Genomic DNA, 54,042 nt, shown 5'->3' with positions numbered 1-54,042 from the left:
GATCCCGTTGCGGCTGAGCCCCGTCTCGAGCTTCAGCTGCACGAACGCCTGGCCGTGCAGCTCACCGCGTTCCACGAGGGACCTGCGGGCTGCGGCGACCGCCTCCAGCTGCTCCACCGACGAGACGCCGATGTCGACCCCGGCCGCGATGGCCGGCGCGAAGTCCACCTCCGGATCGTGCAGCCAGGCCAGCAGCGGAGCGTCGATGCCCGCATCCCGCAACTGCAACGCCTCCGTCAGGTCGGCGACACCGAGCCAGTCCGCTCCCCCAGCGAGCGCGGCACGCGCGCACTCGACGGCGCCGTGACCGTACGCGTTCGCCTTGACCACCGCCATCACGTGCTCCGTGCCGACCAGCTCGCGCAGGTGGGCGACGTTGGCGGCGAGCGCGCCCAGGTCGATCACCGCCTCGCGGAAGTCCGCCCGTTCTCCGGCAGGATGCCCGATGGTCACTTCTCCCTCTCCGTCACGACGAACGCCGTTGCAACACCGGCATCGTGCGACATCGTCACGTGGATGTGCGCGATCCCCCGGTCACGCACATCCCGCTCGACGACGTTGTGCAGCACGAACCCCGGATTGCGGTCGTCGTCCGACACGATCTCCATGTCGTGCCAGCGCACGCCCTCCGAGCCGCCGAGTGCCTTGATGAGCGCCTCCTTGGCCGCGAAGCGCGCGGCGAGCGAGTGCACGGGAAGTCCACGCTCCGCCTCGGTGAAGAGCCGTTCGCGCAGGCGCGGCGTCCTCTCCAGCGAGCGGGCGAAGCGTTCCAGGTCGACGACGTCGACCCCGATCCCGGCGATCACGGCTGTCCGGCTACTCGACGGTGACGGACTTGGCCAGGTTGCGCGGCTGGTCGACGTCGAGTCCCTTCGCCGCCGACAGCTCCATGGCGAAGATCTGCAGCGGAACGACGGCCAGCAGCGGCTCGAACAGCGGAGCGGCCAGCGGGATGCGGATGACCTCGTCGGCGAACGGCAGCACCGCAGCGTCGCCTGCTTCGGCGATCGCGATGACGCGGGCGCCGCGGGCGCGGATCTCCTGGATGTTCGAGACGACCTTCTTGTGCATCTCGTCCGACCAGCGCGGGCTGGGGACGACGACGAAAACCGGCTGACCGGGCTCGATGAGCGCGATCGGGCCGTGCTTCAGCTCGCCGGCCGCGAAGCCCTCCGCGTGGATGTACGCCAGCTCCTTGAGCTTGAGCGCACCCTCGAGGGCGATCGGGTATCCGACGTGACGGCCGAGGAAGAGCACCGAGCGGGTGTCGGACATCCACCTGGCCAGCTGGGCGATGGTGTCGTGCGACTCGAGCACGGAGGCGATCTTCTCCGGAACGGCCTGCAGCTCGTCGATGGCGTCGTGCTGCTGGGCCTCGGACAGTGTGCCGCGCACCCGGGCCAGGTGCAGGCCGAACAGGTAGAGCGCCGTGATCTGGGCGACGAACGCCTTGGTCGACGCGACGGCGACCTCTGGGCCGGCGTGCGTGTAGAGCGCGGCGTCCGACTCGCGCGGGATGGTCGCACCCTGCGTGTTGCAGACCGAGATGGCGGTCGCGCCGGCCTCGCGGGCGTACTTGACGGCCATCAGCGTGTCCATGGTCTCGCCGGACTGGCTGATCGAGATGACGAGCGTTCCGTCGGTGATGACCGGCTCGCGGTAGCGGAACTCGTGGCTCAGCTCGACCGTGACGGGGACGCGCGCCCACTTCTCGATGGCGTAGCTGCCCACCAGACCGGCGTAGGCCGCCGTCCCGCAGGCGATGATCGTGATGCGGTCGATGGTGGCGAGCTTGTCGTCGCCGAGCACGTCCAGCTCCGGGATGTGCACCGTTCCGTCGACCAGACGGCCGCGCAGGGTGTTGGCGACGGCGTCCGGCTCCTCGGCGATCTCCTTCGCCATGAACGACGACCAGCCGCCCTTCTCTGCGGCGGAGGCGTCCCAGGCGATCTCGAACGGCTCGACCTCGACCGGAGCGCCGGAGAAGTCGGTGACGGTGACCGCATCCGGGGTGATGGTCACGATCTGGTCCTGGCCGATGGCCAGCGCGTTGCGGGTGTGCTCGACGAAGGCGGCGACGTCGGAGCCGAGGAAGTTCTCTCCGTCGCCCAGACCGATCACGAGGGGCGAGTTGCGGCGGGCGCCGACCACGACGTGCGGCTGGTCCTTGTGCAGGGCGAGCAGGGTGAACGCGCCCTCCAAGCGCGAGACGACGCGCTGGAACGCCTCGTTCAGGTCACCCGTCGTGCGGTACTCGCGGCCGAGGAGCACAGCGGCGACCTCGGTGTCGGTCTCCGACTCGAAGGTGAAGCCGTCGGCGAGCAGTTCGTCGCGCAGCGTGGCGAAGTTCTCGATGATGCCGTTGTGGATGACGGCGAGCTTGCCGTCGTCTCCGAGGTGCGGGTGCGCGTTGCGGTCGGTCGGGCCGCCGTGCGTCGCCCAGCGGGTGTGGCCGATGCCCGTTCCGCCGTTCGGGATGGGGTGCGCATCCAGCTCGTCGGCGAGCGCGGACAGCTTGCCGGCCTTCTTCGCCGTGCCCAGCTGACCGTCCGGGCCGATCACGGCGATGCCCGCCGAGTCGTACCCGCGGTACTCCAGACGCTTCAGGCCGCCGAGCAGGACCTCAACACTCTTGTCGGTACCGACGTACCCCACGATTCCACACATGCTGCCGATTTTAGCCTGGCGCGACACCCTAGACTTGTCGCCTATGGCGGTGAACGGCGCAGCACAGGGCGTATCCACAGGCAACGGCGACTCGTCCCCGTTCGTCGAGCTGAGCAGAGCCGACTGGGCCGACCTCGCCCAGAGCACCCGCCTCCCCCTCAAAGAAACCGAGATCGTGCAGCTGCGCGGCCTCGGCGATCCGCTCGACATGCGCGAGGTCGAAGAGGTCTACCTGCCGCTCAGCCGGCTCCTGAACCTCTACGTCGGAGGCGCGAAGCAGCTGCACAGGGTGACCAGCCAGTTCCTCGGGGAGCGGGCGGCGAGCACGCCGTTCGTCATCGGCGTCGCCGGTTCCGTGGCCGTCGGCAAGTCGACGATCGCCCGCCTGATGCGCGAACTGCTGTCCCGCTGGGACGACACCCCGCGCGTCGAGCTCGTCACCACGGACGGCTTCCTGCTGCCCAACGCCGAGCTGGAGCGGCGCGGCCTGATGGAGCGCAAAGGCTTCCCGGAGTCGTACGACCGCAAGGCGCTGCTGCGCTTCGTCACCGCCGTCAAGAGCGGGGCCGCCGAGGTGCGGGCGCCGTTCTACTCGCACCTCAGCTACGACATCGTCCCCGACGCCGAGATCGTGGTCCGGCGGCCGGATGTGCTCATCGTCGAGGGACTGAACGTGCTGCAGCCGGCAGGAGGAGGCAACCAGCTGGCCGTCAGTGACCTCTTCGACTTCTCCGTCTACGTGGATGCGCGCACCCGCGACATCGCCAACTGGTACCAGGAGCGGTTCCTGAAGCTGCAGCGGGGCGCGTTCGCCAACCCCAAGTCGTACTTCCACCGCTTCTCGCAACTCACCGAGGAGCAGGCGAGGGCGCGTGCATCCAGCATCTGGGAGTCGATCAACGAGCCGAACCTCACCCAGAACATCCGGCCGACGCGCTCGCGCGCCAAGCTGGTGCTGCGCAAGGGCGCCGACCACGCGGTGAGCTCCGTGCTGCTGCGCAAACTCTGACCCGGGCGTAAATGCCTCAGGTGTTCATCACCACTGTTTCTACGCTCTGGTATTCAAAGCGCGTGTGATTCCATCATGGGGTATGGCCGCCCCACACTCCCGCGCCGCCGAGCTGTTCGGCGCGCGCGTCCGCGCGGCCAGAATCGCCCTCGGCCTCAGCCAGGAGGACGCGGCGCACCTCGCCGACATGCACTCCACGAACTACGGACGGATCGAGCGCGGCGAGGCGAACGCCGAACTGCACACGATCGTGCGCCTCGCGACCGCGCTCAATGTCGACCCCGGCGATCTGCTGAAGGGCCTGTACGGCGACGAGCTGCTGCCGAAGCGCACGCGCGCATACTCCGTCGCCGACTTCATCGCATCCAGAAAGGCGGACGGCGGCCACTGAGCCGACCGGAGGACACCGTGCCAGAACAGCGTTCGAACGCCGCAGGGATCATCGGCGACCGCATCCGGGATGCGCGCCTCACCTTCGGCCTGCCGCAGAGCGACATCGCGCACCTCGCCGGGATGGACGTCGCCAACTACGGCAAGCTGGAGCGCGGCCAGAGCAACCCGACGCTCGAGACGCTGGTGCAGGTGGCCACCGTGCTCGGCGTCGACCTCGGCGCGCTCACGTCCGGCCTCAGCGGTCTGGACATGCTTCCGCCGTCCGAGAGCGTGTTCACGGCCGCGGACTTCCTCGAAGCCCGCGGCCGCCGAACCCGCTAGAAACCCGAACCGGCTAGAACGACAGCCGCTCGCGGACGACCGTGGCGAGTTCCTCCGCCAGACGTTCCGCCGTGTGGATGTCCGCCGCCTCGACCATGACGCGCACGAGGGGCTCGGTGCCCGACGGACGCAGCAGCACCCGTCCGGTGTCCCCGAGGGCCGCCTCCGCGGTCTGCACGGCCGCCTTGAGGCCGTCGTCGGTGTGCACGGCGTGGTGGTCGACGTTCTTCACGTTCACCATCACCTGCGGGTACACCGTCATGACCTGGGCGAGCTCGGCCAGCGACTTGCGCTGACGCGCCATCTCGCTGAGCAGGTGCAGCCCGGTCAGGATGCCGTCGCCGGTCGTGGCGAACTCGCGCATGATGACGTGCCCGGACTGCTCGCCGCCGAGCGAGTAGTCGTTCTGGTTCATCTCTTCGAGCACGTACCGATCGCCGACCGCCGTCTCGACCATCCGGATGCCGTTGTCGCGCATCGCGAGCTTGAGACCGAGGTTGCTCATCACCGTCGCCACGAGCGTGTTGTCGCGCAGCTTGCCGCGCTCCTTCATGCCGAGGGCGAGGATCGCCATGATCTGGTCGCCGTCGACGACGTTGCCGTTCGCGTCGATCGCGAGGCACCGGTCTGCGTCACCGTCGTGCGCGATGCCGACGTCGGCGCCGGCCGCGAGGACCGCCGCAGCCAGGTTGTCGAGGTGGGTCGAACCGACACCGTCGTTGATGTTCATGCCGTCCGGCGAATCGCCGATGACGGTGACGCGGGCTCCCGCGTCCGTGAACACCTCGGGTGAGACGCCGGCCGCCGCGCCGTGGGCGCAGTCGAGCACGACGTGGATGCCGTCGAGGCGGTGCGGGAGGCTGCCGAGCAGGTGCAGGACGTAGCGGTCCTCGGCGTCTGCGAAGCGGCGGATGCGCCCGACGCCGGCACCGGTCGGGGCGAGCTTCTCGAGGGAGAGGTGCTCCTCGATGCGGTTCTCGACCACATCCGGGAGCTTGGTGCCTCCGCGGGCGAAGATCTTGATGCCGTTGTCCGGCGCAGGGTTGTGGGACGCGGACACCATGACGCCGAAGTCGGCGTCGAAGTCCGCGATCAGGAACGCCGCGGCAGGCGTCGGGATGACCCCGGCGTCGTACACGTCGACACCGGAGCTGGCGAGCCCGGCGGACACGGCCGCAGAGATGAACTCGCCCGAGACGCGGGGGTCACGGGCGACGATCGCCGTCGGGCGCTTGCCCGCGGCACGCCGCGCCTCCGCGCTGCGGCCTTGCGTCAGGACAGCAGCAGCTGCCTGAGCAAGGCCGAGCGCGAGGTCGGCGGTGAGACTACCGTTTGCGAGTCCGCGGACTCCGTCGGTACCGAAGAGGCGTGGCATGAACCGAAGCCTAAGCGCTCTCGACGCTTAGCGCTTGGAGAACTGCGACGCCTTGCGGGCCTTCTTGAGACCGGCCTTCTTGCGCTCGATGACGCGAGCGTCACGAGTGAGGAAGCCGGCCTTCTTCAGGGTGGGACGGTTGTTGTCGCGGTCGATCTCGTTGAGGGCACGAGCGATCGCGAGACGCAGCGCGCCGGCCTGGCCGGAAGGGCCACCGCCGGTGATGCGTGCGACGACGTCGTAGCCGCCGATGAGGTCGAGGACCTTGAACGGGTCGGTGATCAGCTGCTGGTGCAGCTTGTTCGGGAAGTAGTCGGCGAACTCACGGCCGTTGACCGTGATGGTGCCGGAGCCCGGGACGAGGCGCGCGCGGGCGATGGCCTGCTTGCGACGGCCGACGGCCGCACCGGGAACGGTGAGGACGGGGCGCTGCGTCTGGGGGGCCTCGGAGGCCGGGGTCTCGGTCGAGTAGGACTCGACGTTGTCGGCCTGGGCCGACTCGATGCTGTCTGCGATCTTCGCCACGATGGTGATAATCCTTTATCTCTGAGTCTGAAAGGTCTGTCGGTCGCTTACTGAGCGACCTGGCCGAGGGTGTACGGCTTCGGCTGCTGGGCGGCGTGCGGGTGCTCGCTGCCCGTGTAGACCTTCAGCTTGCGGAGCTGGGCGCGGCCGATCGAGTTCTTGGGGAGCATTCCGCGAACGGCCTTCTCCACAGCGCGGATCGGGTTCTTCTCGAGGAGCTCGGCGTACGTCACGGCGGTGAGGCCGCCCGGGTAACCGGAGTGGCGGTACGCCTTCTTCTGCGCAGCCTTGGCGCCGGTGAGGGCGACCTTGTCCGCGTTGACGATGATGACGAAGTCGCCGGAGTCCATGTGCGGGGCGAAGGTCGCCTTGTGCTTTCCACGGAGGAGAGCGGCGGTGTGGCTGGCGAGACGGCCGAGCACGACGTCAGTCGCGTCGATGATGACCCAGTCGCGCTGGATCTCGTCTGCCTTCGGGGTGTAAGTGCGCGTCACAGTAGTGGCTGCTTTCTGTATCGAACGGAGGTGTTCGTGAATCCCACTCCCTGGCTGTTCCGCTCCTGATGAGGAGGGAACCTGCCCTTCGGAGGGCTCACGTTCGCGTGTCGCACCGCAGAGGCGCGGACACCAAAGATCAATAGTACGCGACAGGCGGGATGCCGGTCAAACTGTGGGCGGGACGGGCTCAGCCCCAGGGCTGAATTCGGGGCAGAAACCGTGCGGCGACGGTCCCGGCACTCTAGCGTGATCGGCATGGTCAAGCTCCTCCCCCACGCTCAGCGGTATATCGAGCCCGTGGTCGCCGTCGCCTTCTTCCTGTTCTGGGCATTCGCCGAGGTCGGGCGGCATCAGATCCTTCCCGGATCCCTGCGCAGCGCCCTTCCCTGGTGGGCGGCGCTGCTCGGCGTCGCGTTCGCCATCGCCGTTGCGCGGATCTGGCCGATGGTCGCGATGGCGGTCTGCACCGCAGTGGTGATCGGCCAGCTGCTCGTCCCCGCCGGCGCCTTCTCGTCCACCGACTGGCCGATCTCGTTCGGCTACCTGGTGGTGATCGTTGGCGTGAGCGCGAGCATCCGGGATCGGTGGCGCCCGCTGTCGTTCGCGTTCGCGCTGGGGCTCGCCGTCGCGGTCGCCGGGCTGCTCATCTCCGGGCCACGGCTCGACTGGTACGGCCCGTTCGGAGACACGAACGGCAGCGTCGGCACGATCGTGGTCAACCGCGTGATCCTGTTCGCCGTCGCGATCCTGCTGGCCGTCGGCGCATGGCTCCTCGGCTTCTTCGGCCGTGCGTGGCAGCAGAAGCTGCACAGCGACGCGCTCCTCGCCAAGACGACGGACGAGCTGCACAGCGCGGAGGTCGACCTGCTGGTCTCGCAGGAGCGCGACCGCATCGCCCAGGACGTGCACGACATCATGGCGCACTCCCTCTCGGTGATCATCGCCCAGGCCGACGGCGCCCGCTTCGTCGCTCCCGCACGCCCGGAGGCTGTCGCCGAGTCGCTGGAGAACATCGCCGCGTCGGCGCGCACGTCGCTGACCGAGGTGCGGATGCTCATCCAGACCCTCGTCGCCGACCCCGTCGGGCACTCGACGCCGACCGTCGACGACATCGACGAACTGGTCGACCGGATGCGCACAGCGGGGCTCGACGTGCAGCTCGAGGAGTTCGGAGAGAGGGAGCACCTCACCGGCACCCAGCAGCTCGCCGTCTACCGCATCGTGCAGGAGAGCCTCACGAACGCGCTCAAGCACGCGGGAGCGGAGCCGTCTGCGCGCATCTCGCTGGACTGGCGCGGTCAGGGGCTCTCCATCGCCGTCTCCTCCAGCGGCACGGCGACCGAACGTCCGCAGCAGACCACAACGTCGCGCGGACTGTACGGGATGCACGAGCGCGCCAGGCTCGCCGGCGGTTGGCTCACGGCGGGAGAGGACGACGAGGTGCCCGGCGGCTATGTAGTCGCAGCGTTCATCCCCACCGCTCCCCTGGAGCAGGCGTCGTGAGCGCCATCCGGGTGGCGGTGGTCGACGACCAGGTGCTGTTCTGCTCCGGCCTCGCCATGCTGATCGAGTCGCAGGCCGACCTGGAGTTCGCGGGGTCGGCGCACGACGGGATGGCCGCCGTCGACCTCGTCGAGCGCGAACGACCGGAGGTGGTGCTGATGGATGTGCGGATGCCGCTGCTCGACGGCATCGCCGCGACAGAGCGCATCCTGTCGGGGCCGACGGCGGACAACGCTCCGAAGATCATCGTGCTCACCACATTCCAGCGCGACGAGGCCGTCGCCCGCGCCCTGCGCGCCGGAGCATCCGGTTTCATCATGAAGGACACGACGCCCGAGTTCGTCCTGGCCGCGATCCGGACGGTCGCCGCCGGTCACGCGGTGATCGCGCCGAAAGACGCCGCCGAGTTGTTCGGCGCCCATCGGCGGCCACCCGCCCCGGATGCGATCGCCGACCTATCCGTGCGGGAGAGAGAGGTCTTCCTGCTCGCCGCCCGCGGCCTGAGCAACGCGGAGGTGGGGCAGACCGCGTTCATCAGCGAGGCCACCGTCAAGAGCCACATGCGGAGCATCCTCGCCAAGCTCGGCCTGGCGTCGCGGGTGCAGCTGGTCGCGTTCGCGTACGAGAACGGGCTGGTGCGCTGAGCCGGGACGACAGCGCCGGGGATCCGGGCGCCGGGCCTACAGCGTCCGCATCGCCCTGGTCTGCAGTGCGCGGAGCGCGAGCCCCACGTCGTCCGGGTAGCCGACCTGCTTCAGTGTCAGGCCCCGCGCCGGCATGACCTTGAAGGCGTTGGTGCGCTGCCGGTCGTCGCGCAGCGCGATCAGCTCCTCCGCAGCCAGCCTGCCCTCGCCGACCGCGACGCACGCTCCGACCAGGGCGCGCACCATGCTGTGGCAGAACGCGTCGGCTTTCACCTCGGCGACCAGCACGCCGTCGTCGTCCTTCGTCCAGCCGAAGTTCTGCAGCGTCCGGATGGTCGTCGCCCCGTCGCGGGGTTTGCAGTAGCTGGCGAAGTCGTGGAGTCCGAGCAGGCCGAGCGCGGCGGCATCCATCGCCTCGACGTCGAGCTCCGCCGAGACCCACGCCGTGCGGTGCCGCTGCAGCGGGTCGTGGAGGGCGACGGCGTCGGCGACCCGGTACTCGTAGCGACGCCAGATGGCCGAGAAGCGCGCGTCGAAGCCCTCGGGTGCGACGGTCACCCCGGTCAGGATGACGTCGGCGACGGGGCCGAGCACGCCGTTGACGCGTCTCCGCAGTGCCTCGCCGAGCGGGAACTGCTGGTGCGTGCCCCTGCGGCGCTGCAGGCTCGCGACCTGCGCATCCGTCAGGTCGACGTGGGCGACCTGGCCGGTCGCGTGCACGCCGGCGTCCGTGCGCCCGGCGACGGTGAGCGTCGGGGCGTCGCCGTGCCTCCGGAAGATCGTCGCGAAGGCCGCCTCGATCTCTCCCTGCACCGTCCGCAGCCCCGGCTGCCGTCCCCAGCCGTTGAAATCGGTGCCCTGGTACGCGATATCGAGGCGGAATCGGGTCGTCGACTGGTCTTCCACACCTCGATTCTACGGAAGCGGCAACGACTGTCAGGAGCCGTTGCTATCGTGGTCCCTTCGCGATCCCCCGACCCGCTATGACTCCACAGACTTCCCCCTCCCCCAGCACCTCCCCCAGCCGCACTCTCCCCTCGCATCCCGGCCGCCAGCCTCGGCTCACGGTCCGCCCCACCGTCACCGTGCGTCCCTCCGGACACCCGCCGTTCGCGGGCAGGAACGCGCGGCGCCGCTACGCGGGACTGGACGGCCTGCGCGCGTTCGCGGTCGCCGCCGTGCTCGTCTACCACCTGTTCCCCGGCATCCTGCCCGGCGGGTTCATCGGTGTCGACATCTTCTTCGTGGTGAGCGGCTTCCTGATCACCAGCCTGCTGATGCGCGAGCGCTCCGGCACGGGCCGCATCGACCTGCGCGGGTTCTGGGTGCGGCGTGCGCGACGGCTCGTGCCGGCGATCGTGGTGCTCGTCCTCGTCTGCTCCGCTGCCGCGCTGGCCGTGGGAGGGGACGTGCTCGTCGGGTTGCCGCGGCAGATCCTCGGGGCGGCGACGTTCAGCGCCAACTGGCTATCGATCGGGGCCGACAGCAGCTACTTCGCCCAGGATGCGCCCGAGCTGTACCGCAACCTCTGGTCGCTGGCGGTCGAGGAGCAGTTCTACCTCGTCTGGCCGCTCGTTATCCTCGCCGTCGCACTGCTGCGCCCGTGGTGGGCGAGGCTCGCGGTCGTCTCCGCGGTGGCGGTCGCATCGGCCGTGGCGATGTTCGCGCTGTACCCGCCGGACGGCGACCCCACCCGCGTCTACTTCGGTTCGGACACGCACAGCTTCGGGCTGGCCATCGGCGCCGCCCTCGCCATCCTGATCGCGCGCTCCCGCCCGCTCGACCTCGACGCCGGCGAGACGGCGATGCAGACCTTCGTCCGGAGGTGGCTGCCTCCGCTCGGCGTCCTCTCGCTGGCCGGTCTGGTCGCGGCGTGCGTGCTGCTGCCCGACGACGCCGCATTCACCTACCGCGGCGGCCTCGTGCTGGTCAGCGTCCTCAGCGCCATCGCGATCTGGGCAGCCGTCGTCCCCGGCGCACGGCTGGGCCGCATCCTCGACGCCCGACCACTCCAGGCGGTCGGCGCGCGATCGTACGGACTGTACCTCTGGCACTGGCCGGTGTTCGTGCTCGTCTGCGCCATCGTCCCCGACGAGCACGACCCGGTGATGGTCCCGATCGTCGGCTTCGGCGCGCTCGCCATCGCATCGGCCGCCGCCCTGCTGTCCTACCGCTGGGTCGAGCAGCCCATCCGCAGGCACGGGATGCGCGGAGTGCTCGCCGCGGGCAGGCGCAGGATGCGCGCATCCAGGGCCGCACGTGCCGGTGGCATCTCCGTGGTCTCGGTCATTGCCGTGCTGTCGGTGGCGACGGTCGCGGCGATGGTCGTCGCGCCCGCGGCGACGGGCGCCCAGCGCTTCATCGAGCGCGGCTCGGCCTCGCTCGGCGGACCGGCCGCCGGCCAGCAGAGCGGAGGAGACTCCGTCCCGCACGACCGGCAGCACCTGCGCATCCCGCCCGACCCGCAGCCGGTCGCCACCGGCACGGACATCTCGGCGTTCGGCGACTCGGTGATGCTCGCGTCCGCTCCCGCACTGCAGGAGCGGTTCCCGGGCATCCGGATCGACGCCGTCGTCTCCCGGCAGCTGAGCGCGGCGCCTGCGCTCGTGCGCTCGGCAGCGGAGGCGAGCGAGCTGCGGCCCGTCGTGCTGGTGGGGCTCGGGACGAACGGCTCGATCAGCGCGGACACCCTCGGCGACCTCCTCGACGCCATCGGGCCGAGCAGGAAGCTCGTGCTGGTCACCGTGCAGGCGCCGCGATCCTGGACGGAGGGCGTCAACAGCACCATCGCCGGTTTCGCCGCTGCCCACCCGAAGCAGGTCGCCGTCGCGCCCTGGCGTGAGGACATCGCCGGCCACCTCGACCTGCTCGCCGACGACCAGATCCACCCCGGCCACCGCGGCGGTCTCGTCTACGCCGACGCGCTCCGGGATGCGCTGCTCCAGCTGGCGGCTAACTCGCCCGTGCGCGTCGCCAACACGTGGGACACGGCAGGCCCGCGCCCGCAGTGATGGGGCGCGCTCAGTACGTGCGCACCAGGCTGACCTCGGCGTTCGTGCGCTCGAAGCCCATCCCGGTGTAGAGGCCGAGGGCGCCGGACGGGTTCTCCGCGTCCACCGACAGCGTCACCTTCTGCCAGCCGAGCGCCGTGCACGCCTCCATCGTCCGGCCGAGAAGGGCGGGCGCGATCCGCTTGCCGCGCGCGTCGCGGATGGTCCCGACCATCCCGATGTACGCACCGGTGAAGCCCTGGGTCTCCCAGTCGCCCTCGTTCACCTGGTTGAGCGCGAAGCCGACGACCCGGTCGCCGGACAGCGCGAGGAACGAGATGTCCGGCCGGAACGTGCCGCCGATCCACGCGTCCCACTGCTCCTCGCTCATCGGCTGGCTCGCCCAGTGGTCGCGGAACGAGTCGTTGCGCGCGGCGAGCGCCCCGGCGGACAGCTCATCACTGAACGGCACGATCCGGATGCCGTCCGCCGCCTCGACCACGGGGATCGGCTCCGCGAGGTCGCGCTCCAGCTCGAAGAAGTAGCGCACGGTCTCGAACCCGTCGTGGTGGAACAGCCGCACAGCGTCCTCCGCGCGCTCGTCGGCGTACGCCATGATCCAGGCGGGAAGACGCTTGGTCGACGCCGCCAGCTTCTGCTCGGCACGCGCGCGCGACCACGCCAGCAGTTCGCGCCCGATGCCCCTGCCTCGCACCTCGGGATGCACGCCGCCCTCCAGGAACACGCGCACGAGCGATTCCTGCAGCGGGGGCATCGTGGTCACCCCGACCGCCGCGAGCCTGCCGTCCCCGTCGAACCCGAGCACGGTGTCCTCCGCGAGGTCGACGAAGGAGTAGTCGAACAGCTCCTGCACCTCCTCGCGGGTGTGCAGCCACTCGGGGTGGTCCACCGCATCCATCGCCCGCTGCGCCTCGGTGACGGCGTCGACATCCGCCTGCGTGGCGGGACGCCACAGCGCGACCAGTGGATGCGCGGGGGCGTACGACGCAGGCGCGGTCACGCGCTCGGTCACGGGCAGGAGGTCGTCGAGGTCGGCCATGCCTCCACCCTAGCGACGGGCCCAACAACGACGAAGGCCCCGCATCCAGTGGATGCGGGGCCTTCGTGAACCGTGAGGTCAGGCCTTCTCGGCCTCGGCCTCTGCGGTGGTCTCCTCCGGGGTGACCTCCGCGTCGGCGGTGGTCTCCTCGACGACCTCGGCCTCAGCGGCCTCGGTCTCGGTGGAAGCTGCCTCGACCGGCGCCTCTTCTGCTGCCGGGGCAGCCTTCGGCGCGGCGGTGGTGCTCGACTTGGTCGACTTCACCTTCGGGGTGACAGGCTCGAGCACGAGCTCGATCTGCACCATCGAGGCGTTGTCGCCCTTGCGGAAGCCCAGCTTCGTGATGCGGGTGTATCCACCCTCGCGCTCGGCGACGAGCGGAGCGATCTCGGTGAACAGCTCGTGCACCACACCCTTGTCGTGGATGGTGGCCAGCACGCGACGGCGGGCGTGCAGGTCGCCGCGCTTCGCGAACGTGATGAGGCGCTCGGCGATCGGACGCAGGCGCTTCGCCTTGGTCTCCGTGGTCTTGATGCTCTTGTGGGTGAAGAGCGCAGCGGCCAGGTTGGCGAGCATCAGGCGCTCGTGCGCGGGGCCGCCTCCGAGGCGGGGGCCCTTGGTGGGCTTAGGCATGATCGGTTATCTCCAGTTGTAAAAATCGACAGTGTCGATGTATCAGGTGGCGTCGTCGGAAGACAAGCCTCAGATGGTGGTCTCGTCTTCTTCGTAGCCGCTGTAGAAGTGGGCGCCGTCGAAGCCGGGGACCGAGTCCTTGAGCGAAAGGCCCATCTCGGTCAGCTTGTCCTTGACCTCATCCACCGACTTCTGACCGAAGTTGCGGATGTTCATCAGCTGCGTCTCCGAGAGCGAGACGAGCTCGCTGACGGTGTTGATGCCCTCGCGCTTGAGGCAGTTGTACGACCGGACGGACAGGTCGAGGTCCTCGATCGGCATCGACAGCTCGGAGCTGAGGACGGCGTCGACCGGCGCGGGGCCGATCTCAATGCCCTCTGCGGCGGTGTTGAGCTCGCGGGCCAGACCGAACAGCTCGGTCAGCGTGCGTCCGGCAGAAGCGATGGCGTCGCGGGGGCTGATCGCGGGCTTGGTCTCGACGTCGACCACGAGGCGGTCGAAGTCGGTGCGCTCACCGGCACGCGTCGCCTCGACACGGTAGGTGACCTTGAGGACCGGGGAGTAGATCGAGTCGATCGGGATCTGACCGGCCTCGCTGTACTCGTTGCGGTTCTGGGTCGCCGACACGTAGCCGCGGCCACGCTCGATGGTCAGCTCGACCTCGAACTTCGCCTTGTCGTTGAGGGTCGCGATGACGAGCTCGGGGTTGTGGATCTCCACACCGGCCGGAGCCGAGATGTCGGCGGCGGTCACCTGACCGGAGCCGGTCTTGCGGAGGTACGCCGTGATCGGCTCGTCGTGCTCGCTAGAGACGACGAGTCCCTTGATGTTCAGGATGATCTCGGTGACGTCTTCCTTGACACCCGGGACCGTGCTGAACTCGTGCAGCACGCCGTCGATGCGGATGCTGGTGACAGCCGCGCCGGGGATCGAGGACAGCAGGGTGCGGCGAAGCGAGTTGCCGAGGGTGTAACCGAAACCGGGCTCGAGGGGCTCGATCACGAACCGCGAGCGGAACTCGGAAATGTTCTCTTCGGCGAGCGTAGGACGCTGTGCAATGAGCACTGTTGATTCCTTTCGGCTAAGTGTCCGCTATATGACACTTGCGATTTGCGCGCCGGGATCGATGACGGCCAACCGCCACCGATCCCCGCCTGCGCGAAAATGGATACTGAGAGAACTACTACTGCTTAGACGCGACGACGCTTCGGCGGGCGGCAACCGTTGTGCGCCTGCGGGGTGACATCGTTGATCGAGCCGACCTCGAGGCCTGCGGCCTGGAGCGAACGGATCGCGGTCTCGCGACCGGAGCCCGGTCCCTTGACGAAGACGTCGACCTTCTTCATGCCGTGCTCCTGCGCCTGACGCGCAGCAGACTCGGCGGCGAGCTGAGCGGCGAACGGGGTCGACTTACGCGAACCCTTGAAGCCGACGCCGCCGGACGATGCCCAGCTGATGACCGCACCGGTGGTGTCGGTGATCGAAACGATGGTGTTGTTGAACGTCGACTTGATGTGGGCCTGGCCCACGGCGATGTTCTTCTTCTCTTTCTTGCGCGGCTTGCGAACGGCCGACTTGGGTGCTGCCATGATTTCTCCTGAATCCTATGGGCGAGGCTGCTGGCTAAGGCCTAGCGAGCCTTCTTCTTGCCGGCCACGGTGCGCTTCGGGCCCTTGCGGGTGCGAGCGTTGGTCTTGGTGCGCTGACCGCGGACCGGGAGGCCCTTGCGGTGACGGATACCCTCGTAGCTGCCGATCTCGACCTTGCGCCGGATGTCGGCCGCGACCTCGCGGCGGAGGTCACCCTCGACCTTGAAGTTGCCTTCGATGTAGTCGCGGAGGGCGACGAGCTGGTCGTCGGACAGATCCTTGACGCGGATGTTGCCGTCGATCGCGGTGTCGGCGAGGGTCTTCAGAGCCCGCGTGCGGCCGACGCCGTAGATGTAAGTGAGTGCGACTTCCACGCGCTTCTCGCGCGGGATGTCAACGCCTGCTAGACGTGCCATTGTGGCTTCTCCTGTGAGTGAGTGGAGGTCTGCAGCAATCCCGGTGCCCCGGCCTCCAACCGGGGGTGTCCCCCTCCTCGCTCACGCGATTCGGGATCTGGGACTGCCAGATTTCGATATTGAGTTATGGGTGGCCGGCGGGAAATGCATCCCACCGGCCGGAACCGCGATTAACCCTGGCGCTGCTTGTGGCGCGGGTTCTCGCAGATGACCATGACCCGGCCGTTACGACGGATGACCTTGCACTTGTCGCAGATCTTCTTGACGGAGGGCTTGACCTTCATATTTCTTTACCTTTGTTCGCTGTCCTCGTACCTCGCCAGGGGCTACCCGGTGGCGAGGCCGTTACTTACAGCAGACCTTTACTTGTAGCGGTAGACGATCCGGCCGCGGGTCAGGTCGTATGGGCTCAGCTCCACGATCACGCGGTCCTCGGGGAGGATGCGGATGTAGTGCTGGCGCATTTTGCCGGAGATGTGGGCAAGGACCTTGTGGCCGTTGGTCAACTCAACGCGGAACATCGCGTTGGGAAGAGCTTCGACTACAGATCCTTCGATCTCGATGACGCCGTCTTTTTTGGCCATAGCCTCACTGTCGCTAAAAGTCGTGGTTTGCTGGTCGTGCGTTGATTGTGGTGACGGCACGCTGAAACGCGCCTAAGACACCAAGGATCAATCTTATGGGATTGTCTGGCGTTTTGCCAATCCTTGTGTATGATCTGCGCACGCTGACCGCGAACAGCCCGGTCGGGGCGGGATTCCCTGCCCGGTCACGCGATCGGAGTCGGAGTGATGCCGAACGGTGCGAGACCGGCCGCTCCCCCGTCGGCAGCGGTCAGCACCCAGATGCCGTCCTTGTGCACGGCGACGCTGTGCTCCCAGTGCGCTGCCGCCGAGCCGTCCTCGGTGGCGACGGTCCAGCCGTCGTCCTTCACGTAGGTCTCCGGGTCGCCGAGAACCACCATCGGCTCGATCGCGACGACCAGGCCCGGCTTCACCTCCGGACCCTTCGCGCGCACGCGGTAGTTGAAGACCGGGGGCTCCTCGTGCATCCTGCGGCCGATCCCGTGTCCGATGTAGTCGGTCAGGATGCCGTACTCGCCCTGCGAGAGGATGTGGTCCTCCACGGCTTCGCCCACCTCGTTGAGGTGCTTCGCCGTCGCGAGCCTGGCGATGCCGTGCCAGAGCGACTGCTCGGTCACGTCGGAGAGCTTCTGGCGCTCGGCGACCAGCTCCGGCCTGGCCGGGTCCGGCAGCACGAAGCTGCGCGCCGAGTCGCCGTTCCAGCCGTCGAGGATCGCACCGCTGTCGATGGAGACGATGTCCCCCGGCTGCACGATGCGCGAACCGGGGATGCCGTGAACGACCTCGTCGTTCACCGACGAGCAGATGGTGTGGTGGTAGCCGTGTTCGAGCTTGAAGTTCGGCATTCCGCCGGCGGCGATGATCGCCTGCTCAGCGAGCTCGTCGAGCTGCAGCGTGGTGACGCCGGCGACGAGCGCATCCCGGACGGCGTCGAGCGATGCGGCGGTCGCGAGACCGGGCGCCACCATCAGCCTGAGCTGCGCCGGCGACTTGTAGATCGAACGCTTGAAGACCAACGGAGCCTATGCCACGGACTCGTCGCGCTCCGCGACGGGCAGGATGCCCTTGCTCGCGAGCGCCGACTTGATGCGTGCTGCCACCTCGTCCATGTCGCCGAGTCCGTCGACCTCGACGAGGAGTCCGCGCGAGCGGTACACGTCGATCAGCGGAGAGGTCTCGCGCACGTAGACCTCCTGGCGATGCCGGATGGCCTCCTCGGAGTCGTCTGCACGACCCTGCTCCTGCGCACGCTTCGAGAGGCGGGCGACGATCTCGTCCTGGTCTGCGACCAGCTGGATGACCGCGTCGAGCTTCTGCCCGTTCTTCTCGAGCAGCTCATCCAGGTATGCCACCTGGTCGAGCGTGCGCGGGTATCCGTCGAGCAGGAAGCCGTTCTTGGCGTCGTCCTCAGCGATGCGGTTGGTGACGAGCTCGTTGGTGAGGCTGTCCGGGACGTAGTCGCCCGCGTCGACGATCGCCTTGACCTGCAGGCCGAGCGGCGTCTCGTTCTTGATGTTGGCCCTGAAGATGTCGCCCGTGGAGATGTCCGGGATCCCGTACGCGGTGGTGATGCGAGAGGCCTGAGTGCCCTTGCCCGCTCCGGGAGGTCCGACGATCAGCATACGGGTCAACGCAGAAGCCCTTCGTAGTGCCGCTGCTGGAGCTGGGAGTCGATCTGCTTGACCGTCTCCAATCCGACACCGACGATGATCAGGATGGACGTGCCGCCGAACATGAAGTTCTGACTGGCTCCGATGACCGCGAATGCGACAAGCGGTATCAGCGCGACGAGACCCAGATAGATCGAACCGGGGAGGGTGACGCGGGTGAGCACGTAGTCGAGGTATTCGGCGGTCGGACGGCCGGCACGGATGCCGGGGATGAAGCCGCCGTACTTCTTCATGTTGTCGGCGACTTCTTCCGGGTTGAACGTGATGGCCACGTAGAAGTACGTGAAGCCGACGATCAGCAGGAAGTAGAGCAGCATGTAGAGCGGGTGGTCGCCCTTGGTGAGGTAGTTCGTGATCCAGGTCACCCAGGGAGCGGGAGCCTTGCCCGCTGCCGGCTGGTTGAACTGCGCGATCAGCGCCGGCAGGTAGAGCAGCGACGACGCGAAGATCACGGGCACGACACCGGCCATGTTGACCTTGATCGGGATGTACGTGTTGTTTCCGCCGTACGTCCGCCTGCCGACCATCCGCTTGGCGTACTGCACCGGGATGCGCCGCTGCGACTGTTCGACGAAGACGACCGCCATGACGATCAGCAAGCCGATCGCGATCACCAGCAGCAGCGTCTCGATGCTCTGCGACTGCGCGATGGCCCAGAGCGAGCTCGGGAACTGAGCAGCGATCGAGGTGAAGATGAGGAGGGACATGCCGTTGCCGATGCCGCGCTCGGTGACGAGCTCGCCCATCCACATGATGAGGCCGGTGCCGGCGGTCATGGTGATGACCATGAGCATGATGGCGTACCAGGAGTCGTCCGTGATGAGCTGGGTGCACTGCGAGACGGCGGTGGTGCCGAAGAGTGCGCCGCTGCGGGCGACGGTGATCAGCGTGGTCGACTGGAGGACGCCGAGCGCGATCGTGAGGTAACGCGTGTACTGCGTGAGCTTGGCCTGACCGGCCTGGCCCTCCTTGTAGAGGGTCTCGAAGCGCGGAATGACCACGCGCAACAGCTGCACGATGATCGACGCTGTGATGTACGGCATGATGCCGAGCGCGAAGATCGAGAGTTTGAGGAGCGCGCCACCCGAGAACAGGTTGACGAGCGAATAGAGACCAGAAGTGTCCTGGTTGGCATTGAGACAGGTCTGCACATTGCCGAAGTCAACGAACGGCGCCGGGATGAACGAGCCAAGGCGGAACAGGGCGATGACGCCCAAGGTGAAGGCGATCTTCCGGCGAAGATCTGGTGTGCGGAAGATCCGCGCAACGGCGCTAAACAAAAGTGCGTCCTGCTTTCCTGTAAGGAGTCAGCCGGGTGACCGGAGAAATACCGGTCACCCGACTGTACAGCTTTACGGTGTGGCTACTTGACCGAGCCACCCGCGGCGACGATCTTCTGCTCTGCAGAGCCGGAGACCTTGTCGACCGCAACGTTCAGCTTAACCGCAATGTCCCCGTTGCCGAGAACCTTGACCTTCTCGTTCTTGCGAACGGCGCCCTTGGCGACGAGATCGGTGACGGTGACGTCACCACCCGACGGGTAGAGCTCGGCGAGCTTCTCCAGGTTCACGACCTGGTACTCGACGCGGAACGGGTTCTTGAAGCCGCGAAGCTTCGGGGCCCGCATGTGGAACGGCAGCTGCCCACCCTGGAATCCGGGGCGGACCGAGTAGCGAGCCTTCGTACCCTTGGTACCACGGCCGGCCGTCTTACCCTTCGAGCCCTCACCGCGTCCGACGCGGGTGCGGTCCTTCTTGGCACCTGCTGCTGGACGGAGGTGGTGAACCTTGAGCACGTGCTCGCGGGTCTCCGAGGGCGCTGCCTTCTTGGCCGGGGCCTTCGCGGCGGGCTTGTCAGCCTTGGCGACGGTCTCATCCTTCGACGCTGCGGCAGCCTTGGCAGGAGCCTTGGCGGCCGGAGCCTTCGCAGCAGGAGCCTTCTTCTCGGCGGCCGGCTTGTCGGCAGCGGCCTTCGCCGGAGCCTTCTTGGCCGGAGCCTTCTCAGCAGCGGCCTTGGCCGGAGCCTTGGCAGCAGCTGCCTTCTTCTCGGCGGCCGGCTTGGCGGCAGCCTTGGTGGTTGCTTCCTTTTCGTCAGCCATTAGTCAATCTCCTCGACCTTGACAAGGTGAGCGACGGTCTTGACGTACCCGCGGTTCTGCGAGTTGTCCTCGCGAACGACGACGTCACCGATGCGCTTGAGTCCCAGGCTGCGAAGGGTGTCGCGCTGGTACTGCTTCTCACTTACTTTGGACTTGATCTGCGTGATCTTCAGACGCGCAGCCATCAGGCACCTGCCTTCGCGGTCGCGGCGGCCTCTGCCGCCTGGGCCTCGGCACGCAGCAGGCGAGCCGGAGCCACCTGGTCGTAGTCGAGTCCACGGCGAGCGGCAACGGCGCGAGGTTCCTCGAGCTGCTGCAGCGCCTCGACGGTCGCGTGCACGATGTTGATCGTGTTGGACGAACCGAGCGACTTGCTCAGGACGTCGTGGATACCGGCGCACTCGAGGACGGCGCGGACCGGGCCACCGGCGATAACACCGGTACCTGCCGCGGCGGGGCGCAGGAGCACCACACCGGCTGCAGCCTCACCCTGGACGGGGTGCGGGATGGTGTTGCCGACGCGCGGGACGCGGAAGAAGTTCTTCTTCGCCTCCTCGACGCCCTTCGAGATCGCCAGCGGGACCTCGCGGGCCTTGCCGTAGCCGACACCGACCAGACCGTTGCCGTCTCCGACGACGACGAGGGCGGTGAAGCTGAAGCGACGTCCACCCTTGACGACCTTCGAGACGCGGTTGATGGTCACAACGCGCTCGAGGAACTGGCTCTTGTCCTGGTCGCGGCTGCCGCGATCACGGTTGGGGTTGCGCTCGCGACCACCACGGCGGGCCTCACGGGGCTCGCTCTGGGTGTTGGTGGTCGATGCCGCAGTCTCAACCGGCGCCTGGGCGTCGGTCGTCTGCTCAGAGGCCACGGTCTGCTCCTTGTTGTTCTGTTCGTCGCTCACAGGTTCAATCCACCCTCTCGAGCTCCTTCGGCGACAGCTGCGACGCGACCTGCGTACTTGCTGCCTCCACGGTCGAATACGACGGCGTCGACGCCAGCGCTCTTGGCGCGCTCGGCGACGAGCTCGCCGACCTTGCGTGCCTTGGCGGTCTTGTCACCGTCGAAGCTGCGGAGGTCCGCCTCCATGGTCGAAGCAGACGCGAGGGTGTGACCCTTGCTGTCGTCGACGATCTGGACGAAGACGTGACGTGCCGAGCGGTTGACGACCAGACGCGGACGGACCGCGGTGCCCTCGACCTTCTTGCGGAGCCGGGTGTGACGGCGGCCGCGTGCTGCGGACTTGCTCTTTCCTCTGGTTCCGAGAGCCATGGTTACTTACCAGCCTTTCCGGCCTTGCGGCGGACAACCTCGCCGGCGTAGCGCACACCCTTGCCCTTGTAGGGCTCGGGCTTGCGGATCTTACGGATGTTGGCGGCGACCTCACCGACGGCCTGCTTGTCGATACCACTGACCGTGAGCTTGTTGTTGCCCTCGACCGTGAACGTGATACCCGCGGGCGGCTCGACGTTGACCGGGTGCGAGAAGCCGAGAGCGAACTCGACGCCCGCGCCCTTCTGCGCGACACGGTAACCGGTGCCGACGATCTCGAGTCCCTTGGAGTAACCCTCGGTGACGCCGATGATCTGGTTGTTGATCAGGGTGCGGGTCAGGCCGTGCAGCGAACGCGATGCGCGCTCGTCGTCGGGACGGGTGACGAGCACCTGGCCCTCTTCCAGCTTGACCTCGATCGGGCTGGCGACGACGAGGCTGAGCTCGCCCTTCGGGCCCTTGACGGTGACGGCCTGGCCGTCGATCTTCACATCAACCCCGGCAGGGATGCTGATGGGCAGTCTTCCAATACGCGACATGACGAACTACCACACGTAGGCGAGGACTTCCCCACCCACGCCCTTCTTCTCAGCCTGACGGTCGGTGAGCAGACCGGAGGAGGTGGACAGGATGGCGACGCCGAGGCCGCCGAGAACCTTGGGGATCTCGGTGGACTTCGCGTAGACGCGGAGTCCGGGCTTGGAGACGCGCTTGATGCCGGCGATGGAACGCTCGCGGTTCGGTCCGAACTTCAGACCGAGGGTGAGGGTCTGGCCGACGCGTGCGTCGCTGACCTCCCAGCTCGCGATGTAACCCTCGGACTTGAGGATGTCGGCGATGTGCGCCTTGAGCTTCGAGTGCGGCATCGACACGGTGTCGTGGTGCGCCGAGTTCGCGTTGCGCAGTCTGGTCAGCATGTCTGCGACCGGATCTGTCATTGTCATTTCGGTGTTTCCTTTGTTCACCAGGTTTCGTTCAGCCGTTACACGACTGACGACCTGTGGTGGAAGCGGGGCGGCCGGATCGGCCGGCCCGACAGGGTGAGGACTAGTTCGCGGCCTCGTTGGAACGGAAGGGGAAGCCGAGCTGCTTGAGCAGCGCGCGGCCCTCTTCGTCGTTCTTCGCGGTGGTCACCACAGTGATGTCCATTCCGCGGACGCGGTCGATGCGGTCCTGGTCGATCTCGTGGAACATCGCCTGCTCCGTGAGACCGAAGGTGTAGTTGCCCGTTCCGTCGAACTGCTTGTCCGACAGACCGCGGAAGTCGCGGATACGGGGAAGTGCAAGAGACAGCAGGCGGTCGAGGAACTCCCACATGCGGTCGCCGCGCAGCGTGACGTGCGCGCCGATCGGCTGACCCTCGCGCAGCTTGAACTGCGCGATGGACTTGCGGGCCTTGGTGACCTGCGGCTTCTGACCGGTGATCTTGGTGAGGTCTGCGACCGCACCATCCATGACCTTGCCGTCACGAGCAGCCTCGCCGACGCCCATGTTGACGACGATCTTCACGAGACCCGGCACCTGGTGCGGGTTGGTGAAGCCGAGGTCCTTGGACAGCTGCGCTGCGATCTCGTTCTTGTACTTCTGCTTGAGACGCGGCTGGATTTTGCCAGCAGCGGTTGCAGTGTCGGTCATTACAGGTCCTTACCTGACTTCTTGGCGTAACGAACGCGGACCGTCTTGGTGACGCCGTCCTTCGTGACAGTCTCGTTGCGGAAACCGACGCGGGTCGGCTTCTTGGTCTCGGGATCGACGAGCGCCACGTTGGAGACGTGGATCGGAGCCTCGTGCGTCTCGATGCCGCCGGTCTTCGTGCCACGCTGCGTCTGTCCGACGCGGACGTGCTTGGTGACGAAGTTGACGCCCTCGACGATCACGCGGTTCTTCTCGACGAGAACCTCGATGACGCGACCCTGCTTGCCCTTGTCGCCTCCGCGCGCCTGCGACGCACCGGAGATGACCTGGACCAGGTCGCCCTTCTTGATGTTCGCCATGTGTTACAGCACCTCCGGGGCCAGCGAGATGATCTTCATGAACTTCTTGTCGCGGAGTTCGCGACCGACCGGTCCGAAGATGCGGGTACCGCGGGGGTCCCCGTCGTTCTTCAAGATCACTGCGGCGTTCTCATCGAATTTGATGTATGAGCCGTCCGGGCGGCGGGTGTTCTTCACCACGCGCACGATGACAGCCTTGACGACGTCGCCCTTCTTGACGTTGCCGCCGGGGATCGCGTCCTTGACCGTGGCGACGATCGTGTCGCCCAGGCCGGCGTAACGACGGCCGGAGCCGCCGAGCACGCGAATCGTGAGGAGCTCCTTGGCGCCCGTGTTATCGGCGACCTTGACTCGGGATTCCTGCTGAATCACTTGGCCTTCTCCAGAATCTCAACCAGGCGCCACCGCTTGGAGGCGCTCAGCGGACGGGTCTCGTTGATGAGAACGAGGTCGCCGATGCCGGCGCTGTTGCTCTCATCGTGCGCCTTCACCTTGGAGGTGCGGCGGATGACCTTGCCGTACAGGGGGTGCTTCACGCGGTCTTCGACCTCGACGACGATGGTCTTGTCCATCTTGTCGCTGACGACGTAACCGCGACGGGCCTTGCGGTACCCGCGGACGAGGGCCTCGTCGGCCGCCGACTCCGCGGCCGCAGCCTTGGTGGTCTCAGCCATTACTTGGCCTCCTCAGTCTCAGTCTCGGCGTCGGCGGCCGCGGGGGCGGCCTTCTTCGCCTTGGTCTTCTTCTCAGCCTTCGCGTCGGCGACCTCGGCGGGGGCCGGGGTGGCCCTGATGCCGAGCTCGCGCTCACGGATGACCGTGTAGATACGAGCGATGTCGCGCTTCACGGCGCGCAGGCGGCCGTGGCTCTCGAGCTGGCCGGTGGCCGACTGGAAGCGCAGGTTGAACAGCTCTTCCTTGGCCTTCTTCAGCTCGTCGACGAGACGCTCGTCTTCGAAAGTGTCGAGCTCTGCGGATGCGAGCTCCTTGGATCCGATCGCCATTACGCGTCGCCCTCCTCGCGCTTGATGATGCGTGCCTTGAGGGGCAGCTTGTGAATTGCACGGGTCATGGCCTCGCGAGCGAGTTCCTCGCTGACACCAGAGACCTCGAAGAGGACTCGACCCGGCTTGACGTTGGCGACCCACCACTCGGGGGAACCCTTACCGGAACCCATGCGGGTTTCGGCCGGCTTCTTCGTGAGCGGACGGTCGGGGTAGATGTTGATCCACACCTTGCCACCACGCTTGATGTGACGGGTCATCGCGATACGAGCGGACTCGATCTGACGGTTCGTCACGTACGCGGGGGTCAGGGCCTGGATGCCGAACTCGCCGAAGGAGACCTTCGTGCCACCAGTGGCCTGGCCGGAACGGCCGGGGTGGTGCTGCTTGCGGTGCTTGACTCTACGTGGGATCAACATGGTTATGCCTCAACTCCTGCTGCGGCCGGCGCGCTCTCGGCTGCAGGGGCGTTGCCCCGGCCACCGCCGCGACGCGGACGGTCACGGTCGTTGCGCTCGCGCGACGGCTTCTGGTTGGCCTGCTCGCGAGCAAGCTCCTTGTTCGTGATGTCGCCCTTGTAGATCCACACCTTGACACCGATGCGACCGAAAGTGGTCTTGGCCTCGTAGAAGCCGTAGTCGATGTTGGCGCGGAGCGTGTGCAGCGGCACACGGCCCTCGCGGTAGAACTCCGAGCGGCTCATCTCAGCGCCGCCGAGACGGCCGGACACCTGGATGCGGACACCCTTGGCGCCTGCGCGCTGGGCGCCCTGCAGGCCCTTGCGCATCGCGCGGCGGAACGCCACACGTGCGGAGAGCTGCTCTGCGATGCCCTGAGCGACGAGCTGAGCGTCGGCCTCGGGGTTCTTGACCTCGAGGATGTTCAGCTGGATCTGCTTGCCCGTGAGCTTCTCGAGGTCGGCGCGGATGCGCTCTGCCTCTGCGCCACGACGACCGATCACGATGCCCGGGCGGGCGGTGTGGATGTCGACGCGGACACGGTCACGGGTGCGCTCGATCTCAATGCGGGAAACACCCGCGCGGTCGAGCGACGTCTGCAGCAGACGACGGATCTTGACGTCCTCGGCGAGGTAGTCACTGTACCGCTGACCCGGCTTGGTGCTGTCCGAGAACCACCGCGACACGTGGTCGGTGGTGATGCCCAGACGGAAGCCGTATGGATTGACTTTCTGACCCATTACTTGCTCGCCTTCTTCGTAGCCTTGGCAGCTGCGGCCTCATCCGGCGTCGCGAGGACGATCGTGATGTGGCTGGTGCGCTTGTTGATGCGGAAGGCCCGGCCCTGTGCACGCGGCTGGAAGCGCTTGAGGGTCGTGCCCTCGTCAACGAATGCGCTGCTCACGTACAGGTCCTGCTCGTCCAGATAGGTGTTCGACTGGTCGGCCTTGACTCGCGCGTTGGCGATCGCCGAGGCGACGAGCTTGTACACCGGCTCGCTCGCACCCTGCGGGGCGAACTTCAGGATGGCCAGGGCCTCCTGTGCCTGCTTGCCGCGAATCAGGTTGACGACGCGACGAGCCTTCTGGGGGGTCACGCGGATGTGTCGCACGCGTGCGATCGACTCCACCATTTCTCTCCTCCTTACGTCACCGCGTTAGCGGCGACGACCCTTCTTGTCGTCCTTCACGTGTCCACGGAAGGTGCGGGTGGGAGCAAACTCACCGAGCTTGTGCCCAACCATGGTCTCGGTGACGAACACCGGGATGTGCTTGCGACCGTCGTGCACCGCGATGGTGTGACCCAGCATGGCCGGGACGATCATCGAGCGGCGCGACCAGGTCTTGATCACGTTCTTGCTGTTGGCCTCGTTCGCGGCGACAACCTTGCGAAGCAGGTGGTCGTCGACGAAGGGGCCCTTTTTGAGACTGCGTGGCATCTTCTACTCCTACTTACGCTTCTTGCCGACAGTACGACGACGCACGATGAGCTTGTCGCTTTCCTTGTTCGGGTGGCGGGTGCGGCCTTCCTTCTGACCCCACGGGCTGACCGGGTGACGACCACCGGAGGTCTTGCCCTCACCACCACCGTGCGGGTGGTCGATCGGGTTCATGGCAACACCACGGACGGTCGGGCGGACGCCCTTCCAGCGCATGCGGCCTGCCTTGCCCCAGTTGATGTTCGACTGCTCGGCGTTGCCGACCTCGCCGATCGTCGCGCGGCAGCGTGCATCCACGTTGCGGATCTCACCCGACGGCAGACGGAGCTGCGCGTACGGGCCGTCCTTGGCGACGAGACGCACGGAAGCGCCGGCCGAACGGGCGAGCTTTGCGCCACCGCCCGGCTTGAGCTCGATCGCGTGGATCACGGTACCGGTGGGGATGTTGCGAAGCGGCAGGTTGTTGCCCGGCTTGATGTCCGCGCCTGCACCCGACTCGACGATGTCGCCCTGCGACAGCTTGTTCGGGGCCAGGATGTAGCGCTTGGTGCCGTCCACGAAGTGGAGCAGCGCGATACGTGCGGTGCGGTTGGGGTCGTACTCGATGTGAGCGACCTTCGCGTTGACGCCGTCCTTGTCGTTGCGACGGAAGTCGATCACGCGGTACTGGCGCTTGTGGCCACCACCGATGTGACGGGTCGTGATGCGGCCCTGGTTGTTGCGGCCACCGGTCTTCGACAGCGGACGGAGCAGCGACTTCTCGGGCGTCGACCGGGTGATCTCAGCGAAGTCGGCAACGCTCGAACCGCGACGACCGGGGGTCGTGGGCTTGTACTTACGAATAGCCATTGTCTGTTTTCCTCTAGATCCCGGCCTTAGCCAACTGCCGTGAAGATGTCGATGGAACCGGACTTGAGCGTGACGATGGCACGCTTGGTGTCCTTGCGCTTGCCGGTGCCGAACTTGGTGCGACGCGTCTTGCCCTGACGGTTCAGGGTGTTGATCGAGGCGACCTGGACCTTGAAGATGCTCTCGATGGCGAGCTTGATCTCGGTCTTGTTCGAACGCGGGTCGACGACGAACGTGTACTTGCCCTCGTCGATCAGGCCGTAGCTCTTCTCAGAGACGACCGGGGCGATGATGATGTCGCGCGGGTCCTTGTTGACGGCCATTACGCGTTCACCTCTTCCTTGTTGGACTTCGAAGCGATGAAGCCTTCGAGCGCACCCTTCGTGAAGACGATGTCGTCACTGACGAGCACGTCGTACGCGTTCAGCTGGTCGAAGGTCAGCGTGTGGACGGTGGGCAGGTTGCGGACGCTCTTGAGGCTCACCGCGTCGTCGCGCTCGAGCACGATGAGGACGTGCTTCGAGGTGGCGACAGTGGCGAGGTACTCTGCGACGGCCTTGGTCGACGGGGTCTCACCGAGGGCGAGCGACTCGACGGCGTGCAGGCGGCTTCCGCGGGCGCGGTCGGAGAGAGCACCGAGCAGAGCAGCGGCGATCATCTTCTTGGGGGTGCGCTGCGCGTAGCTGCGGGGCACCGGTCCGTGGACGATGCCACCACCGGTCATCTGAGGGGCGCGGATCGAGCCCTGACGAGCGCGACCGGTTCCCTTCTGCTTGAACGGCTTGCGACCTGCACCGGAGACCTCACCACGACGCTTGGTCTTGTGAGTTCCCTGACGCGCCGCAGCGAGCTGCGCGACGACGACCTGGTGGATCAGCGGGATGTTGGTCTGGACGTCGAAGAGCTCGGCGGGAAGCTCGACAGAGCCTGCCTTCTTGCCCTTGACATCGAGAACGTCAATCGAGGTAGCCATGCGACTAGGCCCCCTTCACTGCGTTGCGGACGAAAACGATGCGGCCGCGAGCGCCGGGAACGGCGCCCTTGACCAGCAGGAGGCCCTTCTCTGCGTCGACGGCCTGAACCTTGAGGTTCAGAACGGTCACACGCTCGCCACCCATGCGACCGGCCATGCGCATGCCCTTGAAGACACGGCTCGGGGTCGAGGAGGCGCCGATGGAACCCGGCTTGCGGTGGTTGCGGTGTGCACCGTGCGAGGCGGAGACACCCTTGAAGTTGTGACGCTTCATCACACCGGCGAAGCCCTTACCCTTGGACGTTCCGACGACGTCGACCAGCTGGCCGGCCTCGAACGTGGCGTCCACGGTGAGCTCCTGGCCGGCCGAGTACTCGGCGGCGTCTGCGGTGCGGACCTCGGTGAGGTGACGGCGCGGCGTGACGCCGGCCTTGTCGAAGTGACCTGCCGACGGCTTGTTGACCTTGCGCGGGTCGATCTGGCCGTAGGCGATCTGGACGGCGTTGTAGCCGTCGACCTCGGGGGTGCGGACCTGGGTGACGACGTTCGGCGTGATCTCGATGACGGTCACGGGGATGAGCTTGTTGTTCTCATCCCAGACCTGGGTCATTCCGAGCTTCTTGCCGAGGAGGCCACGGGAGGTCTTGGTTTCGATGTTCGACATGGCACTCCCCCTTAGAGCTTGATCTCGATGTTGACGTCGGCGGGCAGGTCGAGACGCATGAGCGAGTCGACGGCCTTCGGCGTCGGGTCGATGATGTCGATCAGCCGCTTGTGCGTGCGCATCTCGAAGTGCTCACGGCTGTCCTTGTACTTGTGGGGAGAACGGATGACACACACCACGTTCTTCTCGGTGGGAAGGGGCACCGGGCCGACGACGGTAGCGCCTGCACGGGTAACCGTGTCGACGATCTTGCGCGCCGAGGTGTCGATGACCTCGTGGTCATACGACTTAAGCCGGATGCGGATCTTCTGTCCCGCCATGTCTGACTCACTCTCTTGTTATGGCGTCGTACGAGACCGGCTCCCGAGAGAACCTGACTCGCATTGGACGCGGATGCGACGAACGCTTGTTGGGGAACGCCACTATTCTTCTGTCAACTCATCGACCGCCCGCGGACATGGGTGAACCCTTGTCTTCGAGGTTGTCGATTAAGCTTTGCTCTTCTACCCGCGGCCTAACCATCTTCCGAATGCCGCCTGACGGCGTCTCGGTGGGCTATGCACTGCCTGGCAGTGATCCGTTCGGAGCGCACATGAGCGCACTCGTTCCGAAATGTTGAACTAGACAAGTTTGCCAGACTCCGGCCCAAGCTGCAACCCGGGCGTGTCGCGGGCGCGTCGCACGCCGCTTCGCGCTCGCCCTCAGCCCGAGAAAGCCCGCACGATCACATCGACGGCGAGCACCACGACGACGATCCCGACCAGCAGATCCGTCCACGTCGCGAGCGCCTCCTGCGCGTTCTTGCCCCTCTTCGGCAGGTGCATCAACCCGGCGATCAGGAGGAAGACGCCGCCCGCGACGCCCGCGGGGAGAGCCCACCCTGGCACGAGTGCCAGGAGGCCGGCGATCCCCATGCCGAGGTTGGCCGTGCCGAGCTCGCGCGTGAGCTGCTTCTCCTGCACCGTCGGGGTGGCGGCACCCAGGATGGCCGTGGTCGGCCCCCGTCCGGAGACCTGCGCGACGCCAGCCACGAGCAGCCGCGTGCCGACTCCCCAGAACACCCACCACTTGCCGAAGACCAGCACGGGGTCTCCCCCGCTCACCGCCAGCTCGATCGAACCGGAGACGATCGGAAGCACCACGGTCTGCGCGATGACGAGCACGAAGTAGCCCATGCATCAGGACCTTATCGGCAGCACCCCGTTGCGCGCCAGCAGCGGTCCGAGACGGTCGGCACGACGGGCGGTGTCCCAGCCCCAGCGGACCACGCGCATCCCCGTCTCCTCGATGGCCCGCTGGCGCGCGAGCTGGCTGCGCAGCACCTGCATCGGCGAGCGACCGGCCAGCATCCGGGGGTCGGCGATCTTCACCTCCCCGTCCGCCTCTCCGATGACGCCGAGCCGCGGCCACGCGAAGTCGACGCGGGCGGTGATCCCCGGAAGGCCGACCTGGTGCTGCAGCTCGGGCGGAGGAAGACCCAGGATGTCCATGACGGCCCTGCTCACCGACTCGATCGGACTCTCCGCCCTGCCGTCGCAGAAGGCGGCGGCCTCCAGCGCGCGCGTTCGCTCCACCGGATCGCGCAGGTGCGCGGCCGCCGTTACGAGAGCCTCCCTGGTTGCCAGCGGCGTTCGCTCGCCGAACGCGCCGGACGAGACCGCGTGGTCGGCAGCAACCACCCCGCCGACGAAGGAGCCACGCGCCGCCAGGTCTGCGACCGTCGCCGCCACCGAGGTCGCGGCCAGTCCGCGACGCACCACGGTGGCGTCCCCGGCGCGCGCCCTGTGCTCCACGATGCCGCGCCACGCGCGCTCGTCGACCCCGCTGCGACCCAGGATGTGGATGGTGGCCGGAGGAGGGCCGAGCATGGGGAGCCCGTGGACGACGGCGGCCGACCAGTGGCTGAACACGGGAGCCACCGGACGCACGGCGGCGAGGGTGCGTAAGCGCGCGAGATAGTCGTCGCGCACGCGGGCGCGACCTCGGGATGCGTGGCGCGAGGCCTCCGCTGGATAGACGGCGGCGAGGAGCTGGTGGGAGAGGGCTGGAGTGGTCATGCATCCAGCATCGGCCAGGTGGTCGTCTGGTGGGGCCAGTCGGATGGATCGGTGCAGAACGTGGGGGTGTGGCGAACGCCGGACACGAAGAGCGGGGCCCGGCTGAACGCCGGAGCCCCGCTCGGGTGACGCCTCGCGCCGTCACCCCGTGCTGTTGCCAATGGGACCGCTTACGCGACTCCCGAACTTTCCGTCCGAATGCCTGTCTGCGGGTTGGCCTGGTTTGCGAGGTCATGGATATCCATACGCTCTCCCTTCATCGACGGAACCGTCCGGTTGAAACGGTGTCCTCATTCTGCGCTTCGACCAGCGGGAGGTAAACCCCCTGGAGCAAACGTCCAGGACCCGATGGGGGGATGCAAAAAGGGGCCGGACCTTTCGGTCCAGCCCCTTTCCGAGCAGTCGGAGAAGACTACTTGATGATCTTCGTGACCGTACCAGCGCCCACGGTGCGGCCACCCTCACGGATGGCGAAGCCGAGGCCCTCCTCCATAGCGATCGGCTGGATCAGCTCGACCGTCATGTCGGTGGTGTCGCCGGGCATGACCATCTCGGTGCCCTCGGGCAGCGTGATGACGCCGGTGACGTCGGTGGTGCGGAAGTAGAACTGCGGACGGTAGTTCGCGTAGAACGGGTTGTGACGCCCACCCTCATCCTTGGACAGGATGTACGCGGTGCCCTCGAAGTTGGTGTGCGGCGTAACCGAACCCGGCTTCACGACGACCTGACCGCGCTCGACGTCCTCACGCTTGGTTCCACGGAGGAGCAGACCACAGTTCTCGCCGGCCCATGCCTCGTCGAGCTGCTTGTGGAACATCTCGATACCAGTGACCGTGGTCTTCTGCGTCGGGCGGATGCCGACGATCTCGACCTCGGAGTTGATGGCGAGGGTTCCACGCTCGGCGCGGCCGGTGACGACGGTTCCACGACCGGTGATCGTGAAGACGTCCTCGATCGGCATCAGGAACGGCTTGTCCTTGTCGCGCACCGGGTCGGGGATGGAGTTGTCGACGGCGTCCATGAGCTCGACGATCGACTCGACCCACTTCTCGTCGCCCTCGAGAGCCTTGAGGCCCGAGACGCGAACGACGGGGGCGTTGTCGCCATCGAAGTCCTGGCTCGACAGAAGCTCGCGAACCTCGAGCTCGACGAGCTCCAGGATCTCCTCGTCGTCGACCATGTCGGACTTGTTGAGCGCGACGAGCAGGTACGGAACACCGACCTGCTTCGCGAGCAGCACGTGCTCACGGGTCTGCGCCATCGGGCCGTCGGTAGCGGCGACCACGAGGATCGCGCCGTCCATCTGAGCGGCACCGGTGATCATGTTCTTGATGTAGTCGGCGTGCCCAGGGGCGTCAACGTGCGCGTAGTGGCGCTTCGGGGTCTCGTACTCGACGTGCGAGATGTTGATCGTGATACCGCGCTGACGCTCTTCCGGAGCCGAGTCGATCGACGCGAAGTCGCGCTGAACGTTGGTCGCCGACGGGTACTTGTCAGCAAGCACCTTCGAGATCGCCGCGGTGAGCGTCGTCTTTCCGTGGTCGACGTGACCGATGGTTCCGATGTTGACGTGCGGCTTAGTCCGCTCGAACTTGGCCTTAGCCACTGGGTCCTCCTCAGGACTCTCGTGTAGAAGCCCCGGCCGATGGTTTCCGGCCGGCAACTCTACGGGATTGTTTATCTATGTTACGGGATACTGCGAAAGGAGGGTGACCGGAGTCACTCGCCCTTGTTCTTCTGGACGATCTCGTCGGCAACAGCCTTGGGAACCTCCGCGTAGCTGTCGAAGGTCATCGAGTAGACCGCACGGCCCGAGGTCTTCGACCGCAGGTCGCCGATGTACCCGAACATCTCCGACAGCGGAACGTTCGCGCGGATCACCTTGACCCCGCTCGCGTCCTCCATCGACTGGATCTGACCACGTCGTGAGTTGAGGTCACCGATCACATCGCCCATGTACTCTTCCGGCGTGCGAACCTCGACCGCCATGAGCGGTTCGAGGAGCACGGGGTTCGCCTTGCGCGCGGCCTCCTTGTAGGCCATCGAGCCGGCGATCTTGAACGCCATCTCCGAGGAGTCGACGTCGTGCGAAGCGCCATCCACGAGGGTGGCCTTGACACCCACGGTCGGGAAGCCGGCGAGAACACCCACCTGCATCGCGTCCTGGATACCGTGGTCGACCGAGGGGATGTACTCGCGCGGGACGCGGCCACCCGTCACAGCGTTGACGAACTCGTAGCTCGTCTCCGGCGTGACATCCATCGGCTCGATCGTGATCTGGATCTTGGCGAACTGGCCAGAACCACCGGTCTGCTTCTTGTGGGTGTAGTCGTACTTCTCGACCGCGCGACGGATGGTCTCGCGGTAGGCCACCTGGGGCTTGCCGACGTTGGCCTCGACGTTGAACTCGCGCTTCATGCGGTCGACCAGGATGTCCAGGTGAAGTTCACCCATACCCTTGATGACCGTCTGACCGGTCTCCTGGTTCTGCTCGGTGCGGAACGTCGGGTCTTCCTCGGCGAGCTTCTGGATCGCGGTGCCCAGCTTCTCCTGGTCGGCCTTGGTCTTCGGCTCGATCGCGACCTCGATGACGGGCTCGGGGAACGTCATCGACTCGAGGACGACCTGGTTGTCCGGGTCACACAGGGTGTCACCGGTGGTGGTGTCCTTGAGGCCGATCACGGCGTAGATGTTGCCAGCGGTCAGGAAGTCGACCGGGTTCTCCTTGTTGGCGTGCATCTGGAAGATCTTCCCGATGCGCTCCTTCTTGCCCTTGGTCGAGTTGACGATGCCGGCACCGCTGTCGACACGGCCGGAGTACACGCGCACGTAGGTCAGACGACCGAAGAACGGGTGGACGGCGACCTTGAAGGCCAGAGCCGAGAACGGCTCGGACGCGTCGGCGTGGCGAAGGATGACCTTCTCCTCGTCGCGCGGGTCGTGAGCCTCGATGGCCGGAACGTCGATCGGCGACGGAAGGAAGTCGATCACAGCGTCGAGCATCGGCTGCACGCCGCGGTTCTTGAACGCGGAACCGCAGAGAACCGGGTAGAGCTCGCTGTTGATCGTCATCTTGCGGATGGCGCCCTTGATCTCTGCGACCGTGAGCTCCTCACCGCCGAAGAACTTCTCGAGCAGTGCGTCGTCGCTCTCCGCGACGGTCTCGAGCAGCGTCTGACGGTACTCGTTGGCCTTGTCGACCAGGTCGGCCGGGATCTCCTCGATGGCGTACTTGGCGCCCATCTGGACGTCACCCTTTGCGTCACCGCGCCAGGTCAGCGCACGCATCTCGATGAGGTCGACGACGCCCTCGAAGGCGGACTCGGAACCGATCGGGAGCTGCAGCACCAGCGGCTTGGCGCCGAGGCGGCTGACGATGGTGTCGACCGTGTAGTAGAAGTCGGCGCCGAGCTTGTCCATCTTGTTGACGAAGCAGATGCGCGGGACGTTGTACTTGTCGGCCTGACGCCAGACGGTCTCGGACTGGGGCTCGACGCCCTCCTTGCCGTCGAAGACGGCGACGGCGCCGTCGAGGACGCGGAGCGAACGCTCCACCTCGACGGTGAAGTCCACGTGACCCGGGGTGTCGATGATGTTGATCTGGTTCTTGTTCCAGAAACAGGTGACGGCCGCGGACGTGATGGTGATGCCGCGCTCCTTCTCCTGCTCCATCCAGTCGGTCGTCGAAGCGCCGTCGTGGGTCTCGCCGATCTTGTGGTTGACGCCCGTGTAGAACAGGATGCGCTCGGTCGTAGTGGTCTTGCCGGCATCGATGTGGGCCATGATGCCGATGTTGCGGACCTTGTTCAGGTCGGTGAGCACGTCCTGTGCCACAGGGTTCCTCCGAAAAGTAGAAAGGTGAAGGGGTGCCGGCCCGGGTGGGGCACTCCATGGAGTACAACACCCGGACCGGCGTGGTAATGCCCGAACCGGGATTACCAGCGAGCCGGATTTACCAGCGGTAGTGCGCGAAGGCCTTGTTCGACTCGGCCATCTTGTGCGTGTCCTCGCGACGCTTGACAGCGGCGCCGAGGCCGTTCGACGCGTCGAGGATCTCGTTGGTGAGGCGCTCGGTCATGGTCTTCTCGCGACGACCCTTGGCGTAGCTGGTGAGCCAGCGCAGCGCGAGCGTGTTCGCGCGGTGCGGCTTGACCTCGACGGGGACCTGGTAGGTCGAGCCACCGACGCGGCGGCTGCGGACCTCGAGGGTCGGGCGGACGTTGTCGAGCGCCTTCTTGAGCGTGACGACGGCATCCTGACCGGACTTGGAGGCGACGCCTTCGAGCGCGTCATACACGATGCGCTCAGCGAGGCCCTTCTTGCCGTCGAGCAGGATCTTGTTGACGAGCTGGCTGACGATCGGTGCGCCGTAGACCGGGTCTGCGACGACGGGGCGCTTGGGAGCTGGACCCTTGCGAGGCATTACTTCTTCTCCATCTTCGCGCCGTACCGGCTGCGAGCCTGCTTGCGGTTCTTGACGGCCTGGGTGTCCAGCGCGCCACGGACGATCTTGTAGCGAACACCGGGGAGGTCCTTCACACGACCGCCGCGGACGAGCACCATCGAGTGCTCCTGCAGGTTGTGGCCCTCACCGGGGATGTAGGCCGTGACCTCTGTCCCGTTGGAAAGCTTGACGCGAGCCACCTTGCGGAGAGCCGAGTTCGGCTTCTTCGGGGTGGTGGTGTAGACGCGGGTGCACACGCCGCGCTGCTGGGGGTTGGCCTTCAGGGCGGGCGCCTTGGTCTTTGTGACCTTGGGGCTGCGGCCCTTCCGAACCAACTGCTGAATGGTTGGCACTGAACTTCTCCTTATATGGACTGCACGGTGACAGGTGTTGCTTCCCCGAGCCAGGGCACGCCCTGCTGGGCGTGTCTTTTCTCAGGGGGACCGATCGACGTTCAGAAGTGTTCGTCATCGATATGCCGTGGGGGCTGGACTCCCGTGCGGTTGTCCTGCCCATCGGATGAGTACGTGCCTGCCCACTCGCGGTGGCCATTCCTGGGCACCAGACGAGCGCGCGACAGAGCGCACACCCGATAAATCTTAGCTCGCGGGCAGCGCCCGGTCAAATGGATGCGGGTGCGCGCGGCGCGTCTGCAGCCCGTGATCTCCCCGCTGGGAGTATACGGCGAAGCGCGGGCATCCATCGTGGATGCCCGCGCTTCGCGGTGGAGGCGGCGAGACTCAGCCGCCGATGCCCTTGGCGAGCTCGCTGTCGACGTTCTGCAGTGCGTCAGCAGCCTTGGTGAGGAACTGCGACATCCCGTCGAGACCGTTCACCGCGTCGGTCGTGCCCTTGGTGAACTGCTCGTACGAGGTGTGGAATGCGCCCGAGGCCTGGTCGGTGACGAAGCCGCCGTTGACGAGTCCGTTGACCAGGTTCTGCAGTTCGTGGAGCTTGGCGGTGATGTCGTCCTTGCCCGAGATGAGGCGGTTGGCGGCATCGGTCATCTCGCCGTACGTGACGTTCATGTTTGCCATGATGTCGTTCCCTTCGTGTTGTCCGAGAGGCCAACCCCTCGGCCGACCAGTGATATCAAACTATCCGTGGATGCTGGTGGAGTGGAATGGGGAGCACTCCCCATGCACTTCCCCCGGCGATCCCCTACGCGGCGGACTCCCCGGAGCCCAGCTCCTCGCCTGCGCGCCAGAACTGCGTCGCGCAGACGATGCCGGCGACGATCAGCACGAGGCCGAGCGCGACGAACGAGAGCGTCCAGGGCAGCGCGTCTGCGAGTTCGGAGCTGGACGAGGTCGGGCCGACGGCGGAGGACAGCGGCGTGAACGCGAGCACCAAGATCACGCCACCCAGGCCGGAGAGCCAGAGGTCGAAGCGCCAGCGGTAGTCGAAGAAGCGCCAGAACCGGCGGCCGGGTGCATCCACCCCCTGCTGCGCCTTTCCTGCGGCCTGCGCGCGGTAGTAGGAGAGCTTCTTGATGAGCGAGGTGATCGCCGCGACGGTCACGCCGAAGCCGATGGAGCCGTAGATGACCCAGTAGCGCGAGAAGTCGTTCTCGTCGCCGACGCTCGCCGGCCAGCCGCCGGTGAACCAGGACACGACGGGCACCACGACGAGGAGCACGGAGATCAGCAGGCCGACGACGATCCAGAAGACGTGCCAGCCGACCGGGAGGACGCGGAACCGGGACACCATGCTCGCCGACGGCAGGACCGTGTCCGGAGGCGCCGGATTGCGCTTCATCGCTCCCCTGCGCAGCTGCTCCCCGGCGACGAGGCCGCACATCGCGAGCAGCAGGATCACGCCGGGGGTCGCCCCCATCGCGACGGCGGCGACGCCGCGGATGCCGTCGAGCGAACCGTCGTCCGGGCCTCCCGCTACGGCGGTCATCACGAGACCGCCGCCGACCAGCAGCACGAACGCGATGGCGGCGAGGATGCCCCCGCCAACGCTGAGCACGCGCCCGAACGCCCGGTTGGATGCTGCGACCCGCTCCCTGCGCTGTGCGAGCGCCTCCTCGGTCAGTTCGTCGGTCACGAGACCTCCTCGGTCTGCAGTTCGGCCCAGGTGAGGGAATCGACGATCGCGTCGAAGAAGAGCGTGTACAGCTCGGGGTCGTGGGCGGTGGGGGCGGAGACGCTGATGGTCAGCAGGCCGGCGTCCGCCGGGTACGGCACCGAGTATTCGAGGTAGAGGGACGGCTCGCGCGTCTCCCCGATCACGTCCTCGCCGATCTCCCGGATGCGGGCGACCGGTCCCGTGCGCTGCTCGATGAGCTGCGCGCCCGGTGTCGCGGCGGCGAGCCGTTCGGCGAGAGGGCGCTCGGCGTCGACCTCCTCCGGCCAGACGCGGTCGCGTGCGATGAGGGCTGCGGGCAGCGGGATGCCGGGGAGGACTTCGAGCGACATCCAGAACGCGGTGGCGCCGGCGGCCCGCGCACGCTCTGCGGTGCTCACCAGCTCTTCGCGCGCATCCCGTCTCATCCGCGCCAGGCGGTCGTTGCGGCCGACCTGCTGCAGCACCAGGGTCCGGATGCGCTCGCGCATGGTCTCCTCGTCGACCAGCGGGATCTCGGCCCAGGTGCCGGGGAGGATGATCGAGTACGAGCCCTGCGGGGAACGGGCTGTGTACGTCATGCGTCCACCCTGTCCGCGAGGGTGACCGTGAGCGTCGCGACCAGCGCCTGCACGTCGGAGGCCATGTCGGTGAACACGCCGAGGTTCTCCGCCGACGCCACGAACTGCACGACCTGTGCGGCGTCCGGCGGGTAGACCACCGCCACGACCCGCTCCTCCAGCTCGGCGCCGCCGTCCGGGAGGGCGTGGGCGATGAGGTTGTGCGAGCCGACCAGTTCGCCGGCGTCCACGGCGGAGCGCCAGGTCTGCACGGCGAAATAGCTCTGGCCGGAATCCGGCTCGACGACGGGAGCAGCGAGCGCCTCCTCGTACTGGTCCGGCGTTCCGACCAGCTCGATGGGGGCGAGCGAGAAGACGAGTGCCGCCCCTGCCCGGCCGATCTCCGGGTACGGGATCCAGACCGCCGCGGTCATCGCCGGGTTGCGCATCTCGCGGAAGCGCGAGCGCGCGAACGCGAGTTCGTCGGCGAGCTTGGCGCGCATCCCCTGGTCGTCGACGAGGGATGCGGCGAGGTGCGCCGGCCAGTCCGGGTCCGAGGCTTCGGCGAGCGGCATCGGATACCAGCGCTCCGGAGTGCCGATGCTGAAGTCGACGATGTCGCGCCGTGTTCCGTTCGCCGTCACTGAGCCTCCCCTTCGCCCACCGGTACCCTACCCGCTACTTCGTGCCGTTGTTGGCGACGTTCCAGACGTCCTTGACCACGCCGACCGTGCTGCTCGTCGCTCCGCCGATCTTGTCGTAGTCGCCTGGGACGAACGACGAACCGGTGTCGATGGCCTGCCCGATCGGGTTGTTGGTGAAGCCGGAGACCGCGCCCGTGACCACCTTGACCGTGTTGTGCACCTGATAGAGGGTCGCGGCCCCCGCGGTGAACTTCATGCCGTTGGTGAGCAGGCTCGGATCCGCCTTGGCCAGGTTGTAGAAGCCGACCAGGTCCTTGTTGATGCCGAAGCCCTTGCTGATGCTGAGGTTCAGGCCGGGGAACGCCTCGCGCGCCGCTTCCTTGATGAGCTCTGGACCGGACTTGGTGCCGGACTGGAACGCGGTGAGCGCCGCCTTCTGCGCATCCGTGCGGATGAACGGGGACTTGAACGCGTCGGAGAGCGGCTTGCTCAGGGCCTCGTTGGCCTTGGTGGCGCTCATGAAGTCCGTGCTGTGCCTGCTGACCCCCTGCAGCCGCGACAGCTGGCGGCTGTCGGTGATGCCGGTGCGGACGATGGCGGTGGCGCGGAGGTTCTTGGCCACCATCGCGAAGATCTTTCCGCCGAACAGGGTGAGCACGCAGCCGACGGCGGCGAACGCGACATCCCACCAGGAGCCGTCGCCGTTGATGACCTTGACGATGGACTCGACCAGGTCGATGATCGCGCCGATCGCGCCGAGCACGATCAGGATCTGGCCGAGGATGGGCACCCAGGCGAAGAAGATCGCCAGCACGCCCGCCCACTTGCAGATGGTCTTGAAGATGCTGAAGACGGTGGAACCCCAGTCGTCCCAGAACGAGTCCTTCAGGCCGTGGTTGTTCTTGTCGACGACGTTGACGATGGCGGCGATGGCGGTCTCGGCGGCGGAGTTCTTCGCATCCAGCGCTGTGTGCCACTCCGCGTGCGCCGCCCGCAGGTCGGCGTCGGCCGCGTCGGCGGCATCCTGAGACTTGGTGGCCGCCGTGGATGCCGTTGCCTTGTCGGCGTCTGCCGCGGTGTCCGCTGCATGCTGTGCGGTGGTCGCCGCGTGCTTGGCGGTGTTTGCCGCCTCCTGCTTGCTCTCGATGTGCGCGATGGCGGTGGTGGCCGCATCCTGGGCCGAGCGCAGAGACGACGAGTACGTGATGAGGGCGTCCGCCGTCGTGCGGTAGCGGTCGTGGGCTTTGTCGATGTCTCCGGCGACATCCTTGGCGGAGTCGCGGAACGCGTCGATGGCCTTGCTGACCATCTGGTCGACGTCGCCGATCTTCTTCAGCGTGGTGACCGAGCGCTGGATGGCGTCGGCGATCTCGGCGTAGTGGCGCGCCTTGGACAGCACCAGGTCCGGGTCGCCCTTGAGCGGCTGGTATTCGACGTCACTCATCTGCGTCTCCTAGTTCTTCGCCGGCGCTGCCGGGTAGTCCTGCGACTTCGCCGCGTCTTCCAGTGCGGTGGCAAGCCCCTCGTCCACCTTGGTGAAGCCGTCCGTGACCCCCGCGACGGACTTGGAGAGGCTCTCCACCGACTCGGTCATCTTCTTGCGCTTGTCGTTCCACTTGTGGGCGAAGTCGCGCACGTGGCCGGAGAGTTCGTCGTGGCCGGTGGCGTCCGCGACGGCGTCACTGAAGTCGTCTGCGCCCTTGAACTCGGAGACGATGGCCTCGAGGTCGGACTTGAGCTGTCCGAGCAGTTCCAGGTCGAGCTTCAGATCGGTCATGACGTTCCCCTCCGTTTTCAGGCTGTAGCCAACCTACCGAGCACGGCATGGTGAGGCGATGGGGAGCAGTCCCCATGCAGTGACGTGCATGTATATAGGTATCGTTCTTTGCGTGCGCCTCAAACTCACGCTCTCCCGCCCATCCGGTGCCGGCGATGACATCGTCGTCACCGCAGACGCCGCAGCCAGCATCTCGGAAGTCGCCGCGAGCATCCGGCGTGTCGACCCGCGCGGCGGGGAAGGGCCGGTCACCGACGACAGGGCGCTGACCCTCCGCGCCGCCATCCCCGGCCAGGCGGAGACCCTCGTGCTGCCACCGGATGCGCCGATCGGCGAGGCCTGGATCGGGAGCGGGGCGACGGTCAGCCTGGCGGACGCCGGGGTGTACTACGCCCCGAGCGACCTCGGCGACGCGCCGGCGGTCGCGACGGCGCAGATCCTCACCGGCCCCGACGCCGGGCGTGAGTTCCCGCTCCGGCCGGGAACGGCCCTCCTCGGCAGGGACGACAGCTGCGACATCGTGCTCAACGACCCACTGGTGTCGAAGCGGCACGTGCGCCTCGAGGTCGGAGACGGCGTCGAGGTGATCGACCTCGGCTCCGCCAACGGCGTGGTGGTCGACGGCGGCATCGTGACCCGCCTCACCGTGCGGAGGTCGGAGACCCTGCTGATCGGCGACACCGAGGTGCGCATCGCGGTGTCCGGGCTGTCCGGTATCCCCGCTGCAGCGCCGAAGGCCGGGCCGGTCTTCTTCAACAGGTCGCCGCGGGTGGAGCAGCGGTACGCGGGCCAGGTGTTCCAGGCGCCGGAGGTGCCCACGGAGAAGGACGACCCGCCCTTCCCGCTGCTCGCGATGATCACGCCGCTGCTGCTCGGCGGCGCGATGTTCGCGCTCACCCGCCAGCCGACGTCGCTGCTGTTCGTGCTGCTCTCCCCGGTGATGCTCATCGGCAACTATATGACCGGGCGCACCCGCGGCAAGCGCAAGCTCAAGAAGGCCATCGCGGTCTTCGACAAGCGGCTGGATGCGCTCACCGCCAAGCTGGACGCCGAACGCCTCCGCGAGGTCGAGCTCCGCCGTGCCGAATCGCCGACGACGCACGCGGCCCTCGCGGACGCCGTACAGCGCGGCCCCCTGCTCTGGACCAGGCGCCCCGAGCACTGGTCGTTCCTCAACCTGCAGCTCGGGATCGGCTCGATGCGGTCGAGGAACACGATCGCGAGCAACGATCGCGGCGAGATGATCGTCGAGTTCCAGGAACGGCTGGACGCGGTCATCGACGCCAACGAGCGCGTCTCCGACGTCCCCGTGTTCGACAACCTGTTCGAGTCCGGTGCGCTCGGCATCGCCGGCCCGGCCGAGCACATCGCCGGGTCGGTCAACTCGACCCTGGTGCAGCTGACGGCGCTGCACTCCCCCGCAGAGCTCGTGGTCGCCGCCCTCGTCTCCCCGCGCTGGTCGCGGGAACTGGAATGGCTCAAGTGGATGCCGCACACCTCGTCGCCGCACAGCCCGCTCGCCGGGGGCCACCTCGCGGACAGCGCGTCGAGCGCATCCACCGTCCTCAGCGCGCTCGAGGGGCTCGTGGAGGAGCGGCTCGCCCGCGCGAAGGGCCCGCAGCGCCGCGGTGCGATGGAGCAGGAGCGGGCCGCGATCGAGCGCGGGGCCGAGGTGGGCAAGTCGCAGACCGTCGACGGGACGCCGTCCCCCGTTCCCGCCGTGGTGGTCGTCATCTCCGGCGACGTGGCGATCGACCGGCCGCGTCTGGTGCAGCTGGCGGAGGCCGCTGCCGACGCCGGCGTCTTCCCGATCTGGCTGGACACCGACGTCGCGGCGCTTCCTGCCGTCTGCCGCACCTACGTGGCGCACGCGGAGCGGGACGACCGCGCGACGGTCGGCTTCGTGCGCATCGGCGAGACCATCGACGACGTGGTCACCGAGCCCGTCGACCGCGCCACAGCGCTCGACTACGCCAAGCGCATGGCCCCCGTGATCGACGCGGGCGCGCTCGTCGCCGACGCCAGCGACCTGCCGCGCAGCATCTCGCTCGTCAGTCTGCTCGGGCACGACCTGACCGAGTCGTCCGGCGCCGTCATCGACCGCTGGAGGCAGAACGCCTCCATCCACGACCGGTCGGGCGCGCGCCCGGTGAAGCGCAGAGCGGGCACCCTGCGGGCCATCATCGGCTCCGCCGGCGTGGATGCGATGCACCTCGACCTGCGCAGCCAGGGCCCGCACGCCCTCGTCGGCGGCACGACGGGCGCGGGCAAGAGCGAGTTCCTGCAGGCCTGGGTGCTCGGGATGGCCGCCGAGTACAGCCCGGACAGGGTCACCTTCCTGTTCGTCGACTACAAGGGCGGCTCCGCCTTCGCGGACTGCGTGAGCCTGCCGCACTGCGTCGGCCTGGTCACCGACCTCAGCCCGCACCTGGTGCGCCGCGCTCTCACAAGCCTGCGCGCCGAACTGCACCACCGCGAGCACCTGCTCAACCGCAAGAAGGCCAAAGACCTGCTGGAGCTGGAGAAGCGCGGCGACCCCGAGTGCCCTCCCGCGCTCGTGCTGGTGATCGACGAGTTCGCCGCGCTCGTCGGCGAGGTGCCGGAGTTCGTGGACGGCGTGGTCGACATCGCCCAGCGCGGACGATCGCTCGGCATCCACCTCATCATGGCCACCCAGCGCCCCGCCGGCGTGATCAAGGACAACCTGCGGGCGAACACCAACCTGCGCATCGCGCTCAGGATGGCGGACGAGTCCGACAGCCAGGACGTTGTCGGCGTCTCGGACGCCGCCCACTTCGACCCGGCCATCCCCGGGCGCGGCATGGCCAAGACCGGCCCGGGCAGGCTCGCCCCGTTCCAGTCCGCGTACGCGGGCGGCTGGACCAGCCGAGAGCCGGAGCGGGCGGGCGTCGAGGTCGCGGAACTGCGCTTCGGCGGCGAGATCCGCTGGGAGGAGGAGGGCTCCGGCCGCGAGGAGGAGCGCGACCTCGGGCCGACGGACCAGCAGCGCCTCGTGACCTCGATCGTGCGGGCGCAGGGCGAGGCCCGCATCCCGTCGCCGCGGCGTCCCTGGCTGGACGAGCTGGCGGCCGTCTACGACCTCGGGCTGCTGCGGCAGCGCACGGACGCCGAGCTGCTGCTCGGCGTGAGCGACGTGCCGGACAGGCAGCAGCAGCTGCCGGTGTACTTCCAGCCGGATGTGGACGGCAACATCGCCATCTACGGCACGGGCGGCGCAGGCAAGTCCGCTGCGCTCCGCACACTGGCCTCGTCCGCGGCGATCACCCCGCGCGGCGGCCCCGTGCGCGTCTACGCGCTCGACTTCGGTGCAGGCAGCCTCCGGATGCTCGAGAAGATGCCGCACGTCGGCTCCGTCATCCCCGGCGACGACGCCGAGCGCATCATCCGGCTGTTCCGGATGCTCAAGGAGGAACTCGAGACCCGAGGGCCGCGGTTCGCGGAGGCGAACGCCTCCAGCATCACCGAATACCGCAGGCTCACCGGGCGCCAGAACGAGGCGCGCATCCTGCTGCTGATCGACGGATTCCCGAACTTCCGCGAGGACTTCGAGATCCCGGCGGGACGCTCGCAATGGTACGACGTGTTCAAGGACATCCTCAGCGACGGCCGCCAGCTCGGGATGCACGTCGCACTCACCGGTGACCGCGCCGGCGCCGTCCCCACCGCGATCCGGTCGCTCGTGCAGCGTTCCGTCGTGCTGCGGCTCGCCGACGACGGCTACGGGATGCTCGACGTGCCGAGCGACATCCTGGGCCCGTCCTCCCCTCCCGGGCGCGCGATCGTCGACGGCTACGAGACGCAGCTCGCGGTGCTGGGCGGGAGCGCATCCGTGTCGGACCAGTCCGCAGCGACGACGCGCCTGGCCGAGGCGATGGTGCGCGCCGGGGCGCAGGAGACGCCGCCGATCGGCTCGCTGCCCAAGGAGTTCGCCATCGAGACGCTCCCGCCGTCGCACGACGGGGCGCCGGTGCTCGGGGTCAGCGACCTCGACCTCGGGCCGTTCGGGTTCGAGCCCGCCGGAACGCTGCTCGTCGCAGGCCCTCCGGCGAGCGGCCGGTCGACCACGCTGGCGGCGCTCGCGGCCTCTGTGCTGCGGTTCGACCCGCACGCGCGGCTCTACTACCTGGGTAACGCGCGGTCGGCGCTCGGGCGGGCGAGCCACTGGACAGACGCGGCGACGACGCCGGAGACCGCGGCTGCGCTGGCGAAAGACCTGGTCGCCGCCGTCGCCGACCCGGACACGGAGGGGCGCATCGCGGTGATCGTGGAGAGCATCGGGGACTTCCTGCAGACGCCGGCCGACTCCCCCATCGTCGAGCTCGTGCGCGCCGTGCGCCGCAGCGACCACCTGCTGGTCGCCGAGGCGGAGTCGAGCGCGTGGGGGTCGTCGTGGCCGCTGCTCGGCGAGGTGAAGAACGGCCGCCGCGGTCTGCTGCTGCAGCCGGACTCGGTCGAAGGCGACCTGCTGCTCAAGACGCCGCTGCCGAGGCTGAACCGCTCCGAGTTCCCGCCCGGGCGCGGGGTCTACATCGCCAAAGGTCGCTTCGCGCGCGTGCAGGTGCCGCTGGTCGGGGAGTAGAGAGAGGCGCGGGTGCCCGCTACTTCTCCTTCTCCCACGGCCAGCGCGGGCGACCGCGCTGCTGGAAGCGGCCGACGAGGACGAGCTGGTACATGAGCGTGACGACGAACCCGGCGATGCCGACCGTGATCGCGTAGATGCTGCCCAGCTGCCCGACGGCGAACAGGACGTACGCGAACGGCTGCGACGGGTCGCCCGCCGCCCCGGCGACTCCTCCCGCGACGATGAACACGAAGTAGCAGGCGAACCCGACGGCCAGCGCGACGCCCGGCGAGATGCGCTGCTTCTCCGCCGGGACGCGGGTGCCGATCACCAGGAGGAACACGAAGAGCATCAGCGTCGCGCATCCGGTCATGATCGGTCCGACGAGCGGGCCGATGTCCGGGTCGGCGATCACGTCCGTGTTCGTCGCCAGCGAGATCAGCCCGAAGGCGGCGACCACCAGCGCCAGGTAGAGGAACGTGGCGAAGGCCGACAGGACGGCTGCGTACGCACGATACTCACGCATGAGTGGAGTCACGCATCACTGGAGTCACGCAGGGCGCTGCGCGCCGGTCAGTACCCCTGCGGCGTGGCGTACGCGGCGACGGCCTGGTTCTGCGCGTCGGCGAGCTGCTGGTCGTATGCGGCCTGAGCCTCGGCGTTGCGGATCTTGAGCTTGCGGCCGCGCGCTGCGAGCCACGCACCCGTCCACATCGAGATCTCGCGCGCGATCACACCGGCGAGCACCGCGAACGGGGCGACCCAGAGACGCTGAACGACCACGACGGCCTCGTTGGCGGTGAGCGTCCAGACGTGGAGGTCGACCAGCGACGCCCCGACGTACGCGAAGTAGACGAACAGCGCCACGAACAGGCCACCGAGGATGTAGGCCCACCAGCGGGCGCGGTTGATGATCTGGATGAGGACGACCATGCCGACGAAGAACGCCACCACGGGCACCCACCCGGCGGACTGCGACAGGAAGAAGCGCGACAGCGACTCGGCGAACTGGTCGGTCGGGGTGAGGGCGTAGCCGACGAGCACGACGGCGATCACCCACAGCACCGCGAACACGACCGTGCCGACGAGCGCGATCAGGATGCCGAAGCCCCTGTTGCTCTTCTTCTTCGGCGGCTCCGGGCGCTGCACGTAGATCGGCGTGACCGGCTGCGCGTACCCGGGGGCCGGAGCTGCGCCGGGCTCGGGAGCCCAGGTGGCCTCTCCTGCCACGGGCTGGGCGGTCGGCTGCCCGGTGGTGGGCTGGGCGGCGGTGGCCGCCTCTGCCGCGACGATCACGGGCGTGGCCGACTGGGCGGGGGATGCGGTGTCCACCGTGGCCGTTCCGGCTGCGGCGGCCGCCGGCACGTCTCCGGTGTGCGAGCGGGCGACGGCGGCGGCGATGTCGTCATCGGTCGCGACGACGGGCTCCGGCTCCGTGACCTTGGCGGGAGTGCTGGGGGCCGGAGTCGCGGGGACCTCGGTGGCCGTGGCCTCCTGTGCGTCTGCGGCAGGCGCATCCGGTCGGTTGACGTGGCCGCGCGCAGACACCGGGCTCGACGGCGGGTCGACGACCTCAGGGTCGGTGTCGCGGGGCTCGGTCGCTGCGGGCTCGGCTGCTGCGGGCTCTGCCGCTGCAGTCTGGGCGGGGGCCGTCGCCGGCGCCGTTCCGGCCGTGGTCGGCGCATTCTCCCCCGCGGGCTCCGCGGCTGCGCCGTTGTTCCGCGCAGATTCCGGCGTCTCGCTCATGGTGCCACTCCTCGATCGGCCCGGTCGGGCATCCGTCAGTGCTGCCCACTGTAGCAACGGGGTGAAGGAAGTCCAGGGAGGGCTGGCGGTGAGCGGGCGGAGTGGTTATTTCTGCGCTGCGGCCGCCTTCGGGAGGGTGAGGACGTATGTGTAGCCGTTGATCTTGGCGTCGACGCCCGTGCCGCCGGATGCTGGACCGGAGGAGAAGCCGTCCACCAGGAACAGCCGCTGGCCGGTCTGAGCGGCGTGCAGAAACGCCACGACGTTGGTGTATCCGCCTGTCACGGTGAAGCTGACGGGCACCACCGTGAAGTTCTGGGCCGTGATGAGGGGACTGACGACGGGCGGCATCCCGGCGACGGGGACCGGCGCAGCCGTGGCCGTCGGAGCGGGGGTCGGCGTCGCCGACGGCGACGGGGTGGCCGTCGAGGCGGCGGACGAGCCGGTGGAGGCGACGGGGGCCGCCGGTGCTGCCGGGGCTGCGTACGGCTGCCCGTCCGCGATCGCCCAGCCCGAGATCACCACGCCGTTCGCCGCTGCGAAGCCATTGAGCTCGTCCATGAACGCCGCGTTGGCTGACTCGGTCGGCACGGAGGCGGCGAGTGATGCCAGCGTCTTCTTCAGCGCCGGGAGGTTCGCCGAGTCCTTCTTCAGCCGGTCGAGCACGGCGGTGTTCGCTGTGATGGTCTGGTCGACCTGCGCGGTCTGCGTGTCAGCGGCGGCGGCCTGGTCGAGCTGGGGCTGGATGCCGACCACCCAGCCGAGCGCCACGAGGGCGACCATCACGATGACGGAGCCGATCATCCAGAGTCTGGTCTTGTCCATGATCACTTGCCCTTCTGCTCGAAGCGCTTCGCGTAGCGCGTCTGGTCGACATGGAGGGTGATGGTGACCTTGTACTGACCGGTCGTCGTGTCGAGTGAACCGATGCTCGGCACCACGTCCGCGACGCCAGGGATCTTCTCCAGCTCGCGCACCCAGGCGGTGACGTCGGGGATGGTGGGACTGGAACTGACGGTGGTGACGGTCCCGATCCTGGCCAGCTGCAGCGGGTCGGGAGACTGCTGGTAGATCGCGAGCGGCGACGCGGAGTCCGCCGCGACCGTGTCGAGGGCGACCCCGGCCGGTTGCACGGCGCCCACCTGGTCGAGCAGCGCTTTCCAGTCGATCTCGGTGGACGCGCCCACCCGCTGCGCCGCCTGGGCGAGCGCGACCTCTTTCTGCACATCCCGGACGCCGGTGAACTTCTGCTGTTGGGTGAGCAGGTCGGCGGTGGCGAGCTGGGCTCCGAGGAACCTGGCCTGGGCCGCGACGTTGTAGACGAACGCCCCACCGATGGCGAGGACGACGGCGAGCAGCACGGCGAGGACTCCCCAGCCGAAACCGCGGCGGGTGCTCCTGTTCTTCCGTTCGGCCCTGACCTCCGGCGGCAGGAGGTCGACGCGCGGCTCGCTGCCGATGTCGATGCTCTCCGCGCGGCCGGCGGATTTCGGCGCGGACGCTCTGGTGGCCTTGAGTTCGGCCGGGGCTGTGGGCTTCTTGGGCGCTTTCGGCGCCCTGCGGCCCTTCGTCGCCGGAGCGACCGTCGGCAGCTGCTCCGTCTCCTGGGCGTCCGAGCGCCTCGTCGTGATACTCATGCTGCGCTCCCGAGTGCGAGGCCGAGCGCCACCGTGAGCGCCGACCGGTTCTGCCGAAGCGCATCCGCGTTGAGACTCCGCGAGAGGGCGACGGCGTGGAAAGGGTCGCCGACGGCGACGGGCAGCCTGGTCATCTCGCTCAGCGCGTCGGTGAGGCCGGGCAGCTGGGCTCCGCCTCCCGTCACGACGAGCCCGCTGACCGGGTTGTTCGGGCGGGTGTTCACGAAATAGCTGACCGTGTTCCGCAGGCTGGTGAGCAGCTCGCTGGTCACGCGGTAGATGATCTCGACCGCCTGCTGCTCCTCGATGGTGGTCACCTGCTTGGCCAGGCCGATCGTCGCCTTGATGCGCTCGGCCTCGCCGAGCTCGACGCCGAGCCCCTCCCTCAATGCCTGGGTCAGCTCCGCTCCCCCTGCCGGGATGATGCGCACGAACTGCGGCACGCCGTCGGTGACCACGACGACGCTCGTCGTGTTCGCGCCGATCTCGATCAGGGCGACGGTGCCGCCGATCCTGGCCCTGCTGATCAGGATGCGGCTGAGCGCGAACGGGATGAGGTCCACATCCACCGTGGTCAGCCCGGCGAGCTGCGTCGCCTTCACGTTGCCGAGCACCGCCTCCTTCACGGCGGCGACGAGCAGGCCGTTCACCACCGGGCCGTTGTCGCTCATGCCCTCGGAGACCGGGTAGAAGTCGAGCAGCGCCTCGGCGACCGGCACGGGCAGCATGTCCTGCACCTGGAACGGGAGGGCCTCCCTGATGCGGGTGCGCGACATCCGCGGCACGGTGAGGTCGCGGGCGAGCACCCGCTGGTTGCCCATCCCGAGCACCACGTCTTTGCTCTTGAAGCCGCCCTGCTGCCAGAGCCGCTTGAGGCTCGCGGCGACGGTGTTCGGCTCGAGCACCTCTCCGCGGCTGACGGCGCCCTCCGGCAACGGGACCTCGAAGTGGCGCAGCAGCGTCGGCCGCGCCTTGGCCGGGTCGGCGACCTCCACGGCGCGAACGGTCGAACTTCCGACGTCGATGCCGACGATGCTCGTAGCCATTCGATCTCCTTGAGCTCTTCTATGCGATTCCGAGAAGCGCCAGGTAGGCGCCCCACACTGCGTTGCCGGCGAGGACGCCGATCCAGGCCCCGCCGAGCATCCACGGCCCGAACGGGATGCCGGACCCGCGGCGCGCGCGGCGCGAGACCAGGAGCGCGGTGGCGAACAGGCCGCCGAGCAGGAAGGCGGCGAACGCGCCGACGACGAGAGCGCCCCAGCCGAGGAAGCCGAGGAAGAGGCCGAGGACGCCCGCGAGCTTGACGTCGCCGAACCCCATCCCGCCGGGTGCGATCATCGCGAGGATGAGGTAGACGGCGAACAGTCCTGCGGCGCCGACGACCGCCCGCACCAGCACACCGGGCTCGCCGTTCAGCAGCGCGGCGGCACCGAGCAGCACGGCCCCCACCGCGTACGAGGGGAGCACGATCGCGTTCGGCAGGCGGTGCGCATCCAGGTCGATCAGCGCGAGGGCGATGCTGATGGCGGAGAGATAGAGGAACGCGACCACGACGAGCACGGCGGCGACCGTGGATGCGGTCCCCACCGGATGCACGGAGCCCGGCCCGGCCCAGAACCACCAGGCGACGAACGCGAACGCCAGCCCGGTCGCCGCCTCGACGAGCGGGTACCGTGCCGAGATCCCGCTGCGGCACGACCGGCACTTGCCGCCGAGGAACAGCCACGACAGCACCGGGATGTTGTCGTACGGCTTGATCTCGGTGCCGCAGCTTCCGCACGCACTCGGCGGCGACACGATCGACCTGCCCGCCGGCACGCGGTAGACGACCACGTTGAGGAAAGAGCCGATCAGCAGGCCGAACACGGCGACGAACCCGACGGCGGCGATGGCGACGGCGGCGGTCATGAGGTCGGGCCTCCGTTCGAGCGGTACGCGACGGCGACCTCGATCTCGGTGGTCACGTCGTAGGAGGTGGTGCGCGGGGTCGGGAACTTGGGCGGAGGGGAATTGAGCAGCCTGGTGTCGTAGCTATAGCGCTTGAGGAAGCCACTCGACCCGCTGCCCTGGCCGACCGGGCCGCGGAACTCCTGGGCGATGGAACCGGTGACGCAGAGGTAGCCGTACGGGTCGCCGGAGTCGTAGTTCTGCACCTCGAAGCTGTGGTAGTTCGAGAGGATCGCCGCGTTGATCGTGCGGGCGCAGCTCGTGCTCGACGACGAGGCCTCCCAGGTGATCGGGGACGAGGCGGCGTTGCAGCTGCCGCTCGTCCAGTTGCTCGGGCTGGTGCAGACGAGCGGGTTGTACACCCACACCGCCCCGGCGCCGACGAGCCCCAGGATGTCGTGGGCGGCATCCGAGTAGACGAGCTTGCCGGTGATCCAGGCGAAGTGGTCGGCGTTGATCGTGATGGCCGAGTGCATGGTGCCCTGGACGAACACGTCGCCCGCCGTGCAGGAGTATCCGGCGGCGGTGGCGACCACCTCGTACTTGAGCGGGTAGCCCAGCCCGTTGCCCGACGAAGTCGTGTCGGCTCCGACGCACTTGAAGGTGTTGCCGTTCGGCGACTTGTTCGACGCCCACGAGTTCGGGTCGCTGGTCGCGGTGGGGATGCTCTGCACGTAGATCAGGTTGTTGTAGAGCTGAGACGTCGAGTCGATCGTGATGTCCTGCCCGTTCACCGTGTCCGACAGCGTGCCGGTGTTCGACGTCTTCGTCGGGTCACCCGGCTTGCCGCAGAACGCCGGGTTCGCGGGAACGCCGGGACCGGTGGCCGGGTTGCCGACCACCTGCGTCTGCTTGGTCCACGGCGAGATGACGTTCATCTTCGCCACGCCTCCGACGAGCTTGAAGGTGATCTTGGTCGGACCGGTGTACAGGCAGCCAGGCTTCGGCACCTTGCCCTGGATGTCGGTGCGCACCTGGTCGAGCTGCTGCTGCGGTGGCGGCATCGTGATCAGGGCGGCGTTGCCTGGGGCACCGGCGTTGAACACCGGAGTGGTGCTGCCGGACGGGCAGTTGTTCGCGCTGTAGAGCTTGCCGGACGAGTCCCTGTTCGGGTTCGCCGTGCTCACCCGCTGTTTGAACGTGCCACCGCAGATGTTGAGGGTGTCGTTGGAGTGGACGGCGCCGTCGAGGGTGTCACCGGTGATGAAGTTGATCAGGCAGCCGGAGGTGCGTGCCGTCGTGGACTGCCAGGCGTACGCCTTGGTGCAGGACTTGGAGTTCAGCTGGGGGTCGAGGATCTCGTAGTCGGTGAAGTACACGTAGTTCGTGAAACCGGTCTGCTTGATGTTCGCCACCACGCTGCGGGTGACGGTGTCGACGAGGCCGGTGGCGCGCACGTGCAGGACGCCGGTGCTCGCATACTTCGAGTTGTCCACCTCGTAGCGGAAGGCCGCGTTCGCCGGAAGGCCCTCGCTGAGCGGCACGGCGGCCCAGCGCGCGCCGGCAGCGACGTCGAAGGCGGGGTTGTTGTTCCCGGACGGGAGCGCGACGGTCCCCGCCGAGCCATTGGCGATGGTGAACTTGGATGCGGGGTTGCCGTACTGCTGATAGCTCGGATCGTTGGTGAGCCGGCCCTGGTACTCGGCGATCCCGGCATACGCGGCCGACATCGCCGCATCCCAGTCCTTGTCGTGGTCCGCGCGCACGATGCCGGAGACGGAGAACGTCATCGTCAGCGTCACGAGCAGCAGCAGCACGGACCCGATGCCGATCACCATGGCGAGCGCCACCCCGCGATCGGAGGACGCGGCGCCGAGCCTGCTGCGGAGCAGAGCGCGCATCACGACCCCGATCCGATGTTCGACATCCCGACCGAGTTGGTGAGGGTCACCGCGCTGGCGGCCCCGGTCGGCTGGATCGTGATGCTGATCGTGATGGAGGCGATGGCGGACAGGGTCGTGATCGGCAGGGTCAGCGGGGCGCCCGATGCGTCGCGGTAGGTGAAGACCACGCTGCCGGCCGGGATGGAACCGCAGAGGGTACGTTTCAGGTTCGGGGTCGGGCTGGTGTTGAAGTCCCAATGGCCGTTGACGCCGGGCGTGGTGGTCGTCGCGTTCCACTGGCTCTCCACCAGCAGGCCGTTGACCACCGCGAACTGCACCTTGACCGGGCTCTCCGCTCCCGTCAGGTTGACGTAGGCGTAGAACTGGATGGTCGTGGCGGTCGCCGTGATGATGGCCGGGTCGTTCTGCGCGCCGCCCGGCGTGGGGTTGGTCAGCGGATTCGGGGTGGCCGCGCGCACCATGCGGGCCATCTCGTTCATCCCGTTGGAGCCCTGCCGGGTGCCGTTGTCGATCGACTGGGCGAGGCTGACGCTGTGGGTGCTCGCGACGAAGAGCGAGCCGGCCAGCGTGGCGATGAGCGCGGCGATGCCCATGGCGATGAGCAGCTCCACCAGCGTGAGGCCCTGGTCGCGGCGCACCCGGCGGATCATGGCAGCCTCGGATCGAGGGTGAAGATGTTGGCGCTCGTCGCGGGCGGGCTGCCGACCGGGCGGGTGATCTTGGAGACGTCGACCAGCGCGGACGACGTCAGCGCGTCGCCCTGGTTGCTGAGTGCGTAGACCATCCACGTGCCGTACGGCAGGGCGATGACCGCCGCGTTGCCCGCCGATTTCGGGTATGTCAGGGTCATGACGCTCGCGGTGGTGGCTGTCGCGCATCCGGGGTCGCCGACAGTGGATGCTGCCACTGCGCTCTTCGCGACTAGCCACTTGCCGGAGACGGCGATGGAGACCACCGGCATGGCGACGACCGCCGCACTCGTCCCGGAGGGAGCGGGGATCGCGGCCGCTCGCGAACCGACGTGCCCGGCCGCGTTCTGCTGCGTCCACTGCTGCGGGTCGACGGACAGGCAGGTGGGCTGCGCCCCGGTCGACATGAAGGCGCCCGCGAAGACCTGATACCCGGACCCGAACGGGAAGAGCGGCGTGGTGGCCGTCACCCCGGTGATCGTCGGGACGGTGGTGTACGGGTCCGACTGCGGAATGTATGTCATCGGGAGATTGGTCGGGATGAGCGTTCCAGCGGCCGCCAGGGTGAGCACGGGGGTCGCGGCCTTGTCGTACTGCATCTCCACCACGGCGGACTGCCCGGCCACGACCGAGACCTTGACGGTCGGCACCTGCACCTGGGAGTTGCTGATCGAGCCGTCCCCCGCCTTGCCGACAGTGACGGTGTACGCGCCGGGCGTCACCTTCAGCGCGTAGCTGCAGCCGTCCGCGTCGGTGGACGGCGGCCCCGGTGTGATGGTGGCCGCGGTGTTCGGCGTGATCGTCGCGTCCGGCTTGGCGGTGATCGGGATGTTCGCGACGCCGGCTCCGCTGGCGTTGGTGACGTGCACGAGGATCGTGCCGGAGGCCGGATCATTGACCGGGCCGGCCGGGGCGAGCAGCGTGCTGGCCTGCACCGGCTTGGTGCCCGGGCGCATCCCGCCCCAGGAGACGGAGACGTTGAGGGTCTTGTTCTGCAGGATGCCCTGGCTGGTGCCGCAATCGGCGACGGTGCCGGTGCTGGTCACCCACCCGGCGATCTTGGTGATCGTGTACTGCGTGCCGTCGATGGTCTGGGTGACGGTGCCGCTGACGACGGAGAAGACGTCCTTGGCGGAGCGGGCGATGTCGACCTGCTGCGCGGCCAGGTTGGCGGCGACCTCGTTGGCCCTGGACGACCGGGTGAGGGTCATCGACAGGGTGAGGGAGTATGCGACGAGGACGGAGATTATGCCGAAGACCATCATCGCGATCAGGACCTCGATGAGGGTGAAGCCCGACTCGCGGGTCTCGGTGGTGCGGAGCGGGTGGAGCACGGGGGTTCACCTCCCTGGGTCGGGTGTCTGGGAGAGGGGAGGCGGGGGGGGGGGGGGGGGGGGGGGGGGAGGGAGTGGGGGGG

At 67.8% G+C, this 54,042-nt stretch carries 65 protein-coding genes (1 of these 65 only partly in view); 7 read left to right on the top strand and 58 right to left on the bottom strand.

Going from position 1 to position 54,042, the window contains the following annotated elements:
• The 3 genes in view from alr to glmS are tightly spaced (at most 10 nt apart) and all read right to left on the bottom strand, a layout consistent with a single transcriptional unit that may run on beyond the window.
• Positions 1-453, bottom strand: the 5' end (the start) of a protein-coding gene (alr, locus tag AC1ROC_RS18545; protein WP_256922045.1) for an alanine racemase. It extends 711 nt beyond the left edge of the window; only the first 453 of its 1,164 coding nucleotides appear in the window; the start codon lies at positions 451-453; its stop codon lies off the left edge, out of view.
• The gene (locus AC1ROC_RS18540) at positions 450-806 is read right to left on the bottom strand and encodes a holo-ACP synthase (RefSeq protein WP_085370240.1); all 357 of its coding nucleotides are present in this window, start codon (positions 804-806) and stop codon (positions 450-452) included. The genes alr and AC1ROC_RS18540 overlap by 4 nt, the downstream gene beginning before the upstream one ends.
• Positions 807-816: 10 nt before the next feature.
• Positions 817-2,667, bottom strand: coding sequence for a glutamine--fructose-6-phosphate transaminase (isomerizing) (glmS, locus tag AC1ROC_RS18535; protein WP_493001823.1), 1,851 nt, complete (start codon positions 2,665-2,667; stop codon positions 817-819).
• Positions 2,668-2,710: 43 nt separating this feature from the next.
• Here glmS and coaA point away from each other — a divergent pair, with 43 nt between their 5' ends.
• From coaA to AC1ROC_RS18520, 3 genes are all read left to right on the top strand, one after another.
• Positions 2,711-3,676, top strand: coding sequence for a type I pantothenate kinase (coaA, locus tag AC1ROC_RS18530; RefSeq protein ID WP_085370242.1), 966 nt, complete (start codon positions 2,711-2,713; stop codon positions 3,674-3,676).
• 82 nt (positions 3,677-3,758) lie between these two features.
• Complete coding sequence (locus AC1ROC_RS18525; protein WP_434949355.1) at positions 3,759-4,067, top strand: helix-turn-helix domain-containing protein; 309 nt, start codon at positions 3,759-3,761, stop codon at positions 4,065-4,067.
• A 17-nt stretch (positions 4,068-4,084) separates the two neighbouring features.
• Positions 4,085-4,390, top strand: a complete 306-nt coding sequence (locus AC1ROC_RS18520; RefSeq protein ID WP_247597133.1) for a helix-turn-helix domain-containing protein — start codon at positions 4,085-4,087, stop codon at positions 4,388-4,390.
• A gap of 13 nt (positions 4,391-4,403) precedes the next feature.
• Here AC1ROC_RS18520 and glmM read toward each other — a convergent pair whose 3' ends face one another.
• The 3 genes from glmM to rplM are packed head-to-tail and all read right to left on the bottom strand — an operon-like array spanning position 4,404 to position 6,784.
• Positions 4,404-5,765, bottom strand: a complete 1,362-nt coding sequence (gene glmM / locus AC1ROC_RS18515) for a phosphoglucosamine mutase (RefSeq protein ID WP_085370244.1) — start codon at positions 5,763-5,765, stop codon at positions 4,404-4,406.
• 27 nt (positions 5,766-5,792) lie between these two features.
• A complete protein-coding gene (gene rpsI / locus AC1ROC_RS18510) occupies positions 5,793-6,290 on the bottom strand; it encodes a 30S ribosomal protein S9 (RefSeq protein ID WP_085370245.1) in 498 nt (165 codons plus the stop codon).
• 47 nt (positions 6,291-6,337) lie between these two features.
• On the bottom strand, positions 6,338-6,784 hold the full coding sequence (rplM, locus tag AC1ROC_RS18505; RefSeq protein ID WP_055894840.1) for a 50S ribosomal protein L13: 447 nt from the start codon (positions 6,782-6,784) through the stop codon (positions 6,338-6,340).
• A gap of 258 nt (positions 6,785-7,042) precedes the next feature.
• Here rplM and AC1ROC_RS18500 point away from each other — a divergent pair, with 258 nt between their 5' ends.
• Together AC1ROC_RS18500 and AC1ROC_RS18495 are read left to right on the top strand one after the other, a co-directional pair.
• Complete coding sequence (locus AC1ROC_RS18500; RefSeq protein ID WP_493001822.1) at positions 7,043-8,290, top strand: sensor histidine kinase; 1,248 nt, start codon at positions 7,043-7,045, stop codon at positions 8,288-8,290.
• Positions 8,287-8,934 carry a response regulator gene (locus AC1ROC_RS18495; protein WP_493001821.1) on the top strand — a complete coding sequence of 216 codons (648 nt, stop codon included), beginning with the start codon at positions 8,287-8,289 and terminating at the stop codon, positions 8,932-8,934. Before AC1ROC_RS18500 ends, AC1ROC_RS18495 begins: the two co-directional genes overlap by 4 nt.
• A 36-nt stretch (positions 8,935-8,970) precedes the next feature.
• On the opposite strand, the gene truA is transcribed toward AC1ROC_RS18495, so the two are convergent.
• Entirely contained in the window at positions 8,971-9,840 is an 870-nt protein-coding gene (truA, locus tag AC1ROC_RS18490) for a tRNA pseudouridine(38-40) synthase TruA (RefSeq protein ID WP_493001820.1), read from the bottom strand.
• A 77-nt stretch (positions 9,841-9,917) separates the two neighbouring features.
• On the opposite strand from truA, the gene AC1ROC_RS18485 reads away from it, so the two are divergent.
• Complete coding sequence (locus AC1ROC_RS18485; protein ID WP_493001819.1) at positions 9,918-11,945, top strand: acyltransferase family protein; 2,028 nt, start codon at positions 9,918-9,920, stop codon at positions 11,943-11,945.
• 10 nt (positions 11,946-11,955) lie between these two features.
• Here the strand turns inward: AC1ROC_RS18485 and AC1ROC_RS18480 are convergent, their stop codons facing one another.
• From AC1ROC_RS18480 to AC1ROC_RS18275, 42 genes are all read right to left on the bottom strand, one after another.
• Positions 11,956-12,984, bottom strand: coding sequence for a GNAT family N-acetyltransferase (locus AC1ROC_RS18480; RefSeq protein ID WP_493001818.1), 1,029 nt, complete (start codon positions 12,982-12,984; stop codon positions 11,956-11,958).
• Between the two features lie 78 nt (positions 12,985-13,062).
• Entirely contained in the window at positions 13,063-13,617 is a 555-nt protein-coding gene (rplQ, locus tag AC1ROC_RS18475; RefSeq protein WP_168690044.1) for a 50S ribosomal protein L17, read from the bottom strand.
• 69 nt (positions 13,618-13,686) lie between these two features.
• Entirely contained in the window at positions 13,687-14,682 is a 996-nt protein-coding gene (locus tag AC1ROC_RS18470) for a DNA-directed RNA polymerase subunit alpha (protein ID WP_055894825.1), read from the bottom strand.
• Between the two features lie 125 nt (positions 14,683-14,807).
• Positions 14,808-15,206, bottom strand: a complete 399-nt coding sequence (gene rpsK, locus AC1ROC_RS18465) for a 30S ribosomal protein S11 (RefSeq protein ID WP_055821293.1) — start codon at positions 15,204-15,206, stop codon at positions 14,808-14,810.
• 41 nt (positions 15,207-15,247) lie between these two features.
• Complete coding sequence (gene rpsM, locus AC1ROC_RS18460) at positions 15,248-15,622, bottom strand: 30S ribosomal protein S13 (protein ID WP_055894822.1); 375 nt, start codon at positions 15,620-15,622, stop codon at positions 15,248-15,250.
• 170 nt (positions 15,623-15,792) lie between these two features.
• Positions 15,793-15,906, bottom strand: a complete 114-nt coding sequence (rpmJ, locus tag AC1ROC_RS18455) for a 50S ribosomal protein L36 (protein ID WP_021759549.1) — start codon at positions 15,904-15,906, stop codon at positions 15,793-15,795.
• 78 nt (positions 15,907-15,984) lie between these two features.
• A complete protein-coding gene (gene infA, locus AC1ROC_RS18450) occupies positions 15,985-16,206 on the bottom strand; it encodes a translation initiation factor IF-1 (protein WP_021759551.1) in 222 nt (73 codons plus the stop codon).
• Positions 16,207-16,391: 185 nt separating this feature from the next.
• On the bottom strand, positions 16,392-17,222 hold the full coding sequence (gene map, locus AC1ROC_RS18445; protein ID WP_085368807.1) for a type I methionyl aminopeptidase: 831 nt from the start codon (positions 17,220-17,222) through the stop codon (positions 16,392-16,394).
• 6 nt (positions 17,223-17,228) lie between these two features.
• A complete protein-coding gene (locus AC1ROC_RS18440) occupies positions 17,229-17,837 on the bottom strand; it encodes an adenylate kinase (protein WP_179150747.1) in 609 nt (202 codons plus the stop codon).
• Positions 17,834-19,156 carry a preprotein translocase subunit SecY gene (gene secY / locus AC1ROC_RS18435; protein ID WP_085368809.1) on the bottom strand — a complete coding sequence of 441 codons (1,323 nt, stop codon included), beginning with the start codon at positions 19,154-19,156 and terminating at the stop codon, positions 17,834-17,836. The genes AC1ROC_RS18440 and secY overlap by 4 nt, the downstream gene beginning before the upstream one ends.
• An 83-nt stretch (positions 19,157-19,239) precedes the next feature.
• Complete coding sequence (rplO, locus tag AC1ROC_RS18430; protein ID WP_168690046.1) at positions 19,240-19,974, bottom strand: 50S ribosomal protein L15; 735 nt, start codon at positions 19,972-19,974, stop codon at positions 19,240-19,242.
• The gene (gene rpmD / locus AC1ROC_RS18425; RefSeq protein WP_085368811.1) at positions 19,974-20,159 is read right to left on the bottom strand and encodes a 50S ribosomal protein L30; all 186 of its coding nucleotides are present in this window, start codon (positions 20,157-20,159) and stop codon (positions 19,974-19,976) included. The genes rplO and rpmD overlap by 1 nt, the downstream gene beginning before the upstream one ends.
• The gene (rpsE, locus tag AC1ROC_RS18420; protein ID WP_082581390.1) at positions 20,159-20,878 is read right to left on the bottom strand and encodes a 30S ribosomal protein S5; all 720 of its coding nucleotides are present in this window, start codon (positions 20,876-20,878) and stop codon (positions 20,159-20,161) included. The genes rpmD and rpsE overlap by 1 nt, the downstream gene beginning before the upstream one ends.
• Positions 20,875-21,246, bottom strand: coding sequence for a 50S ribosomal protein L18 (gene rplR, locus AC1ROC_RS18415; protein ID WP_085368812.1), 372 nt, complete (start codon positions 21,244-21,246; stop codon positions 20,875-20,877). The genes rpsE and rplR overlap by 4 nt, the downstream gene beginning before the upstream one ends.
• A 2-nt stretch (positions 21,247-21,248) precedes the next feature.
• Positions 21,249-21,785, bottom strand: coding sequence for a 50S ribosomal protein L6 (rplF, locus tag AC1ROC_RS18410; RefSeq protein WP_085368813.1), 537 nt, complete (start codon positions 21,783-21,785; stop codon positions 21,249-21,251).
• Positions 21,786-21,791: 6 nt separating this feature from the next.
• The gene (gene rpsH, locus AC1ROC_RS18405; protein ID WP_055894808.1) at positions 21,792-22,190 is read right to left on the bottom strand and encodes a 30S ribosomal protein S8; all 399 of its coding nucleotides are present in this window, start codon (positions 22,188-22,190) and stop codon (positions 21,792-21,794) included.
• Positions 22,191-22,293: 103 nt separating this feature from the next.
• On the bottom strand, positions 22,294-22,881 hold the full coding sequence (gene rplE / locus AC1ROC_RS18400; protein ID WP_085368814.1) for a 50S ribosomal protein L5: 588 nt from the start codon (positions 22,879-22,881) through the stop codon (positions 22,294-22,296).
• The gene (gene rplX, locus AC1ROC_RS18395) at positions 22,881-23,240 is read right to left on the bottom strand and encodes a 50S ribosomal protein L24 (protein ID WP_085368815.1); all 360 of its coding nucleotides are present in this window, start codon (positions 23,238-23,240) and stop codon (positions 22,881-22,883) included. Before rplX ends, rplE begins: the two co-directional genes overlap by 1 nt.
• A 3-nt stretch (positions 23,241-23,243) precedes the next feature.
• The gene (gene rplN, locus AC1ROC_RS18390; protein WP_055894798.1) at positions 23,244-23,612 is read right to left on the bottom strand and encodes a 50S ribosomal protein L14; all 369 of its coding nucleotides are present in this window, start codon (positions 23,610-23,612) and stop codon (positions 23,244-23,246) included.
• On the bottom strand, positions 23,609-23,914 hold the full coding sequence (rpsQ, locus tag AC1ROC_RS18385) for a 30S ribosomal protein S17 (RefSeq protein ID WP_055894793.1): 306 nt from the start codon (positions 23,912-23,914) through the stop codon (positions 23,609-23,611). The genes rplN and rpsQ overlap by 4 nt, the downstream gene beginning before the upstream one ends.
• Complete coding sequence (rpmC, locus tag AC1ROC_RS18380) at positions 23,914-24,243, bottom strand: 50S ribosomal protein L29 (protein ID WP_085368816.1); 330 nt, start codon at positions 24,241-24,243, stop codon at positions 23,914-23,916. The genes rpsQ and rpmC overlap by 1 nt, the downstream gene beginning before the upstream one ends.
• The gene (rplP, locus tag AC1ROC_RS18375; protein ID WP_055894786.1) at positions 24,243-24,662 is read right to left on the bottom strand and encodes a 50S ribosomal protein L16; all 420 of its coding nucleotides are present in this window, start codon (positions 24,660-24,662) and stop codon (positions 24,243-24,245) included. The genes rpmC and rplP overlap by 1 nt, the downstream gene beginning before the upstream one ends.
• Positions 24,663-24,664: 2 nt before the next feature.
• A complete protein-coding gene (rpsC, locus tag AC1ROC_RS18370; protein WP_085368817.1) occupies positions 24,665-25,441 on the bottom strand; it encodes a 30S ribosomal protein S3 in 777 nt (258 codons plus the stop codon).
• Entirely contained in the window at positions 25,441-25,833 is a 393-nt protein-coding gene (rplV, locus tag AC1ROC_RS18365) for a 50S ribosomal protein L22 (RefSeq protein ID WP_055894778.1), read from the bottom strand. The genes rpsC and rplV overlap by 1 nt, the downstream gene beginning before the upstream one ends.
• Positions 25,834-25,857: 24 nt before the next feature.
• Positions 25,858-26,139 (bottom strand): 30S ribosomal protein S19, encoded by a 282-nt coding sequence (rpsS, locus tag AC1ROC_RS18360; RefSeq protein WP_055894775.1) that lies wholly within the window; start codon positions 26,137-26,139, stop codon positions 25,858-25,860.
• Positions 26,140-26,148: 9 nt separating this feature from the next.
• Positions 26,149-26,988 carry a 50S ribosomal protein L2 gene (gene rplB / locus AC1ROC_RS18355; protein WP_055894771.1) on the bottom strand — a complete coding sequence of 280 codons (840 nt, stop codon included), beginning with the start codon at positions 26,986-26,988 and terminating at the stop codon, positions 26,149-26,151.
• Between the two features lie 26 nt (positions 26,989-27,014).
• Positions 27,015-27,311 (bottom strand): 50S ribosomal protein L23, encoded by a 297-nt coding sequence (gene rplW / locus AC1ROC_RS18350; protein ID WP_085368818.1) that lies wholly within the window; start codon positions 27,309-27,311, stop codon positions 27,015-27,017.
• A complete protein-coding gene (gene rplD / locus AC1ROC_RS18345; protein ID WP_085368819.1) occupies positions 27,311-27,961 on the bottom strand; it encodes a 50S ribosomal protein L4 in 651 nt (216 codons plus the stop codon). Before rplD ends, rplW begins: the two co-directional genes overlap by 1 nt.
• A 4-nt stretch (positions 27,962-27,965) precedes the next feature.
• Positions 27,966-28,625: a 50S ribosomal protein L3 gene (gene rplC, locus AC1ROC_RS18340; RefSeq protein WP_055894761.1), complete on the bottom strand. Its 660-nt coding sequence runs from the start codon at positions 28,623-28,625 to the stop codon at positions 27,966-27,968.
• Between the two features lie 11 nt (positions 28,626-28,636).
• Positions 28,637-28,945, bottom strand: coding sequence for a 30S ribosomal protein S10 (rpsJ, locus tag AC1ROC_RS18335; RefSeq protein ID WP_005050520.1), 309 nt, complete (start codon positions 28,943-28,945; stop codon positions 28,637-28,639).
• A gap of 381 nt (positions 28,946-29,326) precedes the next feature.
• Complete coding sequence (locus tag AC1ROC_RS18330; protein WP_493001817.1) at positions 29,327-29,800, bottom strand: hypothetical protein; 474 nt, start codon at positions 29,798-29,800, stop codon at positions 29,327-29,329.
• Positions 29,801-29,803: 3 nt separating this feature from the next.
• Positions 29,804-30,682: a hypothetical protein gene (locus tag AC1ROC_RS18325; protein WP_493001816.1), complete on the bottom strand. Its 879-nt coding sequence runs from the start codon at positions 30,680-30,682 to the stop codon at positions 29,804-29,806.
• Between the two features lie 412 nt (positions 30,683-31,094).
• Positions 31,095-32,288: an elongation factor Tu gene (gene tuf / locus AC1ROC_RS18320; protein ID WP_055894752.1), complete on the bottom strand. Its 1,194-nt coding sequence runs from the start codon at positions 32,286-32,288 to the stop codon at positions 31,095-31,097.
• Positions 32,289-32,401: 113 nt separating this feature from the next.
• Positions 32,402-34,516: an elongation factor G gene (gene fusA / locus AC1ROC_RS18315; RefSeq protein ID WP_085368821.1), complete on the bottom strand. Its 2,115-nt coding sequence runs from the start codon at positions 34,514-34,516 to the stop codon at positions 32,402-32,404.
• Between the two features lie 118 nt (positions 34,517-34,634).
• The gene (gene rpsG, locus AC1ROC_RS18310) at positions 34,635-35,105 is read right to left on the bottom strand and encodes a 30S ribosomal protein S7 (RefSeq protein WP_055894744.1); all 471 of its coding nucleotides are present in this window, start codon (positions 35,103-35,105) and stop codon (positions 34,635-34,637) included.
• Entirely contained in the window at positions 35,105-35,479 is a 375-nt protein-coding gene (rpsL, locus tag AC1ROC_RS18305) for a 30S ribosomal protein S12 (RefSeq protein ID WP_055787040.1), read from the bottom strand. The genes rpsG and rpsL overlap by 1 nt, the downstream gene beginning before the upstream one ends.
• Positions 35,480-35,866: 387 nt before the next feature.
• Complete coding sequence (locus tag AC1ROC_RS18300) at positions 35,867-36,163, bottom strand: WXG100 family type VII secretion target (protein WP_085368822.1); 297 nt, start codon at positions 36,161-36,163, stop codon at positions 35,867-35,869.
• Between the two features lie 124 nt (positions 36,164-36,287).
• Entirely contained in the window at positions 36,288-37,178 is an 891-nt protein-coding gene (locus AC1ROC_RS18295; RefSeq protein WP_493001815.1) for a hypothetical protein, read from the bottom strand.
• A complete protein-coding gene (locus AC1ROC_RS18290; RefSeq protein ID WP_493001814.1) occupies positions 37,175-37,777 on the bottom strand; it encodes an alpha/beta fold hydrolase in 603 nt (200 codons plus the stop codon). Before AC1ROC_RS18290 ends, AC1ROC_RS18295 begins: the two co-directional genes overlap by 4 nt.
• The gene (locus tag AC1ROC_RS18285) at positions 37,774-38,400 is read right to left on the bottom strand and encodes a hypothetical protein (protein WP_493001813.1); all 627 of its coding nucleotides are present in this window, start codon (positions 38,398-38,400) and stop codon (positions 37,774-37,776) included. Before AC1ROC_RS18285 ends, AC1ROC_RS18290 begins: the two co-directional genes overlap by 4 nt.
• 34 nt (positions 38,401-38,434) lie before the next feature.
• The gene (locus AC1ROC_RS18280) at positions 38,435-39,844 is read right to left on the bottom strand and encodes a putative T7SS-secreted protein (protein WP_085368826.1); all 1,410 of its coding nucleotides are present in this window, start codon (positions 39,842-39,844) and stop codon (positions 38,435-38,437) included.
• A gap of 9 nt (positions 39,845-39,853) precedes the next feature.
• On the bottom strand, positions 39,854-40,177 hold the full coding sequence (locus AC1ROC_RS18275) for a hypothetical protein (RefSeq protein ID WP_493001812.1): 324 nt from the start codon (positions 40,175-40,177) through the stop codon (positions 39,854-39,856).
• Between the two features lie 112 nt (positions 40,178-40,289).
• Between AC1ROC_RS18275 and AC1ROC_RS18270 the strand changes: the two genes are divergently transcribed.
• On the top strand, positions 40,290-44,777 hold the full coding sequence (locus AC1ROC_RS18270) for a type VII secretion EssC family protein (RefSeq protein WP_493001811.1): 4,488 nt from the start codon (positions 40,290-40,292) through the stop codon (positions 44,775-44,777).
• A 19-nt stretch (positions 44,778-44,796) separates the two neighbouring features.
• Here AC1ROC_RS18270 and AC1ROC_RS18265 read toward each other — a convergent pair whose 3' ends face one another.
• The 9 genes from AC1ROC_RS18265 to AC1ROC_RS18225 all read right to left on the bottom strand — a co-directional run bounded on the left by AC1ROC_RS18265 (position 44,797) and on the right by AC1ROC_RS18225 (position 53,959).
• Positions 44,797-45,285: a DUF6121 family protein gene (locus AC1ROC_RS18265; RefSeq protein ID WP_493001810.1), complete on the bottom strand. Its 489-nt coding sequence runs from the start codon at positions 45,283-45,285 to the stop codon at positions 44,797-44,799.
• 47 nt (positions 45,286-45,332) lie between these two features.
• Complete coding sequence (locus AC1ROC_RS18260) at positions 45,333-46,505, bottom strand: hypothetical protein (protein WP_085368830.1); 1,173 nt, start codon at positions 46,503-46,505, stop codon at positions 45,333-45,335.
• Between the two features lie 105 nt (positions 46,506-46,610).
• Positions 46,611-47,330 carry a hypothetical protein gene (locus AC1ROC_RS18255; RefSeq protein ID WP_143465684.1) on the bottom strand — a complete coding sequence of 240 codons (720 nt, stop codon included), beginning with the start codon at positions 47,328-47,330 and terminating at the stop codon, positions 46,611-46,613.
• Positions 47,331-47,332: 2 nt separating this feature from the next.
• Positions 47,333-48,142 (bottom strand): hypothetical protein, encoded by an 810-nt coding sequence (locus AC1ROC_RS18250; RefSeq protein ID WP_085368832.1) that lies wholly within the window; start codon positions 48,140-48,142, stop codon positions 47,333-47,335.
• Entirely contained in the window at positions 48,139-49,188 is a 1,050-nt protein-coding gene (pilM, locus tag AC1ROC_RS18245; RefSeq protein ID WP_085368833.1) for a type IV pilus assembly protein PilM, read from the bottom strand. The genes AC1ROC_RS18250 and pilM overlap by 4 nt, the downstream gene beginning before the upstream one ends.
• Positions 49,189-49,207: 19 nt before the next feature.
• Positions 49,208-50,053: a prepilin peptidase gene (locus AC1ROC_RS18240; protein ID WP_085368834.1), complete on the bottom strand. Its 846-nt coding sequence runs from the start codon at positions 50,051-50,053 to the stop codon at positions 49,208-49,210.
• The gene (locus AC1ROC_RS18235) at positions 50,050-51,936 is read right to left on the bottom strand and encodes a hypothetical protein (RefSeq protein ID WP_493001809.1); all 1,887 of its coding nucleotides are present in this window, start codon (positions 51,934-51,936) and stop codon (positions 50,050-50,052) included. Before AC1ROC_RS18235 ends, AC1ROC_RS18240 begins: the two co-directional genes overlap by 4 nt.
• Positions 51,933-52,574 carry a type II secretion system protein gene (locus AC1ROC_RS18230; RefSeq protein ID WP_168690057.1) on the bottom strand — a complete coding sequence of 214 codons (642 nt, stop codon included), beginning with the start codon at positions 52,572-52,574 and terminating at the stop codon, positions 51,933-51,935. The genes AC1ROC_RS18235 and AC1ROC_RS18230 overlap by 4 nt, the downstream gene beginning before the upstream one ends.
• 8 nt (positions 52,575-52,582) lie before the next feature.
• Positions 52,583-53,959, bottom strand: coding sequence for a PulJ/GspJ family protein (locus AC1ROC_RS18225; RefSeq protein WP_493001808.1), 1,377 nt, complete (start codon positions 53,957-53,959; stop codon positions 52,583-52,585).
• Between the last annotated feature and the right edge of the window lie 83 nt (positions 53,960-54,042).

This window comes from Leifsonia sp. GW821-FHT13C05 (assembly GCF_058806515.1).
This window is presented reverse-complemented; position numbering and strand designations above follow the sequence as displayed.

Excerpts from the sequence above, each read along its gene's own strand:
- glmS (WP_493001823.1), bottom strand. The coding sequence starts at position 2,667 with ATGTGTGGAATCGTGGGGTACGTCGGTACCGACAAGAGTGTTGAGGTC.
- coaA (WP_085370242.1), top strand. The coding sequence starts at position 2,711 with ATGGCGGTGAACGGCGCAGCACAGGGCGTATCCACAGGCAACGGCGAC.
- AC1ROC_RS18525 (WP_434949355.1), top strand. The coding sequence starts at position 3,759 with ATGGCCGCCCCACACTCCCGCGCCGCCGAGCTGTTCGGCGCGCGCGTC.
- glmM (WP_085370244.1), bottom strand. The coding sequence starts at position 5,765 with ATGCCACGCCTCTTCGGTACCGACGGAGTCCGCGGACTCGCAAACGGT.
- AC1ROC_RS18500 (WP_493001822.1), top strand. The coding sequence starts at position 7,043 with ATGGTCAAGCTCCTCCCCCACGCTCAGCGGTATATCGAGCCCGTGGTC.
- AC1ROC_RS18485 (WP_493001819.1), top strand. The coding sequence starts at position 9,918 with ATGACTCCACAGACTTCCCCCTCCCCCAGCACCTCCCCCAGCCGCACT.
- AC1ROC_RS18480 (WP_493001818.1), bottom strand. The coding sequence starts at position 12,984 with ATGGCCGACCTCGACGACCTCCTGCCCGTGACCGAGCGCGTGACCGCG.
- rplQ (WP_168690044.1), bottom strand. The coding sequence starts at position 13,617 with ATGCCTAAGCCCACCAAGGGCCCCCGCCTCGGAGGCGGCCCCGCGCAC.
- rpsK (WP_055821293.1), bottom strand. The coding sequence starts at position 15,206 with ATGGCAGCACCCAAGTCGGCCGTTCGCAAGCCGCGCAAGAAAGAGAAG.
- rpsM (WP_055894822.1), bottom strand. The coding sequence starts at position 15,622 with ATGGCACGTCTAGCAGGCGTTGACATCCCGCGCGAGAAGCGCGTGGAA.
- rpmJ (WP_021759549.1), bottom strand. The coding sequence starts at position 15,906 with ATGAAGGTCAAGCCCTCCGTCAAGAAGATCTGCGACAAGTGCAAGGTC.
- infA (WP_021759551.1), bottom strand. The coding sequence starts at position 16,206 with ATGGCCAAAAAAGACGGCGTCATCGAGATCGAAGGATCTGTAGTCGAA.
- rplO (WP_168690046.1), bottom strand. The coding sequence starts at position 19,974 with ATGGCTGACGAAAAGGAAGCAACCACCAAGGCTGCCGCCAAGCCGGCC.
- rpmD (WP_085368811.1), bottom strand. The coding sequence starts at position 20,159 with ATGGCTGCGCGTCTGAAGATCACGCAGATCAAGTCCAAAGTAAGTGAG.
- rplR (WP_085368812.1), bottom strand. The coding sequence starts at position 21,246 with ATGGCTCTCGGAACCAGAGGAAAGAGCAAGTCCGCAGCACGCGGCCGC.
- rplF (WP_085368813.1), bottom strand. The coding sequence starts at position 21,785 with ATGTCGCGTATTGGAAGACTGCCCATCAGCATCCCTGCCGGGGTTGAT.
- rpsH (WP_055894808.1), bottom strand. The coding sequence starts at position 22,190 with ATGACAATGACAGATCCGGTCGCAGACATGCTGACCAGACTGCGCAAC.
- rplE (WP_085368814.1), bottom strand. The coding sequence starts at position 22,881 with ATGACCGACACTGCAACCGCTGCTGGCAAAATCCAGCCGCGTCTCAAG.
- rplX (WP_085368815.1), bottom strand. The coding sequence starts at position 23,240 with ATGGCGAACATCAAGAAGGGCGACCTGGTCCAGGTCATCTCCGGTGCG.
- rpsQ (WP_055894793.1), bottom strand. The coding sequence starts at position 23,914 with ATGGCTGAGACCACCAAGGCTGCGGCCGCGGAGTCGGCGGCCGACGAG.
- rpmC (WP_085368816.1), bottom strand. The coding sequence starts at position 24,243 with ATGGCGATCGGATCCAAGGAGCTCGCATCCGCAGAGCTCGACACTTTC.
- rplP (WP_055894786.1), bottom strand. The coding sequence starts at position 24,662 with ATGTTGATCCCACGTAGAGTCAAGCACCGCAAGCAGCACCACCCCGGC.
- rpsC (WP_085368817.1), bottom strand. The coding sequence starts at position 25,441 with ATGGGTCAGAAAGTCAATCCATACGGCTTCCGTCTGGGCATCACCACC.
- rplV (WP_055894778.1), bottom strand. The coding sequence starts at position 25,833 with ATGGTGGAGTCGATCGCACGCGTGCGACACATCCGCGTGACCCCCCAG.
- rpsS (WP_055894775.1), bottom strand. The coding sequence starts at position 26,139 with ATGCCACGCAGTCTCAAAAAGGGCCCCTTCGTCGACGACCACCTGCTT.
- rplB (WP_055894771.1), bottom strand. The coding sequence starts at position 26,988 with ATGGCTATTCGTAAGTACAAGCCCACGACCCCCGGTCGTCGCGGTTCG.
- rplW (WP_085368818.1), bottom strand. The coding sequence starts at position 27,311 with ATGGCCGTCAACAAGGACCCGCGCGACATCATCATCGCCCCGGTCGTC.
- rplD (WP_085368819.1), bottom strand. The coding sequence starts at position 27,961 with ATGGCTACCTCGATTGACGTTCTCGATGTCAAGGGCAAGAAGGCAGGC.
- rplC (WP_055894761.1), bottom strand. The coding sequence starts at position 28,625 with ATGTCGAACATCGAAACCAAGACCTCCCGTGGCCTCCTCGGCAAGAAG.
- rpsJ (WP_005050520.1), bottom strand. The coding sequence starts at position 28,945 with ATGGCGGGACAGAAGATCCGCATCCGGCTTAAGTCGTATGACCACGAG.
- AC1ROC_RS18330 (WP_493001817.1), bottom strand. The coding sequence starts at position 29,800 with ATGGGCTACTTCGTGCTCGTCATCGCGCAGACCGTGGTGCTTCCGATC.
- AC1ROC_RS18325 (WP_493001816.1), bottom strand. The coding sequence starts at position 30,682 with ATGACCACTCCAGCCCTCTCCCACCAGCTCCTCGCCGCCGTCTATCCA.
- rpsG (WP_055894744.1), bottom strand. The coding sequence starts at position 35,105 with ATGCCTCGCAAGGGTCCAGCTCCCAAGCGCCCCGTCGTCGCAGACCCG.
- AC1ROC_RS18300 (WP_085368822.1), bottom strand. The coding sequence starts at position 36,163 with ATGGCAAACATGAACGTCACGTACGGCGAGATGACCGATGCCGCCAAC.
- AC1ROC_RS18290 (WP_493001814.1), bottom strand. The coding sequence starts at position 37,777 with ATGACGTACACAGCCCGTTCCCCGCAGGGCTCGTACTCGATCATCCTC.
- AC1ROC_RS18280 (WP_085368826.1), bottom strand. The coding sequence starts at position 39,844 with ATGAGTGACGTCGAATACCAGCCGCTCAAGGGCGACCCGGACCTGGTG.
- AC1ROC_RS18275 (WP_493001812.1), bottom strand. The coding sequence starts at position 40,177 with ATGACCGATCTGAAGCTCGACCTGGAACTGCTCGGACAGCTCAAGTCC.
- AC1ROC_RS18265 (WP_493001810.1), bottom strand. The coding sequence starts at position 45,285 with ATGCGTGAGTATCGTGCGTACGCAGCCGTCCTGTCGGCCTTCGCCACG.
- AC1ROC_RS18260 (WP_085368830.1), bottom strand. The coding sequence starts at position 46,505 with ATGAGCGAGACGCCGGAATCTGCGCGGAACAACGGCGCAGCCGCGGAG.
- AC1ROC_RS18255 (WP_143465684.1), bottom strand. The coding sequence starts at position 47,330 with ATGGACAAGACCAGACTCTGGATGATCGGCTCCGTCATCGTGATGGTC.
- AC1ROC_RS18250 (WP_085368832.1), bottom strand. The coding sequence starts at position 48,142 with ATGAGTATCACGACGAGGCGCTCGGACGCCCAGGAGACGGAGCAGCTG.
- pilM (WP_085368833.1), bottom strand. The coding sequence starts at position 49,188 with ATGGCTACGAGCATCGTCGGCATCGACGTCGGAAGTTCGACCGTTCGC.
- AC1ROC_RS18240 (WP_085368834.1), bottom strand. The coding sequence starts at position 50,053 with ATGACCGCCGCCGTCGCCATCGCCGCCGTCGGGTTCGTCGCCGTGTTC.